The sequence below is a fragment of the Streptomyces sp. NPDC005402 genome, from assembly GCF_040606575.1.
Lineage (GTDB): Bacteria > Actinomycetota > Actinomycetes > Streptomycetales > Streptomycetaceae > Streptomyces.
Map to the genome: position 1 here is coordinate 286953 of NZ_JBEXFB010000006.1, position 57671 is coordinate 344623.

Here is a 57671-nt window from a genome sequence, read left to right on the forward strand (position 1 = left end):
TTACGCCAGAGCCTTTGAATGAGTAACTTCGCCGGAAACAAGAAACAGCCGGAACCCCTCGAAAGGCCGCTTCAGTGGACCGTCATGAACTCCTGCGTGGACTGCACCGAGTCTACCGGCCGCGAAACTACCTGGAGATCGGCGTCAACGACGGCCGCAGCCTGGCACTTTCGCGCGTCGCGTCCGTCGCGATCGACCCCGCCTTCAAGGTGGTGACGTCGCTCAGCTGCGACGTCCACCTGGTCCAGTCGACCAGTGACGACTTCTTCGCCCGCAAGGACCCGCTGGTGCACCTGCGCCGGGGTCGCAACCCCTTCCGCGCCCTCGCCCGCCGCGACCCGCTGGGGGTCCTCGGCGGCGATCCCACGCTGGAGCTGTCCTTCATCGACGGCATGCACCTCTTCGAGTACGCGCTACGCGACTTCATGAACGTGGAGCGCCACTCGCGCTGGTCCAGCGTGATCGTGCTCGACGACATGCTGCCTCGTGACGTCGACGAGGCGGCGCGCGACCGGCACACCAAGTTCTGGACGGGCGACGTCTACAAGGTGGTGACCGTCCTGCGCAAGTACCGCCCCGATCTGACGGTGCTCGAGATCGACACCGCGCCGACCGGCGTCGCCGTGGTCTTCGGAGCCGATCCGCAGAACACGGTGCTCAAGGAGGCGTACGACGACATCATCAAGGAGTACGTCACCCCGGACCCGCAGCCGGTCCCGGAAGAGGTGCTCGTGCGCAAGAACGCCGTGCAGCCCGAGGCGCTGCTGGGGGCGGACTTCTGGCCGGCCCTGGTCCGGGCCCGGAACCTGCGCCGCCCGCGCGCGGGCTTCGAGAAGGTGCGCGGCCAGATCGCCGCGCTGGGCGGCTGAGCGGCGCTGAGCGCAACGAGAGGGGCCTCGCGGACACTTCACCGCGAGGCCCCTCCTCGTGTGCTCTCAGGCGCGTACGCGGGCTCTCAGCCGCGCAGCCGCGCCTGGTAGGCCTGGCACGCCTCGTACGACGGCAGCAGACCCTTCGCCTCGGCCTCGGCCAGGGTCGGCGCCGCGGAGTCCTTGTCGGACAGGACCGGCGTCAGGCCCGACGGCCACTCGATGCCCAGCTCGGGGTCGAGCGGGTGGATGCCGTGTTCGCGCTGCGGGGCATACCCCTCGGAGCACAGGTAGACCACGGTCGCGTCGTCGGTCAGCGCCATGAAGGCGTGCCCGAGCCCCTCGGAGAGATAGACGGAGTGGTGGTCCACGTCGTCCAGGCGCACGGCCTCCCACTGCTTGTACGTGGGGGAGCCGGTGCGGATGTCGACGATGACGTCCAGCACCGCGCCGCGTACGCACTTCACGTACTTGGCCTGGCTGGGCGGCACGTCGGCGAAGTGGATGCCGCGCAGGGTGCCGCGGCTGGAGACCGAGCAGTTGGCCTGGGCCAGATTCAGGCCGTGGCCCGTGGACTCCGCGAAGTCCGCTCCCTTGAACCACTCGTGGAAGCTCCCGCGAGCGTCTGGAAAGACCTTCGGTTCGTGCACCCAGGCGCCGGCGATTCCGAGCTCCCGCATGATGATCACTCCTCAACTGTGCTGCGTGTCCGTGGTGGTGCCGGCCGTGCCCGTCCGGGGCGTGCCGGTCAGGCGACCAGTTTCGCCGCGAGCCTACGGATCTTCTTGCGGGCCGGGCCGGGAAGCCTGCGGACGACCGGGCCGCCGACGGCACGCAGCTTGCGCCGAAGGGCCGTCTTGCGCCGCTTGGTCGCCTCCGCGCGCACGATCTCGGCGTCGACGAGCGGAAGACCGTCATCGAGCCGCAGCCGCCCGCTGCCGTCGACCTCCACCGCGCACAGCGCGAGGGCCGGGCTCTTCTCGCCGTCCAGCCGCACGGCGAGGTCCCAGCTGCCGGCGGGTACGCCCTTCGGGCGGAGGGGGAGGGCGAGGTGGGCGCGGTCGGCGGCGGGGCGGACCTCGGCGGGCAGCGTGTACGTACGGCCGTCCGCGGAGCTCAGGACCAGCTCGGTCTTCATCGGCGCGGTCTTCTGGCCGGCGAACATGTCGAGCCGGAGCTCCGGCCGGCTGCCGGGCATCCGCAGTACGGGGCGGCCTTCGAGGTACGGCGCCAGTTTCTTGCTGCGGCGGGCGACATCGAGGGTGAGGTTCCCGTGCGGGTCGGTGAAGTACGGGATGACCGGGCGGGAGGGGGAACCGAGCAGCGCGGGCCGGCAGTCCTGGTCGACGTGTGCGGCGCGGTCGGCACCCAGGCGGGCCTTGCGGACCACACCGAGACCGCGGACCGGGACCCAGATGTCCCAGAACCCGCGGGAGACGGGGCCGCGGCCCTTGCCGCCCTGCGGATTGACGTAGCCGGTGCCGCGCATGACGACCTCGCAGGCGCCGTCGCCCAGGTCCTCGACGGTGGCGGTGTACTCCGCGGGGCAGGCCCACTCGACGGCCGTCTCGCGGTTGCGCAGCGACATCTCCGCCTTGAAGCCGTTCATCTCGTCCGTGACGTCGACCAGCTCGCCGTCCTTCAGCACTCCTTCGGTGAACTCGGGGTGCAGGAAGAGCCGGCCGTCGCGGCGCAGCAGCTTGAGCGGTTCGGTGTTCTCACCGTGGACGAGCCGGGCGCTGACCTCGACGGCCAACCTGCCGTCGGCCTGCCAGGCGACGTTCTCCAGCCGGGCCGTACCCTTGACGGAGGCGGCGAAGCGGGCGATCCGCACCAGGCCCTCGCGGTCGTCGCGGCGCAGCAGCGTGGACCGGATACGGCTGAGAGCACCGAGCCCGTCGTGCACGCCGTCTCCCATGAAGTCCGCGGCCAGCGGCTTTACGGCTTCGACCATCTCGTCGAGATAGGCCGGGTCGTACTTGAGGACGGAGGGCTCGCTGAGTCGGCCGAGCATCTCCACCCGGTAGAACCGGCGCAGCAGCAGGTCCCGGAATTCGCCGGGTTCGGTGTTGGCGACGACTACGTCGAGGACCTCGCGGAGGTTTCCGTAGTAGCCGGACGGGACGATCTTGGCGGAGCCGGCGTTGTTCCCGTCGTCGCGCTTCGAGTAGTAGTAGCAGGTGTAACTGCCGAGGATGGAGACGACCTTCGCGGGGAAGTACGCCTCCATCATGTACAGCTGGTCCTCCAGGCGCCGCTTGCCCTCGGGATAGGCGATGTTGTTCTCCCGGAGGAACTTCGCGCGGAACATCTTGTGCGGAGTGAGGCTGTCGTACAGCGGTGCGTCCTTGAGGCTGCACTTCTCCCGGTCCACGCGGAAGACACCGTGCGGGACGCCGCGGAAGTTGCTGGCCACCTTGCCGATGACGATGTCGGAGCCGTTGCGGTGCCCCATGTCGTACATCCGGCGCAAAGCGTCGGAGGCGAGGTAGTCGTCCTGGTCGAGGAACTGTACGTACTCCCCGGCCGCCTCGCCCACACCGATGTTCCTCGGTTTCCCGGGCCAGCCGGAGTTCGGAATGTGAATCACCCGGAAGTGCGGATGTTCCTTGGCCAGGGCGTCCAGCTCGGCGGGAGTGTCGTCGGTCGACCCGTCATCGACGAAGAGCACCTCGAATTCGTCCGAAGGCAGGGTCTGCCGCAACAGCGAGTCAATACAAGGCTTGATGTACTTTCCTGGGTTGTACACCGGGATGATGACGCTCACCTTGGTCGGCATCTGCTGTTTTCTCCTGTCGGAAGCCCTGAGAGGGTTACCCTTGCGTGTACGTGGGGCGACCAGTGCGTGTATGGCCGGGGCCACAGAGTATCCGCAGGTGTTTCGGGTATGCGAACAGACTTCTGAAGCCGCCGGGAGCCCTGGTTTGACCGGGCCTGGGGACGGCCCGTAACCTGGACCGTCGGCGTGTCCATAGTGGCCGCCACGTCCCCGTAAACCTTTTCCTTCCGGGTGCTCCGGTGTCCGGGAGAGGTCGCCCGTGCTCTTTGGTCGGTCGGCTGGCCTGCGGGGATGCCGTTCTTCGAGTGAGAGTGAGATCCGCGTGTACGCCATCGTGCGCAGCGGTGGTCGCCAGCACAAGGTTGCTGTCGGCGACATCGTTGAGGTTGACAAGATTTCCACTGCCAAGGTTGGCGACACGGTCGAGCTCTCGACCCTGCTCGTTGTCGACGGCGACGCTGTGACCAGCGACCCGTGGGTCCTGGCCGGCATCAAGGTCCAGGCCGAGGTCGTGGACCACCACAAGGGCGTCAAGATCGACATCCTTCGCTACAAGAACAAGACCGGCTACCGCCGTCGTCAGGGCCACCGCCAGCAGTACACGGCGATCAAGGTCACTGAGATCCCCGCGGCTGCGAAGTAAGGGACTGAGAAGAGATGGCACACAAGAAGGGCGCATCGTCCACCCGTAACGGTCGCGACTCCAACGCTCAGCGCCTCGGCGTGAAGCGCTTCGGCGGTCAGGTCGTCAACGCGGGCGAGATCCTGGTCCGCCAGCGCGGCACCCACTTCCACCCGGGTGCGGGCGTCGGCCGTGGCGGCGACGACACGCTGTTCGCGCTGAACGCCGGTGCGGTGCAGTTCGGCACCCACCGTGGCCGCAAGGTCGTGAACATCGTTCCGGTCGCCTGAGCTCAGGCTCAGACCGAACTTTTCGCGAGGCGGACCTCACTTCCCTGGTGGGAAGGCGGGTCCGCCTTTCGCGTGTTAAGTCCGTAATAGGTTTTCCGCTCGTTTTCTGGAGGCACTGACCATGACCACCTTCGTGGACCGCGTCGAACTGCATGTCGCCGCGGGTAACGGAGGTCACGGCTGTGCCTCCGTCCACCGGGAGAAGTTCAAGCCGCTCGGCGGTCCCGACGGCGGCAACGGCGGGCGGGGCGGCGACGTCATCCTGACCGTCGACCAGTCCGTGACCACGCTGCTCGACTACCACCACTCCCCGCACCGCAAGGCCACCAACGGCAAGCCCGGTGAGGGCGGCAACCGCTCCGGCAAGGACGGCCAGGACCTGGTCCTGCCGGTGCCCGACGGCACCGTCGTCCTCGACCGGCAGGGCAACGTCCTCGCCGACCTGGTCGGGCACGGCACCTCGTACGTGGCCGCCCAGGGCGGCCGCGGCGGCCTCGGCAACGCGGCGCTGGCCTCCGCCCGCCGCAAGGCCCCCGGCTTCGCGCTGCTCGGTGTGCCGGGAGACCTCCAGGACATCGTCCTGGAGCTCAAGACCGTCGCCGACGTGGCGCTGGTCGGCTACCCGAGCGCCGGCAAGTCCTCGCTGATCTCCGTCCTCTCAGCGGCCAAGCCGAAGATCGCCGACTACCCCTTCACCACGCTGGTCCCCAACCTGGGCGTGGTCACCGCCGGCGAGACCGTCTACACCATCGCCGACGTGCCGGGTCTGATCCCGGGCGCCAGCCAGGGCAAGGGCCTGGGCCTCGAGTTCCTGCGGCACGTGGAGCGTTGCAGCGTCCTCGTGCACGTCCTGGACACCGCCACGCTGGAGTCCGACCGCGATCCGGTCTCCGACCTCGACATCATCGAGGCGGAGCTCAGGGAGTACGGCGGCCTCGGCAACCGTCCCCGCCTCGTCGTCCTGAACAAGATCGACGTACCGGACGGCAAGGACCTCGCGGAGATGGTGCGGCCGGATCTGGAGGCGCGCGGCTACCGCGTCTTCGAGGTGTCCGCGGTCGCGCACATGGGTCTGAAGGAGCTCTCCTTCGCCCTCGCCGACCTGGTCGGCAAGGCGCGGGCCGCCAAGCCCAAGGAAGAGGCGACCCGGATCGTCATCCGCCCCAAGGCCGTGGACGACACCGGCTTCACCGTGGTCCGCGAGGAGGACGGGCTGTTCCGGGTGCGCGGCGAGAAGCCGGAGCGCTGGGTGCGGCAGACCGACTTCAGCAACGACGAGGCCGTCGGCTACCTCGCCGACCGTCTCAACCGCCTCGGTGTGGAAGACCAGTTGATGAAGGCGGGCGCCCGCTCGGGCGACGGCGTCGCCATCGGCCCCGAGGACAACGCGGTCGTCTTCGACTGGGAGCCGACCGTCATGGCCGGCGCCGAGATGCTCGGCCGGCGCGGCGAGGACCACCGCTTCGAGGAGCCGCGGCCCGCCGCCCAGCGCCGCCGCGACAAGCAGGCCGAACGGGACGAGGCCGCCCAGGAGTTCGACGACTTCGAGCCGTTCTGAGTCAACGCCGGGTGACGCCCCGGCCCACCGGGGGATGACCAACCGCACCTCCTGTGACCCGTACGGGGTAATCCGTACGACCGTCACAGGAGGATGCGGCGTCCGCGTACGACGAAGAGGGCAACGTCGTCCTGGCGGTCGCCGGTGTCGCCGCCCTGCGCCCCCTCGCGGAGGCCGCCCCACGGTGCCGCCCGCTCACCACACCTCGCGGTGACAGCGGCCGACCGGGACGGCGCGAGCGACCTGTCGGCCATGGTGAACCAGCACGGTCGGGCGGGCGACCGGCGGCCCCTTCGCCCTTAGCGGCTCCGCCACCCGGGCCGCCGGGTGGTGAGCACGACACCCGCGTCCGGATACCCGGCACCCCGGGGCGCCCCCGACCAAGCGGCGAGCGCCGGTTCCCGCCACCCTCCTCAGGCCGGACGGCACGTTCGTCTTCGGCCACACCCTCCTCGGCGTCACCGCCGCGAGAGTCCGTCCGGGCTCGGACTTCGCCAACCAGAACCCAAAAGATCGTCAGTCGGCAGTGTCTTGAGAGCCGTTGCGCCGGGATCACGTTCATCATGTGATCCCCGAGTCGCAACGGCTCTTCTGTTGTCTACCTATTTGTCATGCACGCGAACACCTTGGTTCAACGCACGGATCGCCCCGAAGCGTGAGCTTCCAGGGTGCCCAAGAGGTAAGCGACCCAAGGGAGTTCGCCCATGTACGGAGCAGCATCACCCGGCCGACGCCGCTTTCTGGCCACAGGCGCCGCCGTGCTCGGTGCCGCCGCCTCCGCCCAGCTCTGGCTGCCGGGCACCGCGCGGGCGGCGGAGACGCCCCTGCCCGACGGAGTGTTCAGCCTCGGCGTGTCTTCCGGCGACCCGCTGCCGGACGGCATCGTGCTGTGGACGCGGCTCGCCCCCGACCCCCTGAACGGCGGAGGCATGCCCGACAGAGTGGTGCCGGTCGACTGGGAACTCGCCGAGGACCAGCGCTTCGGCAAGGTGGTCCGCCGCGGCACCGCCCAGGCCCTGCCCGCGTACGGACACAGCGTCCACGTCGATGTACGGGGCCTGCGCGCGGGCCGAACGTACTGGTACCGGTTCCGCGCCGACGGTCAGCTCTCGCGCACCGGCCGCACCCGCACCGCCCCCGCCCGGGACAGCTCCGGCGGCAGCTTCCGGATCGCGCTCGCCTCCTGCCAGAACTGGCAGAACGGCTACTTCACGCCCTACGCCGACATGCTGGACCAGGACCCCGACGTCGTGCTGTTCGTCGGCGACTACATCTACGAGTCGGCGCCGTCGTCGGCGGGTCCGCGCCGGCACGAGGGCACGGGGGAGCCGTACACCCTCGTCCAGTACCGCAACCGGTACGCCCAGTACCGCAGCGACCCGGACCTCGCCGAGATGCACGCGAACGCGCCCTGGGTGGTCACCTTCGACGACCACGAGGTCGACAACGACTGGGCGGGCGAGATCCCGCAGGACCCCGCGAAGCAGCCGCACGACGCCTTCGTGGCCCGGATGACGGCGGCCTTCCAGGCGTACTACGAGCACATGCCGGTGCGCGCCACCGCCGTCCCGAACGGCCCGCACATCCAGATGTACCGGCGGCTGGAGTTCGGCCGTCTGGCCTGGCTGAACGTGCTCGACACCCGGCAGTTCCGCAGCGACCAGGTCACCGGCCAGGCGGCTGCCCAGGACCCCTCGCTCACCATGCTCGGTGCCGAGCAGAAGCAGTGGCTGCTGGACGGGCTGCACGGCTCACCGGCCCGCTGGAACCTCATCGCCTCGCAGATCATGATGGCCGAGACCGACATCCTGCCCGGCGAGGGCAAGCTCTGGTACTACGACGCCTGGGACGGCTACCAGGTCGAACGCAACGCCCTCCTGGAGGAGTTCACCAGCGTGCACAACCCGGTCGTGCTCTCCGGTGACCGCCACTTCACGATGATCAGCGACCTCAAGGAGGACTACGCCGACCCGTCCTCCCGGGTGGTCGGCGCCGAGTTCGTCGGCACGTCCATCTCCAGCAACGGCGACCAGGACCAGGCCGACTTCCACGCCCAGTGGGGCCCGCTGATGGCCGACAACCCGCACTGGAAGTTCATCGACGCGCACCGCGGCTACCACCTCTTCGACGTCGACCGGCACGGCATCGACGCGCAGGTCCGGGCCGTGGACACGGTGGTCAGGCCGCAGGCGATGGCGAGCACGCTGGCACGGCTGCGGGTGGACGCGGGCAAACCGGGGGTCCGGCACGCGTGAGCGCGGGTTGCCGGAGAGGGGCGTGCTCCTCATCGCGGTCCCACGCTCCTCTCAGGCAACGCTCAGGCACTTCTCTTACCGTCCTCTGACTATGGAGACGGACCGTACGAGAGACGACCTTCCGGTGAACGGCGTGACCGCTCCGCTGCCCTTCGGCACGCGCCTGCTGCACATCGGCCCCCACAAGACCGGCACGACCGCCATCCAGGGCGCGCTGTTCGCGGCGAAAGACCTGCTGCCCGAGCACGGCGTCGTGTTCCCGGCGCACAGCAGACATCCCATGGAAGCCGCCCTGGCCGCGTGCGCGAGGCCCGCGATGATCGGGGACACCGCGCCCACCGAGAAGCACTGGACACGCCTGCTGGAACAGGTCGAGGCGTCCGGCGAGAAGACCTCGGTGATCAGCAGCGAGTTCTTCGCCGACGCCGAGGACGACACCACGATCGCGCGCATCGTCGACCAGCTCGGCGGGATGGGGGTCCCCCCGCTCGAGCGAAGCCGAGAGTGGGGGAGGGTGCACGTGCTGGTCACGCTGCGGCCGCTGGCGAGGATCATGCCCTCGCAGTGGCAGCAGTACGTGCAGAACGGCCTGCGCATGGGCTACGAGGACTGGCTCACGCACATGCTGAGGAAGGCGCCGTACAAGCAGCCCAACCCGAGCTTCTGGCACCGGCACCGGCACGACCGGCTCGTCGGGCGCTGGGTCCGGGCGGTCGGTTGCGAGCGGATGACCGTCGTCGTGGTCGACGACCGCGACCGCGGTGGTCTGATGCGCACTTTCGAACAGCTCCTCGGGCTGCCCGAGAATCTGCTCCAGCCCGTTCCGGAGGCCGCGAATCGCTCTCTTACCCTTGCCGAGACCGAAATGCTGCGGAATCTTAACAAGGAATTCCGCGGCAATGGACTGCCGGACGAGTTGTATTCCAAGCTCGTCCGCAACGGTGCCGTCATGCATATGAAGAACGCGTGCAGTCCGTCACCCGAGGACGTGAAGATACTCACTCCGGAGTGGGCCGTCGAAGCCGCCGCCGGGATCGGTGCCGAGATGGCCCGGAGCATCGGTGACATGGGCGTGCGGATCATCGGTGACCCCGGCCTCCTGTCCGCCGCACCGAAGACGCCGGCCCTGGACGGGATCCCGGCCCCGCGGATCTCGCCCGAGGTGGCGGCCCAGGCGCTGTACGGGGCGCTGGCCGCGGCGGCCGGGGCACCGGGGCGGCCCACCTCGCCGGCCAAGCCGCGCACGGTGCACCAGACGCCGTCGAAGGAACTGATACGGGTACTCGGGCACCGGTGTCTGAAGAAGCTGCGCCGGCGCTGAACTCCCCGACGGTCGCCGTTACCGGCAGTGCAAGATGAATGACAGGTGGCGCGTACATATGCAGCGAACGGCGGTCACCTTGCACAGCGGTAACCGCAAGTGGGACCATTTCCCCGTTCCCTGTCGCCCCGAGGTAGGTCTTCTGTGTCCCAGCACATCGCCAAGCCCCGTACCACCGCAGTGATCCTGGCCGGTGGTACCGGTCAGCGCGTGGGTCTCTCGATCCCCAAGCAGCTGCTGAAGATCGCCGGCAAGGCAGTCATCGAGCACACCCTGACCACCTTCGAGAAGGCCGACTCCATCGACGACATCATCGTCCTGATGGCGCCGGGCTACGTTCCGGACATAGAGAAGATCGTCGCCAAGGCCGGGTTCACGAAGGTCAAGAAGATCATCGAGGGCGGCTCCACCCGGAACGAGACCACCGAGCGCGCCATCGAGGCCCTCGGTGAGGGCCTGGCCGAGGGCGAGGACCTCAACGTCCTGTTCCACGACGCCGTACGCCCGCTGCTCTCGCGGCGTGTGATCGACGACTGTGTGGTCGCGCTGGAGCGCTACCAGGCCGTCGACGTCGCCATCCCGTCCGCGGACACCATCATCGTCACGCGCAAGCACGGCGACGACGGCGAGTTCATCACCGAGATCCCGGACCGCTCCCGGCTGCGCCGCGGCCAGACCCCGCAGGCCTTCAAGCTGTCCACCATCAAGCGCGCCTACGAGGTCGCCGCTGGTGACCCCAACTTCCAGGCCACGGACGACTGTTCGGTCGTGCTCAGGTACCTGCCGGACGTGCCGATCCACGTCGTCGCGGGCGACGAGTACAACATGAAGGTCACCCAGCCCGTCGACGTCTTCATCGCCGACAAGCTCTTCCAGCTCGCCTCCACCGCCGCGCCCGAGCAGGTCAGCGACGACGCCTACCGCGAGCTGCTCACCGGCAAGACCATCGTCGTCTTCGGCGGCTCCTACGGCATCGGCAAGGACATCGGCGAACTCGCCGAGTCCTACGGCGCCAAGGTGTACGCGCTGGGCCGCTCCACCACCGGCACCCACGTCGAGAACCCGGAGGAGGTCGACGACGCGCTGTCCAAGGCGTACGCCGAGACCGGGCGCATCGACTACGTCGTCAACACCGCGGGTGTGCTGCGCATCGGCAAGCTGGCGGAGACCGACAACGCCACCATCGAGGAGGCGCTGAAGGTCAACTACCTGGCCCCGGTGCAGATCGCGCGCTCCTCGTACAAGTACCTGGCGGAGACCAAGGGCCAGCTGCTCCTGTACACCTCCAGCAGCTACACCCGCGGCCGCGCCGAGTACAGCCTGTACTCCTCGACCAAGGCGGCGATGGTCAACCTGACGCAGGCCCTGTCCGACGAATGGGCGGGTGACGGCGTCCGGGTGAACTGCATCAACCCCGAGCGCACCGCCACGCCCATGCGTACCAAGGCCTTCGGCCAGGAGCCCGCGGGCAGCCTGCTGTCCTCCGAGGCGGTGGCCCGTACCTCGCTCGACGTGCTGCTCTCCGAGCTGACCGGGCATGTCATCGACGTCCGCCAGCAGGACCCGACGGCCTCCGCGGGCCAGGCGTCCGGCTTCGAGGCCGCGCTGGCCACTGTCCTGAACCGCCAGGACGGCGTGGCATAATCAGGGACAAATAGTCTTCGGTAAATTCAGGCCTCTGTGGCTGCCCGTTCCTGGCGCATTCACAGGGGCCTGAAGGCTTAAGCAAGGCCTGAAGTCGCAAGTACCGATAATTCGTAAACAACCGGCATCCCTCCCAGAGCAGGTTCTCAGTGATAAGCACCGCTATTCGCGTCGCCCGGGTGGGCAGCGCGGCCGAGCTGGCCGCTGCGGTCCTCATGCTGGCGGGTTTCCCCGCCATAATGGTGGCCGCGCTCATTCCGAGCGTCCCAGCCTTCGCGGCCGCGAGCGCCGTCACGTACCTTGCGGACCACTATCTGCACCGCCAGGGCAGTTACCTGATCAACCGCCTCAGCAAGGTGCGCGCAGGTCTGTCGATCCGCTTCCTGATCAGGCAGCTCCTGCTGATCCTGCTGCTGGCCCGGCTCGACCTCTCCAACAACCTGATCTTCTACGGGGCCACCGCCTGCTTCATCGCGTTCTACGGTCTCCAGGCCCCGCACGGTGCGCTGGTCACCCTGATCCGCAACCGCCGCCGGCTGCCGGTCGCCACCCGCAACGTCGACCTGGCCTCCCGCATCCGCATCCCGGACGCGCCGCCGATGGGTCTGCTGAACCGGTCGGCGGAGAAGATGCTCCACCTCGACCTCGCCGCCGTCGTCGGCATAGTCGTCGCCGCCGCGGCGGACTCCGCGCTGCCCGGCTTCATCGGTATCGGCGTGACGATCGCGCTCGGTTGCCTGTACGTCCTCGCGCTGATGCCGTACGTGAGCAAGAGGAAGATCCCGCCGGCCGCCGACGAGGTCCTCGCCAAGGTCGACGACTGGCTGGGCGACTACAAGCCGGAGACGGTGCTCTACTTCTCCGGCTCCAAGGACTCCGTCTACCAGGTCAACATGTGGCTGGAGACCATGGAGCAGCTGGACTCCAGGCCCCTGATCATCCTGCGTGAGCGGGTCATCCTGCAGAACCTCGCGCCCACCACGGTCCCCGTCATCTGCGTGCCTGGAGGGGTGCACCTGATGAACATGGACCTGTCCACGGTGCGGGTCGCGCTGTACGCGGCGAACGTCGGCAAGAACATCCACCTGCTGCGCGTGCCCACCATGAAGCACGTCTTCATCGGCCACGGCGACAGCGACAAGCTGGCGAGCGTCAACCCGTTCAGCAAGGCGTACGACGAGGTGTGGGTGGCCGGCCGGGCCGGCCGCGACCGCTACGCCATCGCCGACGTCGGCGTCCGTGACGAGGACATCGTCGAGGTCGGCCGCCCGCAGCTCGCGCCGATCCAGACGGGGAACACCGTGCAGGAGGACGGTGTCCCGACCGTCCTGTACGCGCCCACCTGGGAGGGCTGGGACGGCAACCCGGGCAACACCTCGCTCATGCTGGCCGGCGAGAACATCGTGAAGAAGCTGCTCCAGGCCGACCCGCCGGTTCGCGTCCTCTACAAGCCGCACCCCTTCACCGGCACGGTCCTCGCCAAGGCGGGAGCCGCGCACGACAAGGTCACCGCGCTGATCGAGAAGGCCGCCGCCGAGCGTGCCACGGACCCCCGCTTCCAGGCCGAAGCGGCCGCCCAGACCGCGGCCAAGGCCGAACTGGCCCGCATCGAGGCACGGCTCGCCGTCCTGGCCGGCGGCGGCGGCGACAAGGGCGACGAGGCCGAGGCCAGCCGTGACGGTGTGGTCGACGTGGCCAAGTACGAGGAGATCGGCCGTCTGCGCGGCGAGTGGAACGACGCGTACTGGCGCTCCTTCCCGGTGTGGGAGCACCGGGTGATCACGGGCACCGAACCGCGGCTGTACGACTGCTTCAACGTCTCCGACGCGATGGTCTCCGACATCTCCAGCGTGGTGTCCGACTTCATCGCGAGCGGCAAGCCGTACGCGGTCACGGACTCCGCCGAGCTGGGCGTGGAGGAGTTCAAGCGGCAGAACACCGCGGTGCGGGCCGCCACGATCCTGTCCAACCAGGCCACCGAGCTGGGCGAGCTGCTCGACGCGGTCCGTGCCCCGGCGGCCGACCCGCTGGCCGAGGACCGGGTGGAGCTCAAGCAGTACCTGCTCGGACCGGACGAGCCGACCTCCATCGAGCAGTTCAACACCGCGGTGGCCAACCTCGCGATCAAGGCCGAGGCGCGTAACGTCGGCCAGGAGTCACGGGCGGCCGCCTCGGCGGCGGAGGCCACGACCAAGGCCTGACCTCCTCTGCGTAAAGAAAGGGCCCGGTTTCGGGGGTGATCCCGAAAACCGGGCCCTTCCCGCGTATCTCCCAGTGCCGGCGTGCAACCCTTTTCCCCGGTCGGCCGTCTAGGGGATTGCCCCTGAGCAGATCTGGGGGAAACAGACCGTGACTGGGGGAGAAGTGACCGTTGCGCAGCCTGATGTGACTGTTGTCATCGGGGCGTACGAGGCGATGCCGTATCTCGTCGACTGTCTCGCCTCCGTCGAGGCACAGACGATCGGCCACGCCCGCATCGAGGTCATCGCGGTCGACGACGGCTCGGCGGACGGCACCGGGGAGTACCTCGAGGAGTTCGCCGCGCGCACTCCCCTCGACGTCACGGTGATCCGGCAGGACAACTCCGGCGGCCCCAGCGGTCCGCGCAACGTCGGTCTGGGCAAGGCGACCGGGCGGTACGTCTTCTTCCTCGACGCCGACGACCGGCTCGGCCCCGAGGCCCTGGAGCGGATGGTCGCGATGGCCGACCGCAACGGCACGGACGTCGTCCTCGGCCGGGTGGAGGGCGTCAACCGCAAGCCGCCGACGTCGATGTGGGGGCAGACCCTGGAGCGCACCGACGTCTTCTCCTCCAACATCAAGTTCACGCTGAGCGCGCAGAAGCTGTTCCGCCGGGCGTTCCTCGAACGGCACGGCATGCGCTTCGACGAGTCCCTGTGGACCGGCGAGGACGCCCTGTTCACCATGGGGGCCTATCTGCGGGCCGACGGCGTCTCCGTGATCGCCGACCACACCTGCTACTACCTGGTGGGCCGGGAGGACGGCAAGCACGTCACGAAAACCGGCAGCCACACCCTGCGCTTCGACTCCGCGCGCGCCCTGATGACCCTGATCGCCGACCTGGTCCCGGCGGGCGCCAGACGCGACGTGCTGATGGTCCGCCCCTTCCTCGTCACCCTGCTCCCGCAGTTCGGCCCGAATTTCCTGAAGGACGACGAGGCGATACGCCAGGAGAAGCTGGAGCTCGCGAAGCCGCTGGTGGACGCCTACTGGACCGGCGAGGTGGCCCACCGCCTCCGCGTCCACGAACGTCTGCGGCTCCAGCTGGTGGCGATGGGCCGCCAGGATCTCCTGGTGGAGGTCCTGGAGTTCATGAAGGCGAAGAAGACCCCGGAGGCGGTGCTGGAGAAGGGCGGCCGCCGGGTGTATTTCGCCTACCCGTTCTTCCGCGACCGCTCGGCGGGTCTGCCCGACTCCCTCTACCTGGCCGAGCCCCGCGAGGCCCGGGAGGTCCCGGGCTACCGGGAGGTCGGGTTCGACCAGTTGCTGCGTCGGGCGGTCCGCAAAGCGCGCAGGGTGCTCACCCCGGCAGCGTGAGCGTCCCGGAGGCGCACGCGGTCTCCTCCTCCCGCCGCTGCCCCGGAAGCCTCCGCCCCCGAGCCACCGCGCTCAACGCCTGAACGGCCCTGTCGAACCGTTCCTGCGAAGAAGGCTCGTCCGGCCCCAGCAACCGCCGCTTCAACTCGGCGCGCGCGGCCACGAGTTCGTCCCGCTCCGGATGACGTACCGCGTCCAGCAGCGCGGGCACCCCCACCGCGTCCGGCGTCAGCACGGTCGCCGCCCCCGCCGTGGGGAAGGCCGCACGAAACGCGTCCTCGCTCAGGCCGCTCGTGTTCGCGACCGCGTACGGCTTCCCGCTCGCCAGGAAGTCACTGACCACGCTGGACACATCGCTGATCAGCAGGTCGGCCCGGTTGAAGCAGGCGTACAGCGCGGGCCGGGCGTCGGTCACGACCTGGTGCTCCCACTCCGGCAGCGAGGCCCAGTACGCCCGCTCCCAGGCCGCCGTCGCCCGGGCCACCGCCTCCGCGCGGCCCGGCTCCGGCGTGGACTGCAGCAGCATCCGCTCGACCGAGTCCGCGGCGGACCGGAAGGACGCGGTGGTGAGCCGCTCCAACTCCCGTGTCCTTCGCGAGAGTTCACCGTCGTTGGCGGGCCGCTCGCCGGCCCGCTCCCGGTTCGCCGCCCGCACCAGCTCACGAATCCTCAGGTCCGCCGCGCCCGCCCGCGCGTCCACCGACCCGGTCAGCGGATGCGGCTTGTACAGCAGCCGTACCCCGGGGTCCGCGAGCAGCGCCCGCACGATGTTCTCGCCCGCCTCGATCACCGACGTGTTGCCGGGGTTGCCGTCCCAGCCCTCCCAGGTCGGCGCGTACAGCACCGTCGTGTACGGCCCGGTCGGCGGTCCCTCGTACGGCCGTACGGCCTCCAGCTGCGGGCGGCCGATCTCCACCACGTCCTTGTCCTCGACGCCCACCTGCGCCGCCGCGTACCGCTCGCGGGCAGCGGGACCGGCCACCCACACCTCGTCGTAGGCCTTCGCGTACGGGTTGCAGGAGGACAGCTTGTCGCTCTCGCCGTGGTTGACGAAGGTGTGCTTGATCGTGGGGATGCGCAGGACCTGGGAGGTCTTGCCGGAGTTCGACGGGTGGATGAGGACCTGGAGCGTGGACTGCTCCAGGCGCAGCAGTGTGGACACCTTCGGCAGGCAGACGATCGGGATGTCGGTCGCGGCGATCTTCTGCATCATGAACCGCTCGCGCAGGATGATGACCGGCTTCCCGCCGAGCTTCGCGAGCGGCTCCAGCCACATGTCGGCCTGGTAGGCGGAGGAGACCCCGCCGGAGAAGTACAGGCCGACGGTCGGCCGGTACGCGGCGAGCCATGCGTCGAACCAGTCGAGCACCTCCTGCTCGCCCGCCGGACGCCGGCTCGGCAGCAGTCGTACGAGGAGGTCGTAGAGGCCCATGAGCGCGAGACCGAGGGACATCGCGATGCCGAAGGCCGCGCACCGGGGCTCGCCGGTGGCCGCGGTGACCAGCAGGCCCGCCGTGGCGGGCAGGCCGTGGACCAGCAGGCGGGGCCCGGGGCGGCGCAGGAGGGCGGGCGGGGCCGGGGTCAGGCGCAGCGCGGAGGCGTCGATGTTGCGGGTGACCACCGGGAGGGTGCGGGTGCGGCGGACCAGGACGGAGGCCGCCTGGATCGCGCAGTGCAGCGCGTAGAAGGCGAGCAGGCCCCCCACCAGGGCGGTGTACGCCGTCTCCTCGGCCTCCGGGGTCAGCCGCAGCAGGCCGAGGACCAGCAGCAGGTCGCGCAGGACGTGCCGCACGGTGATGTCCGCGTGGGACTTGGCGAACAGGGACACCATGCCGCGCTGCCACCGGTGCAGGACGCCCTCGACGGCCAGGGAGGCGGCCGTCGCGACGAGCAGCAGAGGGACGTGCGGACGCAGGGCGGCGACGGCCTGGGCGACGACGGCGGCTGCCAGGACGGCGGCGACGAGCACTCTCGTCGCGGTCTGCCGGCCCGGCAGTCGCAGCGCGGACCGAAGGTGGGGGAGGCGTTTTCGCACGGGGGACACTCCAAGGTCGTCGCGAGACGGACGCCCTGGTTAACGGGTGTCGACCTCCGGACGACACGCGCGTGTCCTCTGTCCGCCGTGGCGGTCAGGTGCTATGCGCGGGGTGCTGACAGGCGAGCGGGGCCAGGAGGTCCTCGACGCGTTCCGCCGGCGACCGGTCGGCCGGCGTTTTATGGAGGTCGGGCGGTCCGGGCCCAGCACGCACTCCTTGAAGGTGCGTCGCTGTGCGGCCATGGGATCGTGCCGTCCGGGACCAGGGTCCGGGGACCGGACGGATGCGCGCCGGAGCATCCCCTTCGCGTACATTGCGGACGAGGTACCCACAGTGGCGCGAGGGGACAGGACACAAGGTGGCAGGGGCAAGGCAGGCCGTGGGCGAGGCCCGCAGGATCGTTGTCAAGGTCGGCTCCTCGTCGCTGACCACCGCTGCCGGCGGCCTCGACGCCGACCGGGTCGACGCGCTGGTCGACGTCCTCGCCAAGAGCCGCAGCGGAGGAGAGAAGGAGATCGTCCTCGTCTCCTCCGGAGCCATCGCGGCGGGCCTCGCCCCGCTGGGCCTGCGCCGCCGGCCCCGGGACCTCGCCCGCCAGCAGGCCGCCGCCAGCGTCGGCCAGGGCCTGCTCGTCGCCCGCTACACCGCCTCCTTCGCGCGGTACGGCGTCCGCGTCGGCCAGGTACTGCTGACCAGCGACGACATGAGCCGCCGCGCCCACCACCGCAACGCCTCCCGGACCCTCGACAAGCTCCTCGCGATGGGCGCCCTCCCGATCGTCAACGAGAACGACACCGTCGCCACCGACGAGATCCGCTTCGGCGACAACGACCGGCTCGCGGCCCTGGTGGCCCATCTGGTCCACGCCGATCTCCTGGTCCTCCTCTCCGACATCGACGGCGTCTACGACGGCGACCCCAGCAAGCCGGGCACCGCGCGGATAGCTCAGGTGCGGGGGCCCGAGGACCTGGCGGGCGTCGAGATCGGCAGCGCCGGCAAGGCGGGCGTCGGCACCGGCGGCATGGTCACCAAGGTCGAGGCCGCCCGGATCGCGGCCGCCGCCGGCATCCCGGTGGTGCTGACCAGCACGATCCACGCGGCCGAGGCGCTGTCCGGCGGCGACACCGGCACCTACTTCCACCCCGCCGACAAGCGCTCGGCGGACCGGCTGCTGTGGCTTCAGCACGCGTCCACCCCGCAGGGCGCGCTGACCCTGGACGACGGCGCGGTGAAGGCGGTCGTCGACCGCCGCAAGTCCCTGCTGCCGGCCGGGATCGCCTCCGTCGAGGGCGAGTTCGTCGCGGGCGACCCCGTCGAGCTGCGGGACGGCACCGGGCACGCGGTGGCCCGCGGGCTCGTCAACTTCGACGCCAAGGAGATCCCGCGGCTGATCGGCCGCTCCACCCGGGAGCTGGCGCGCGAGCTGGGTCCGGCCTACGAGCGGGAGGTCGTCCACCGGGACGATCTGGTGATCCTGCATCCCTGAGGGGCGGTCTTCGTCGATCCGAAGTGCCGCCCGGCGTCCTCCGGCTCTGCCGGCGGCCCGGGTGCCCGAAAACGGGGTGAACGCCCCGCCAAGAGCGTCGCCCTCAGGTGGACGTTCCGCAAAACCGCCCCACGAGCCCTTGCGGGCTGCTCAACTTTGTCCCAGGGACACATTCCGCCCGACCCTTGGGGTCGACCTGTGCATGAAGGAGGCCGTCGTGAGACGAGTGCGCCCTGGGGCAGCGGTGTCCCACGAGGGTGCGGCGGCTTCCCGAGGCGGATCCGGTCCGCCCAAAGGGACCGTCGCGCGGGCGGCCGGCTCTTCGGCACCGGCGGCGGGCGGGGCCGGTGGCTCGGCCACGCGGGCGGCCGGTGAGGAGCGGGCCCTGACGAGCGTCGCGGCAGGCGACCGGTACAAGGGTGAGCAGCCCCGGGATCTGCCACGCCTGTGGCATGTCACCCTCAGCGTCTCCGGCGAGGAGGCCCCGCTGAAAGAGGTCCGGCGCGCACTCGAACAGCTCGCCCACGACCACCCCTTCCTGCTGACCAGCCGCTACGCCAACGACCACGCGGAGATCCGGTACTGGGAGGAGGCCCGCGACCTGCACGACGCGGCCGCCGTCGCCCTGCGCCTGTGGGGCGAGCACCGCCAGACGGCCGGACTGCCGCCCTGGGAGATCGTCGGCCTGGAGGTCATCGACCGCCAGACCTACCACCAGCGCATCGCCGAGGGGTACGGCCCGCCGCCGGCCACACCGGTGGGCGCCCACCCGTTCTGACGATCGCTCCTCACGCAATGTCCCTTTGATCCCGTCTCGCGCTGTGGAACAACCGGTGGACGGCCCCGCCCGGCGCACTACCCTTCCGGTATGACCTCGCTCTCGCCGTACGACTCCATGACCCCGGTCACCCAGGCCGCCTACCGGGCCAAGGCCGCCGCCGCCGACCTCGCCCCGCTGCCCAGGGCCGAAAAGGACGACGCGCTGCTCGCCATCGCGGACGCCCTTGAGGTCCGTACGAGCGAAATCGTCGAGGCCAACGCCAAGGACATCGCCAAGGCCCGCGAGGCCGGCACCAGCGAGGCGATCATCGACCGGCTGACGCTCACCCCGGAGCGGGTGCGCGCCATCGCCTCCGACGTCCGGGACGTCGTCGCGCTGCCCGACCCGGTCGGCGAGGTCGTGCGCGGCTCGACCCTCCCCAACGGCATCGACCTGCGCCAGGTCCGCGTCCCGCTCGGCGTCGTCGGCATCATCTACGAGGCCCGCCCGAATGTGACGGTGGACGCGGCGGCCCTGTGCCTCAAGTCCGGCAACGCCGTCCTGCTGCGCGGCTCGGCCTCCGCGTACGAGTCGAACACCGCCCTCGTACGGGTCCTGCGCGACGCCGTGGGCGGCGCCGGACTGCCCGCCGACGCGATCCAGCTCGTGCCCGGCCAGTCCCGCGAGAGCGTGCAGGAGCTGATGCGCGCCCGCGGCCTGGTCGACGTGCTCATCCCGCGCGGCGGCGCCTCACTGATCCAGACCGTCGTGACCGAGTCGATCGTCCCCGTCATCGAGACCGGTACCGGCAACTGTCACGTCTACGTCGACGCCCAGGCCGACCTCGACATGGCGATCGACATCCTGATCAACTCCAAGGCCCAGCGGGTCAGCGTCTGCAACGCCGCCGAGACCCTCCTGGTCCACCAGGACATCGCCCCCGAGTTCCTGCCGCGTGCCCTGGACGCCCTCGCCGAGGCCGGCGTGACCGTCCACGCCGACCAGCGGGTCCTGGCGTACGCGAAGGACACCAAGGCGACCCTCGTGGAGGCCACGCTGGAGGACTGGGACACCGAGTACCTCTCCTACGACATCGCCGCCGCCGTCGTCGACTCGCTCGACAAGGCCGTCGAGCACATCCGGCTGTGGACCTCCGGCCACACCGAGGCCATCGTCACCACCTCCCAGCAGGCCGCCCGCCGCTTCACCCAGCTGGTCGACTCCACGACGGTCGCGGTCAACGCCTCCACCCGCTTCACCGACGGCGGCCAGTTCGGCTTCGGCGCGGAGATCGGCATCTCCACCCAGAAGCTGCACGCGCGGGGCCCGATGGGCCTGCCGGAGCTCACGAGCACGAAGTACATCGTCACCGGCGACGGTCACATCCGCCGCTGAGCCCCGGCGCCAGGGGGCGCGCGGCCAGGGCATATGCATCCGGCAGGCGCCCCCGGTCTGCTTCCGTGGCGCACGAGAGGTGTCTCACAGGGCGGATGAATTTCCATACCGTCTGCCCAAATTGACCCCCCAGGTCTACTCTGGATGCGTGCCGGAGGACGTGGGGGGCACGCCGTTCCCTGACGGCTGGGAGCCCGACGACGACCACGACCGCGGGGTGTCGGACGAAGAGTTCGCCTCCGTGGTCTTCGACGAGGCCTTCGTACGGGCGGCCGTGGTGCACGAGCCGACCGCCGTCGAGCGCCTCCTGGCCGCAGCCCAGGCGAGAGCGGAGGCCTCCGAGGCCGAGGCCCGCCGCGCCCGCGCCAGAGCCGAGCGGTACGACGACGGCTTCGGACCCGGCGGTTTCGGCCATGATCCCGACCTCGACGACCTGGACGACACCGAGGTCCTCGAAGGCCGCTACGGCGCCCCGGGGACGTACGGCAAGCAGGTCCGCTGGCACCGCCCCGTCGCCTGGATGCTCGCCCTCGTCATGGGCATCGGCATGGTCGCGCTGGCCTTCACGGCGGTCTACCGGGGCGCCTCCTCCGGCAGCCGCGACCGGGTTCCGCCGCCCGCTTCGACCGGCCTGGAACAAGGGAGCACGGTGACGCCCTCGGCGTCCGCCGACTACTCCCAGCCAGCCGCCTCCGCGGTGCCGCGAACACCCTGACGATCCTGGTGAGAACCTGTCAGAACTTGTCGCACAGCAGGGCGTTTACCTGAGCTTCCCGAGACCTACTCTGAAGATATGGGAGGTCCAGGAGACCCGCCTGAGGAGACACCCGAGGGCGCCCCCGTGGGTGGTGAGGACGAGTACCGATCCGTCGTCTTCGACGAGTCGTTCGTCCGCGCTGCCCGCCTCCAGGAGTACTCCGCGCAGGAGCGCATGTCCGACCACGCGCCCGCCGTACGCCGCCGTCCGCCGCTGCGCCGGGGACTGTCCCGGCAGGCGCTGATCCTGGTCCTGCTGATCGCCGTCGCCTTCGGCACCGCGATCTACATGGGCGTACGGCACCCCTACCAGACCTCCGCCATCCGGCAGCCCGTCGAGCCCCTGCGGATGACCGTCATCCCGCTGGCCCCCGAGGGCAGGGTCCCGGGTCACCCCGACGCCGAGTACCTGTACGCGCACAGCCCCGCCGCGCAGTACCGCGTCGGCGCCGAGGGCATCCCGCTGCCGGCCTCCCGCCGCACCGCGCACTTCTCCGACGGCCAGGTCGTGTCCGCGCTGAGCACAGCCAAGGACTACATCGTGCGGTCCTCGCTCGACCCGGACGTCCTCGTCGGCGGCCAGGTCCGTGCCGTGCGGGTGCTTCTCGACACGGACCAACTCGACCAGTTCGACCAGAGTTTCACCCACCCCGCGGCCGACGGGCGGCATGCGCCGACCGGCTGGCTGGTGCGCTTCGACCCCGCCCAGGCGCGGCTGGCCGACGGCAGGATCCGGGTGCAGGGCAGTCTCCAGGCCGCCGAGACCGACTCGTCGACGCTGGAGGTCACCGCGGACCACACGTTCGTGTACGCGCTGCGGTCGGCCGGCGCGGCCGCTTCCGAGGTGTCGCTGTTCACCGTCCGCCGTGAGCTGCACTTCCGGTTCGACCGGGACGACCTGCGGATGCACACGGCCCAGCTGATCGTGTCCTACGTCCAGGCCGGCCCGCTGTCCTGCGCGGAGGACTCCACGAACCGGCTGCACCCTCTGCTCGCCGGGCAGAACGCGAAGGCCGGCGGACCGGCGGGAACGGACCCCTACGCCACCGGTAGCGCTACGGCCCTGTGCGGGTCGTTGGCCACCAGCGCGCAGCCGAAGGTGTGACGGCGGAACCGCATCGCTACGGCCCCGCGCCCCTCGAGGATGCGTTCAGCCGCCCTCGCCGTCACGAGGCGTGTCCGTAGGCGGCTCGTCCTCCCGCGGTGCCGAGTTCGAAAAGCCGCCGAAGCCCCTGCGCACCCTGCCGCCCAGGTCGCCCGCCCCGCCCGCGATGTCGCTGACCAGCTTCATCAGGGGGTCCTTGGAGCTCTTGACGTTGGTCGCGTAGCTCGCCGCCGACTCACGGAAGGAGTCCGAGACCGAGGTGTCCTTGTCCTCCGTGCGGCGCGGGTAGTGGCCGTCCATGATCCGCTGGTGGTCGCGGGACTCGGCCCACTTCTTCAGCTCGGCCGCCCGCACGGTGGTGAAGGGGTGGGAACGCGGCAGGACGTTCAGGATCTTCAGCACGGAGTCGCGCAGGTCGCCGCCGGCCTCGTACTCCTCGGCCTGCTTGAGGAACGCGTCCACGTTCATCTCGTGCAGGTGGTGACCGCCGGCCAGCTTCATCAGGCCCCGCATCGAGGCCTTCAGGTCCTGGCCCACCAGGAGGCCCGCCCGGTCCGCCGACAGCTCCGACTTGCGGAACCACTCGCGCAGCGCCGTCACGATCGCCATGATCGCGAGGTTGCCCAGCGGGATCCACGCCACCCTGAGGGCGAGGCTGGTCAGGAACAGCAGGATGGTCCGGTAGACCGAGTGGCCGGAGAGGGCGTGGCCCACCTCGTGGCCGACGACCGCCCGCATCTCCTCCTCGTCGAGCAGGTCGACCAGACCCGTGGTGACGACGATGATCGGCTCGTCCAGGCCGATGCACATCGCGTTCGGCTGCGGGTCCTGGTTGACGTACATCGGCGGGACCTTCTCCAGGTCCAGGATGTAACACGCGTCCCGCAGCATGTCGTTGAGGTACGCGAACTGCTGGTCGGAGACGCGCACCGAGTCCGACAGGAACAGCAGCCTCAGGCTCCGCTCCGGGAGCAGGCCGCTGAGCGCCTTGAACACCGTGTCGAAACCGCTCAGCTTGCGCAGCGCCACCAGGGCGGAGCGGTCGGCGGGGTGTTCGTACGCACGTGAGGAGATTCCCGGGAAACGCCTGCGCTGCCTGCTCGGCACGTTCTCGTGTCCGTTGTTCTGATGGCCGTCGTCGGACATGTCTTCCCCCATGTGCGTCTTTGGCTGTGCCTCTTCGGCCCCGTCGGCCTCCGAGATCCTTTGCGGACCCTTGTGCGGCCCTTTGCGCCCCCCGAAGCAGACCCCAGCGTAGGCGGAGATAGCGTGGACGGGCAGTACAGCGAAGGAGTCCACGTCATGGAGCACACCCGGGCCGCCTGGCTCACCCAGGCCGCGAGCGCCGCCGAGCAGCAAGGGTCCGGGAACCTGCTCCGGGTCGTGCTGATCGTGATGTTGGTGGGCTGTGCGTTCACCGCGTGGTTCCTGCTGCGGGGGTACAAGCGGAAGGACGACTGAGGGAGAGCGAAGGTTCCCCGCGGTCCCCGAACGCCCCGCCGGCCCCCAACGGTGGAGTCGGCGTGATCCCCGCCCCGGTGCCCGCTTACCATGGGCCGACATCTTTATCCCGCCCACCGGATAGGTCCTGCCGAAGATGAGCTTCCACAGCACCGCTGCCCAGTTGGTCACCCTCGCCGCAGAGGGCGAGGAGCACGGCGGCAACCACGAGAGCCTCAACCCCCTGGTGACCGGTGGCGGCGCCTTCATCGTCCTGCTGCTCCTGCTGTGGATCACCACCCGTTTCAACCGCGACCGCTGAGGCACCGGGTGCCCAAAGTGGGGCACTCCGGGCCACCGCCGGCCGGGGTCCTCAGGCCTGGCCGGTAGGGTCTGCACGCATGGGAGAGCAGGACATGCCTACCGGCCCGGGCAACAGCCCGTCGAGCCCCGGCAAACGCCGCCTGGGCGTCATGGGTGGAACGTTCGACCCGATCCACCACGGGCACCTCGTGGCGGCCAGCGAGGTCGCCGCGCAGTTCCACCTGGACGAGGTGGTGTTCGTGCCGACGGGCCAGCCGTGGCAGAAGACCCACCGCACGGTTTCCCCGGCCGAGGACCGCTATCTGATGACGGTCATCGCGACCGCCGAGAACCCGCAGTTCTCGGTCAGCCGCATCGACATCGACCGCGGTGGCGCGACCTACACCACGGACACCCTGCGCGACCTCAAGGCCCTCAACCCCGACACCGACCTCTTCTTCATCACGGGCGCCGACGCCCTCGGCCAGATCCTCACCTGGCGGGACGCGGAAGAGCTGTTCGCCCTGGCACACTTCATCGGAGTCACCCGGCCCGGCCACACCCTGGCCGACCCGGGGCTCCCAGAGGGCGGCGTCTCGCTCGTCGAGGTCCCCGCCCTCGCCATCTCCTCCACCGACTGCCGGGCGAGAGTCGCCAAGGGCGACCCCGTCTGGTACCTGGTGCCCGACGGAGTCGTGCGTTATATCGACAAGCGCGAGCTGTACCGCGGCGAGTGAGCCGAGAGGGGCACCGGTGAACGACCGATACGACGCGGGCTACGGCGAGGACCAGGAGAACCAGTACGCGCTCGTCGGCTACGACGAGTACGGCCGGCCGGTGTACCAGCAGGTCCCGCCGCAACAGGCCCCGCAGCAGCAGTACGACCCGTTCGCCCAGCAGGGCTACGGCTACGACCCGTACGCCACGGGTGGCGGGCAGGCAGCGCCGTACGACACGGGCACCCAGAATCCCGTCCCGCCCTACGACCCCTACGGCGCCGGCGACACCGGTCAGCAGGCGCCCGTGCCGCCCTACGACCCCTACGCCGACGGGGCCCAGCAGGGCGGCGGTGCGGCGACCGCGTACGACCCCTACGGCCAAGCCGCCGCGAGCGGCCGGCAGCCCCGCGTCGCCGAGCAGACCGCCTACATCCCGCAGCAGGGCGGACCGGTCGGGGGGACGCAGACCGGTCCGGGGCACGCCGCGGGTTCTCAGGCCGGCCAGGGCTACCCTCCGGCGGTCGAGGACGATCGTGCCGGTGCCGGTCGTCCCGGTGCGGGCCATGCCGGTGCGGAGCCCGCCGACGGGGACGAACGGCAGTACCACACCGCGCAGTTCGCGTTCGTCGAGGACCCCGACGGTGACTCCGAGGACGTCATCGACTGGCTCAACTTCACCGAGAACCGCACCGAGCGCCGCGAGGAGGCCAAGCGCCGCGCCCGCAGCCGGCTCGTCGCCCTGGTCGTCGTCCTCGCCCTGGTCGCGGTGGGCGGCGTCGGCTACCTCTGGTACGCCGGGAAGCTCCCCGGTCTGTCGGACTCGGTGAGCAAGAAGGACACCACGATCGCGGCGAGCGCCCAGAACCGCGACGTGATCGTCGTCCATCTGCACAACACCACCAAGGGCGGCACCTCCACGGCGCTGCTCGTCGACAACACCACCACCAAGCAGGGCACCACCGTCCTGATCCCCAACTCCCTCAACCTGACGGCCGACGACGGCTCCACGACGACCCTCGCCAAGTCCGTCGACGACGACGGCTCCTCCGGGACCGTCGACTCCCTCGACACCGTCCTCGGCACCGACATCGAGGGCACCTGGCGCCTGGACACCCCGTATCTGCAGAACCTGGTCGACCTCGTCGGGAACATCGACGTCGACACCAACGCCGCCGTGCCCGACCCGGATGCCAGGAAGAAGGGCCAGGCACCCCTGGTGAGCAAGGGGAAGGGCCAGACCCTCAGCGGCAAGATGGCCGTCGCCTACGCCACCTACCGTGCCTCCGGCGAGGCCCAGAACGCCCAGCTGGAGCGGTTCGGCCAGGTCCTGCAGGGCGTACTGCGCAAGCTGTCCTCCGACCCGACGGCCGCGACCACCACCGTGCAGACGCTGGCCCAGATCCTCGACCCCTCACTGACCGACAAGGACCTCGGCACCTTCCTCGCCAAGCTCGCCGACCTCGCCAAGAGCGGCGACTACAAGACCGCCCTGCTGCCCGTCCAGCAGGACGGCACCCTGAGCGCGGCGGCCGGCGCGAGCGTGGTCAAGGACGTCCTGGGCGGCAAGGCGAAGAGCCCCGACAAGGACGCGGCCGTGAGTGTCTCGGTCCAGAACGCCACCGGTACCAAGGACAACACCGAGAAGGCCCGTGTCGTCCTCCTCAACGGCGGCTTCACCTTCATCGACGGCGGCACGCCCTCCTCGTCCCAGGCCACCTCCAAGGTCGTCTACGCCGACGCCGCCGACAAGGCGAACGCCACCGAGGTCGCCAAGACCCTGGGCCTGCCCACCAGTGCCGTGGGCAAGGGCACGATCTCCTCGAGCGCGAACGTCTCCGTGATCCTCGGCCAGGACTACAAGCCGGACTCCTCGTCCTAGGCCCGGCCCCGGTCTCGGGTCAGAAGCGGCACCCCGCGTGATCTCCACCATCACGTGGGGTGCCGTCGGCGGTCCGTGAGACCCTTGGTGTCAAGTGCCCGCCGACCGAAAGCCTTGTAGTGACCGCCACTGACCGTTCCCTCGAGCTCGTCCACACCGCCGCGCAGGCGGCCGCCGACAAGCTCGCCCACGATGTGATCGCCTACGACGTCAGCGACGTCCTCTCGATCACCGACGCCTTCCTGCTGGCGTCCGCGCCCAACGACCGCCAGGTCAAGTCCATCGTCGACGAGATCGAGGAGCGGCTCTCGAAGGAGCTCGGCGCCAAGCCGGTGCGCCGCGAGGGCGACCGCGAGGCCCGCTGGGTCCTGCTCGACTACGTGGACATCGTCGTCCACGTCCAGCACAGCGAGGAGCGGGTCTTCTACGCCCTGGAGCGGCTGTGGAAGGACTGCCCCGAGCTGGAGCTCCCGGCCGACGCCAAGGCGACCCGCGGCAAGGGGGAGGAGCACGCCAAGTTCCGGGCCCAGGAGGACGACGCCGAGTTCGGGGAGCCGCGGTGACCGCTCCCGCCGACCGCAAGGGCCGGGGCCGCCGCGTCATCCTGTGGCGGCACGGCCAGACCTCCTGGAACGTGGAGCGCCGCTTCCAAGGCACCACCGACGTCGAGCTCACCGAGACCGGGGTCGGCCAGGCCCGCCGCGCCGCCCGGCTGCTGGCCTCCCTCCAGCCCGACGCGATCATCGCCTCCGACCTCCAGCGGGCCGCGAACACAGCCGCCGAGCTCGCCGAGCTCACCGGCCTGGACGTGACCCACGACGAGGGCCTGCGCGAGACCTACGCGGGCGTCTGGCAGGGGCTGACGCACGAGGAGATCATCGCCCGGCACGGCGAGGAGTACGCCGCGTGGAAGCGCGGTGAGCCGGTCCGCCGCGGCGGCGGTGAACTGGAGAGCGAGGTGGCCGACCGCGCCGCCCCCGTCGTGCTCCGGCACGCCGACAAGCTCCCCGACGACGGCACGCTCGTCGTGGTCAGCCACGGCGGCACGATCCGCACCACCATCGGCCGGTTGCTCGGCCTGGAGGCCCGGCACTGGGAGAGCCTCGGCGGCCTCTCCAACTGCTGCTGGTCCGTCCTCGGGCAGGGCGCGCGCGGCTGGCGGCTCCTGGAACACAACGCCGGAACCCTCCCCGAGCCGGTGCTCGGCGACGACGACTGAGGGCGCGGGACCGGATTTCACTTTCCGGCAGGTCGCAGGCTAAAGTTCTTCTTGTTCGCCCGCCGAGCGGGAAGAACACAAGGGGCTATAGCTCAGTTGGTAGAGCGCCTGCATGGCATGCAGGAGGTCAGGAGTTCAATTCTCCTTAGCTCCACTCAATGAGGATCCCGTCTCCGTCAGGAGGCGGGATTTTTCGTGTGTCCCCGCGTCCGCGGGTGTGTAGACCACGATCCGGCACTCGGGCATCCCGTCGATCGACAGCGACTGCGAGGTCATCCGCAGCTCGCCGACGGCCCGGTGCCGGAACGTCTTCACCCGCGGGCCCGGTCGGACCACCTCGCCGCTCGCCCACAGCTCGGCGAAGTACGGGCTGGCCGCCGTCAGCGCGCGTATGAAGCGCTCCCAGGCCGGCTCGCCGACATGCCGGCCGTAGGAGGACCGCATCGTGGCCACCATCACCGGCAGCTCGCGCTCCCGGTAGAGCAACGGGCAGGCGTCCTCGGACACCGTGAACAGCGTCCACAGGGCGTTCGGCACCCCTATGTCGAGGATCTCCGGGGTCGTGATCAGGGCGCGGTAGCCGGAGTTGACGGCCAGGATGTCGTACCGCGAGTTGTAGACCACCGCCGGGAGCGGGGCGAGGGTGTCGATGATGCCCTGCACCTCCGGCCCCACCGACTCGGTCGGCTCCTGCGGGACCGGGTCGAAGGGCACCTCGGCCAGGCGGTACAGATGCTCCCGCTCCGGCTGGTCGAGCCGCAGGGTGCGGGCCACGGCGTCCAGGACCTGCGCGGACGCGTTGATCGGCCGGCCCTGCTCCAGCCACGTGTACCAGGTCACCCCGACGCCGGAGAGCTGGGCGACCTCCTCACGGCGCAGTCCCGGAGTGCGGCGCCTGAGGCCCGGCGGCATCCCCACGTCGGCCGGGGTCACCCGGGCCCGCCTGCTGCGCAGGAACGAGGCCAGCTCGGGCCGTCGTCGCTGTGTCGTCCTCATCGTCACGTCCCCCCTCGTCACGACCATCCTCGGTGCCGCACCCGGTGCTTGCCAGGTGCTGGCAGTACCAGCATCGGCAGGCTCTCGGCACCCGTACCGGAATGTCCTCAGGCTCGACGGCATGACGACAACGCCCCGGACGGGACCGGATCCCGCGTCCGTTTCCCCACCTGCCAGAAGTGAAGCACCCGCCACTGACAACGGGTCCCGGCCGCTGCTCGCGCTCGTGCTCGCCGCCCAGTTCATGGCGCTGCTCGACGTGTTCATCGTGAACGTCGCGGCCCCCACGATCGGCACCGAACTGCACGCCTCCGGCGCCCAACTCCAGCTGGTCGTCGCCGGATACGCCATCGCGTACTCGGTGCTGCTGATCACCGGCGCCCGGATCGGCGAACGGTTCGGGCACGGGCGGGTCCACCTCGCCGGGCTCGCCCTGTTCACGGCGGCCTCGCTCGCCTGCGGTCTCGCGCAGGGCGCCACCGAGCTGATCGTCTTCCGGCTGGTGCAGGGCGCCGGTTCGGCGGTGATGATCCCGCAGGTGCTCAGCCTGATCCAGCGCAACTTCACCGGCGAGGCCCGCACGAAGGCGCTCGGCGTGTACTCGGCGGTCCTCGCGGTGGGTGCCGCCGCCGGGCAGGTCGTCGGCGGAGTCCTGGTCAGCGCCGACCTGTTCGGCACGAGCTGGCGGCCGGTGTTCCTCGTGAACGTACCCGTGGGCCTCGTCCTCCTGGCCGTCGGCACTCGAGTCCTGGCGCCCGGGGACCGTCCGGCGCCCCGGGACCGGGCACGCGGCCTCGACCTGCCCGGCCTGGTGCTGCTCGGCGCGGCCGTCTCGCTGTGCACGGTGCCGCTCGTGCTCGGACAGGAGGAGGGCTGGCCCCTGTGGTCCTGGCTGTCCATGGCCACCGCCGCGATCCTGTTCGCCGTCTTCTGCGGCTACGAGTCCCGGCTGGCCGGGCGTGGCGGCGCCCCGCTGATCACACCGAGCGTGCTGCGCCATCCCGGCATGGGCCTCGCCGTCTTCCGGATCATGGCGGTCATGGCCGTCAACGGCGGCTTCCTCTTCGCGCTCACCCTGCACGTCCAGGGCGGCCTCGGCTACAGCGCGCTGCGGGCCGGGCTCTCCTTCGCGCCGACCGCGGTGATCTTCGGCATCGTCGGACTGACCTGGCGCCACTGGCCCGCGTCCTGGCAGCGGCTGCTCACGCCCGCCGGGTTCCTGATCACCGCCCTGGCCGCGCTGGGCGTGGGTCTGGCGCTGAAGGGCGGCGGCGAGGGCGGCGTCGCGCTGTACGCCGCGTACGCCGGGGTGGGCGTCGGGCTCGCCCTCGCGTTCAGTCCGACGCTCACCGCTGCCCTCGCCACGGTGCCGCCCCGGCACGCGGCGGACGCCAGCGGTCTGCTCGCCACCGTCACCCAGCTCGGTCAGCTGATCGGCGTCGCGGGCTTCGGCACACTGTTCTTGAACCGACTTGAGTCACTCGGCCCCTCTGAGGCGTATACCTCTGCGGAGGCGCTCTGGACATGCATGTTCGCGCTGGCCGGGACCGCCGCGGTGGGCGCCGTGTCCGGACTGGTACTCAGGCGTCGCTGACCGTATTGGTCCGGCCGTGGCAGAATCAAACGGCCGGAAGGGGGCGCGGCCCGACGGGAGGGAGTAGTGATGCCTGCGAGCATCCTCGTGGAGGTCGGCCACCTCCGCGAAGCGGCATCGTCAAGGGACACGACCGTGCGCCTCATCTGCCCTTCCTGCGGTTCCGTCCACGTCGCCCAAGTACTCGGCGACAACGGCGGAATCTCCTACGTGTGCACGGCCTGCGGCCACAGCTGGAGCTGATCGATGGGTGCACACAGGCGAAAATGCGACTGGTGCGGCAGCGGGACGCCGATCGTGCGGGACATGGAGCCGGTCAATCCCGACTACCAGTACTGGTGTGAGGAGTGCGCGCGGGCGCTGATCATAAAAGGCGACCCCATCGAGACGTACCGCGAACTGGAGGGCGAGCCGATCTACGGCCGTCTTCTCGAAGAACACTGCACGCTGAAGCGGTTCTACTCGTTCGTGACCGCTTGACGTCGTCCCTGCTGCCCGCAGGGAAACGATTTGGTGTTCCACCCGGTGGACCGTGTAATGTTGGCGTCGCCGCCAGGGAAACCGGGTGGACCGCAGCACGGGGCTATAGCTCAGTTGGTAGAGCACCTGCATGGCATGCAGGGGGTCAGGAGTTCAAATCTCCTTAGCTCCACAGAAAGATCCCGCCGGATCGTTGATCCGGCGGGATTGTTGCGTTTCCAGGGGGAGTTGTTCGCAAACGGGGAATTGTTCGCGTACGACGAAGGGGGCCGCCCGATCCCGGGCGGCCCCCTTCGTGACGTCGGCTCAGCGGCCCAGCGCACGCCTCCCGCGGCCCTGGGAGAGGACCGGCAGGTTGCGGGCGGGACCCTTGTCGCGCGCGGTCTCCTCCTCCAGGCGCAGGGCGAGCGCGGGGCAACGACGCACCGCGCGTAGAGCCTTCGCCTCGGCGTAGCGCGGTACCTGGGCCTGGGCGACGGTCGGGAAGCCGTCGGCGCCGAGTTCGAAGACCTCGGGGAGGATGTCGGCGCACAGGCCGTGGCCCCTGCAGAGCGTCCAGTCGACGTAGATCTTCTGACGGCTGGGGCCGGTCTCGTCGGCCTCGGCGCCGCCCGGGATGCCCGTGGGCGTCCTCCCGCCCTCGAAGAGCGGCAGAACGCCCTCCACGGGCCGTCCGCAGCCGTTGCCGAGGACATGGGCGGCCAGGTCGTCCGTGAACGCCTTGATGGTCGACTCCAGGAACATCGCGGAGCCGTCCGGGTGCGAGCACGCGCCGCGCCGCTTCACGTTCTTGGCGACCTGCTTGAGCGCCTCCAGGGCGGCCGGGCCACCGCCGTTGAGGATGTCCTCCAGGCCGCGCGCGGCGGCCGGCAGACCGAGGTAGCAGGGGCCGCACTGGCCCGCGCTCTCCTCGGCCAGCCACTGCGCCACGCGCAGCGACTCGCCCAGCGGGCAGGTCTCCTGAGTGATCGGCAGGATCGCGCCGGCGCCGAGCGCCCCGCCCACGGCGTCCAGAGAGTTACGGGAGACGATCGCCTCGTTGACCGTCGCCGCGTCGATCCACTTGCCGTGGTAACCGCCGGTCAGCACGCCCTGCGGGACCGGCGGGGCGCCGGCCAACTGCAGGACGTAGCGCAGCGGTACGCCGGTGGGCACCTCGATCACCATGGGGCGCGCGACGGCGCCGGAGACCGTGAGCAGGACGGTGCCCGGCTCGTCGTACAGACCGGTGTTGCCGTAGCGCTCCGGACCGATGCGCGCGGCGATCGCCAGCTGCGCGAAGGTCTCGGCGTTGGACAGGAGGGTGGGCGCGCCGCCGACGCCGGTCTGCGAGGCGCTGACCTTGCGGCCGGGCGGGATGGCGGGGCCGCCGTCGATGGAACGGATCAGGGAGGCCGCCGCTCCGGTGACCATACGGACGGGATTGCGCTGCACGCGTGCGCGTAGAGCCGATCTGCGGCCGTTGCTGAGGCCGCGCTCGGCGAGGGCGGCCTCCATGGAGCGCTGGGTGGACTCCCGGGTGACCCCTATCACGAGCGTGCGGGCACCCAGGGCTTCGGCGGCCAGGAGGGCGCCGTCCAGGATGAGGTGCGGGGCACGGTTGATGAGCACCGTGTCCTTGCGGCAGGCGGGTTCGTCCTCGCTGCCGTTGACGACGACGACCGGCCGGACACCGCGCTTGATCGCCGCTTCGGCGACCGAGCGCAGCTTCTTGTGGAAGGGGAAGCCGGCTCCGCCGCGCCCCTTCAGGTTGATGGCTTCGGACAGCTTCGCGAGCTGTTCGCCGCCCATGGGTTCGAGCGGCCCGTGCACCTTCAGGTGCATGGGCAGGTCAAGTCGTTCGACAAGGTCGAAGCCCGACGTGAGCTGGGGAAGACCGACGACGCGGACTTCTGGTACGTCGGGCAGGGCCTCGTTCACCTATAGCCTCCGGAAGGCGTGTTCCAAGGTTCGCCCGATCCCGGTGAGTCGAAGTCGTACGACTGACCGGGCGTTGGATCAGTGGCGGGACCGCTGTTGTACGTGTCGTTCGGGTTGTACGTGCCGTACATGGTGTTCGACTCACCGGTGTCGCGTACATCACCCGTGAGATAGCTGGCGGTGCCCGAATTACTGTCATAGGTCGGGATGTTGTACCCCGTGTCCTGGAGCGGGTCGTAGGCGGAGGGGGGCGCCTCGCCGACCGGCGGCGGGGACGGGATCGGCCAGCTGCCCGAGGTGCTGCCGCTGTCCATGCTCGCGATGGGGTCGGTGGCGGCCTGCATGTCCATCGGCATGTCCATGCGCGCGGTCTGGCCGGTGTCGAAGGACTGCTGTGCGCCCGGTGACATGGCGCGGTAGGCGGCGGCGAACCCGCTGCCCGCGGGTTCCGCGGCCGGGGGTGCCTGGTAGGCGGGTATGGAGCCGGTCTGGGTCAGGCCCTCGTAGCCGGGCAGGGCGGACTCCGAGCGTCGGCCGGCGGACTCGGGTGCCCGGCGGCCCTGGCGGCCCGGGGCGGCACTCTCCGCGGCCCTCCTGGCCCGGCTGGCCGCCAACTCCTCGCGACCCGGACGCTCCTCGGCACCGAGCAGCATGGCGACCCGGTCGGTGACCTTGCGCTTGAAGGGGCGCGGTGCCGCGCGCAGGGCCAGGGCCGCTATGACGCCGAGCACGCAGAGCGCGTACATGTACGTGAAGATCGGCGCCTTCACCGCGCGCCCCGCGTACAGGCCGTGGATCAGTCCGGCGCACCAGGCCGGGTAGGCCAGCATGTGCATCGCCCTCCAGCGGGCCGCGACCGGGGCCGGGGAGGCGAACCGGTTGCGCAGAGCGCCGGTGATGCCGACGAAGATCATGAGCTGGCCGGCCAGAGTGCCGAGACCTATGAGGCCTCCGCTGCTGCTGAAGCCGAGCCCGAACGGGATGAACGCGGCGATCCACGTCGTGTGGTCGAGGGTGAGTTTGATTCCGATGTGCAGCAGAAGGAACGCGATCGAGCCCACCGCGGTGATCCGGTGCACACCCTGGGCGACGATCCGTTGCCGGGTGTTGAGAATCAACCGGTCCTGCGCGACCAACCCCCAGATCACGGAACAGGTGAGGAGGACAAGCGTCACCACGCCCGCCCCGAAGTTGAGGAAGTCCTGAAGCCAGACACCTCCGTACACCACGACCAGAGGGATGGCCAGCAAGAAGACGGCCGTCGCCACCCCATAGGCCGACCGGCCGGTCCTGGGGAGCGTGTTGTTGCTACTGCGAGCGTTCATGGGGGCAACTCCGAGCGGTTCGGGAAGGCGGTCCCGCTGCCGCACTCTAAGTGGCGCCATACCGATGGGTACGGCGTTTGAGTTATTGCGTTGTTATCAAACGGCCGTGGGGCTGTTGTGATGCCCCTTAGTAGCTGTTACGCGAAGTAATCATTGACCTGGGTTCAGTTCCTGTCGGATCGGACGGTGCGCTCGACTGCGGCGGCGAGTGCGGCACCCGGTGCCAAAGAGGCATACGTAAGCTCGTCGCGGCTTGCTCAACGGCTGCGGTACTCTGACGCCATGCGTGCCGTACGCCTTCTGCTTAGCGAGCCGCGCTGATCAGTCCCGACCACCGGTGAAGACGTGGTCGGAATCGGCGCGGCGTCCCCTCCTGTGCGAGGGGATTTTTCGTTTCCGGACGACACAGCCGCTGGCAGAGACGATCGATGGAGCTTTGAGGACCATGAGCGAGACGAACCCCGCTGCCCCCGCCGAGGTGGCCGCGCCGCACCGCTACACGGCCGCCGTCGCGGCCGAGATCGAGGCACGCTGGCAGGACTTCTGGGACGCCGAGGGCACCTACGCCGCGCCGAACCCCAAGGGTGACCTGGCGGGCGACCCTGCGCTGGTCGCCAAGCCCAAGAAGTTCATCATGGACATGTTCCCCTACCCCTCCGGTGCGGGCCTGCACGTCGGCCACCCGCTGGGCTACATCGCCACCGACGTCTTCGCCCGCTTCCAGCGGATGACCGGCCACAACGTCCTGCACACCCTGGGCTTCGACGCCTTCGGCCTGCCCGCCGAGCAGCACGCCGTGCAGACCGGCGAGCACCCGCGGATCACCACCGAGGCCGCGATCAACAACATGAAGTCCCAGCTGCGCCGGCTGGGCCTGGGCCACGACAAGCGCCGGTCGTTCGCCACGATCGACCCGGACTACTACAAGTGGACCCAGTGGATCTTCCTGCAGATCTTCAACTCCTGGTACGACGACAAGGCGAAGAAGGCCCGCCCGATCTCCGAGCTGGTCGCCGCGTTCGAGTCCGGTGAGCGCGCGGTTCCCGGCGGCCGCTCCTGGGCCGCCCTGTCCGCCGCCGAGCGGGCCGACGTCCTGGGCGAGTACCGCCTGGCGTACGCCTCCGACGCGCCGGTCAACTGGTGCCCGGGCCTGGGCACCGTGCTGGCCAACGAGGAGGTCACCGCCGACGGCCGCTCCGAGCGCGGCAACTTCCCGGTCTTCAAGGCCAAGCTGCGCCAGTGGAACATGCGCATCACCGCCTACGCGGACCGCCTGCTGGACGACCTGAACGAGCTGGACTGGCCCGAGGCCATCAAGCTGCAGCAGCGCAACTGGATCGGCCGCTCCGAGGGCGCCCGCGTCGACTTCCCCGTCGACGGCGAGGCGATCACGGTCTTCACCACCCGACAGGACACGCTGTTCGGCGCGACCTACATGGTGCTGGCCCCCGAACACCCGCTGGTCGACAAGTTCACCCCGGCCGCCTGGCCCGAGGGCACGCACGACGTGTGGACCGGCGGCCACGCCACTCCGGCCGAGGCCGTCGCCGCCTACCGCGCGCAGGCCGCCTCCAAGTCGGACGTCGAGCGCCAGGCCGAGGCCAAGGACAAGACCGGCGTCTTCACCGGCGCGTTCGCCACCAACCCGGTCAACGGCGAGCAGATCCCCGTCTTCATCGCCGACTACGTCCTGATGGGCTACGGCACCGGCGCGATCATGGCCGTACCGGCCCACGACACGCGTGACTTCGCCTTCGCGCGCGCTTTCGAGCTGCCGATCCGCTGCGTGGTCGAGCCGAGCGACGACCGGGGCACGGACGCCTCGACGTGGGACGACGCCTTCGTCTCGTACGACGCGAAGATCGTGAACTCGCACGGCGAGGACGTCTCCCTGGACGGCCTGGGCGTCGCCGAGGCCAAGGCGCGCATCACCGAGTGGCTGGCGCGCAAGGGCATTGGGGAGGGCACCGTCAACTTCCGGCTGCGCGACTGGCTGTTCAGCCGCCAGCGCTACTGGGGCGAGCCCTTCCCGATCGTCTACGACGAGGACGGCATCGCCCACTCGCTGCCCGAGTCGATGCTGCCGCTGGAGCTGCCCGAGGTAGAGGACTACTCGCCGCGCACCTTCGACCCGGACGACGCGGACACCTCCCCGGAGACCCCGCTGTCCCGCAACGAGGACTGGGTCAACGTCACCCTGGACCTGGGCGACGGCCGCGGCCCCCGCCCGTACCGCCGCGAGACCAACACCATGCCCAACTGGGCCGGTTCCTGCTGGTACGAACTGCGCTACCTGGACCCGCACAACAGCGAGCAGCTGGTCGACCCCGAGATCGAGCAGTACTGGATGGGCCCGCGCGCGGGACAGCCGCACGGCGGTGTCGACCTGTACGTCGGCGGCGCCGAGCACGCCGTGCTGCACCTGCTGTACGCCCGCTTCTGGTCCAAGGTCCTGTTCGACCTGGGGCACATCTCGTCGCCCGAGCCGTTCCACAAGCTGTTCAACCAGGGCATGATCCAGGCCTTCGTCTACCGCGACAGCCGAGGCTTCCCGGTGCCGGCCACCGAGATCGAGGAGCGCGACGGCCAGTTCTTCCACGCGGGCGAGCCCGTCAAGCGTGAGCTGGGCAAGATGGGCAAGTCCCTGAAGAACGCCGTCACCCCCGAGGCGATCTGCGAGGAGTACGGCGCCGACACCCTGCGCCTGTACGAGATGGCGATGGGCCCGCTGGACGTCTCCCGGCCGTGGGACACGCGCGCGGTGGTCGGCCAGTACCGGCTGCTGCAGCGGCTGTGGCGCAACATCGTCGACGAGGCCACCGGAGAGGTGACCGTCGTCGACGCCGAGCCCGACGAGGCCACGCTGCGTGCCCTGCACAAGGCGATCGACGGGGTCCGCCAGGACCTGGAGGGCCTGCGCTTCAACACGGCCATCGCCAAGGTCACGGAGCTGAACAACCACCTGACCAAGGCGGGCGGCGCGGTCGCGCGCCCGGTCGCCGAGGCGCTGGTGCTGCTGATCACTCCGCTGGCCCCGCACATCGCCGAGGAGCTGTGGCGCAAGCTGGGCCACACCGACTCGGTCGTCCACCAGGACTTCCCGGTCGCCGACCCGCAGTACGTCGTGGACGAGACCGTGACCTGCGTGGTCCAGATCAAGGGCAAGGTCAAGGCTCGCCTGGAGGTGTCGCCGGCCATCTCCGACGACGAGCTGGAGAAGGTCGCGCTGGCCGACGAGAAGGTCGTGGCGGCGCTGGACGGGGCGGGCATCCGCAAGGTGATCGTGCGGGCGCCGAAGCTGGTGAACATCGTTCCGGCGTAGCTGCCCGTCCGGCGTGATGCGCCGGTTCGGTGTGATCCGCCGGGTCCGGTGTGATGCGCCGGTTCGGTGTGACCCGCCGGTCCGGTGTGATCCGCCGGGCAGTCCCCTAAGGGTTGCGTGCGGGCAGGTTCGGGGTTCTTCCGGAACTCCGTGCCTGCCCGCTGCGTTTACCTTTGAAGAGCGGCGCGGGCAGTGCCGTGCCGGGCGGAGGAGGAGACGTGGAAGCAGTGATCGCGATCGTGGCCCTGCTTTTCGTGCTCTTCGTGGCGCTCGGCGCCTACGCCACGGTGAAGGTGGTCGGCGCCGCCAAGCGCGGAGTGGACCGCACCATCACCCAGGCCCGCCGCACGGTCGAGGACCACACTCTGCGCGCCAAGTCCTTCGCCCAGCTCGGCCCGGCGGGCGAACTGGCCCAGCTGCGGCTCAAGCTGCGCACCTCGATGCGGGCCACCCAGGACGCGCTGCACGCGGGCGTGACCGAGGACGCATCCCTCAAGGAGTCCCTCGGCCTCTTCCAGCGTCTCAGCGCACACGGCCACGAGCTGGACGGCGAGCTGAGGCGCCTGGAGTCCGAGCCCGACCGGGCGACGCTCGCCGAGCGCCTGCCGGGCCTGCGGGAGCGCACCGAGCGCATCACACAGTCGGCGGACTCCCTGCGCTGGGCGGCACGCGACCGTGCCCGCCGCTTCGCCGACGACGACCTGGACACACTGAGCGCCCAGATCGACGTCGAGTCAGGCGCCCTGCGGCACTGGACGAAGACCGAGCCCGCCGCGACACCGCCCCCGTGGCCCGAGGCTCCCGCCGCCGGCGCCAGTCCCGAGCAGCAGACCTGGCCGGAGACGCCCCGCTCCCGCACCGCCGAGGAACCGACGCGGCCCGCGATCAACTCGCCGGGCCCTCGCCCCACCTATCCCTGGCAGAAGAAACCCCGTCCCGAGAGCACGACTTGATCCGGACACGGCAGCCTCGGGTGACAGGGGCCGGGCTGCCAGCCGGGCGCTACGGCAGGTAACCTCCAGCTCATGTCCCGCCATGTCGCGATCGTCACGGATTCAACGGCCTACCTGCCGCAGAGGACGATGGAGCGGCACGGCATCACAGCGGTACCCCTGACCGTGGTCCTCGGTGACCGCGCGCTGGAAGAGGGCACCGAGATCACGGCCCGGTCGCTGGCCCAGGCGCTCCAGAAGCGACGCCCCGTCACCACCTCGCGACCCAGCCCCGGGACCTTCGCGGAGCACTACCGCAAGGTCGCCGAGTCCGGCGCCACCGGCATCGTGTCGCTGCATCTGTCCGCCGAGCTCTCCGGCACCTACGACGCGGCGGTCATGGCGGCGCGTGAGTCGCCGGTGCCGGTGCGAGTGGTCGACACCGGCATGATCGCGATGGCCCTCGGGTTCTGCGCGCTCGCCGCCGCCGAGGCCGCGGAGACGGGCGGCACGGTGGACGAGGCGGTCACGGCCGCGGAGAAGCGGGCCGCGGGCACGTCCGCCTACTTCTACGTCGACACCCTCGACTATCTGCGCCGCGGCGGCCGGATCGGGGCGGCGCAGGCCCTCCTCGGTTCCGCGCTCGCCGTCAAGCCGCTGCTGAAGCTCGTGGACGGGCGGATCGAGCCCCTGGAGAAGGTGCGGACGGCGTCCAAGGCCATCGCCCGACTGGAGGAGATCGCCGCGGAGCGGGCCGGCAGCGCACCGGTCGACATCGCGGTCCATCATCTGTCCGCCTCCGACCGGGCGTCGGCCCTGGCGGACCGTCTGCGGGCGCGGGTGACGGGACTTGCCGACCTGCATGTGAGCGAGGTCGGGGCGGTGATCGGGGCGCACACGGGACCTGGGCTGCTGGGGGTCGTGGTCTCGCCTCGGTGACGGGGTTGTGAGGTGGGCGATGGATGCGTGAGGCCATCGACGGGGATTTGAGGTCGTCGACGGGGCGTGTCGTCGTGGGGAAGGGTTCGTCACTCGTCCGGGTGGCGGGGTTTTCCACAACCGGTGGGTAATCCCCGGGAATTGACCAAGATCATCGCGAGAGTGCGGATGTGTCCGATCCTCGGCGCATGGCACTTCGATCAAGCTCACGCACAGCGACGGCGACCAGCGGGCCGGGCCGCGGCCCCCAATCCGACGGACGCTCACGGCGCCGCCGACCACCCGTCACCCGGAGCCGGGTCGGGCATCGGCATGCCGCCTCGGCGGACGAACTCCAGCGGCGGGCGGAGGTCCTCTTCGCCGAACGGATGGGAGAGCGCAGGGACTCGGGGAAGGGGCCGCCGTCGGGCGGGCCGGGTGGCGTGGACGACGAGGTGGCGGAGGTCGGTCCGGAGCGCCTGGAGACCGGCGGTGCGGTTGATGCCGTCGAGGGCGGTTCCGCCGCCGATGCGGTCGGATTCGTGGAGAGGGCAGAACCACCGTCCCGCAGGCGGATCCCGGCAGAACCACCGTCCCACTGGGCCCCCTCCGCAGAGCCACCGTCCCGCCGGCCTTCTTGGGCAGCACCCGCCCCCCAACGCGCCGCGAGTGCCCTGCGGGATCCCGCTTCTTCGGACGGGGAGGGACAGGACGCTGGTCCTCGGGATGGGGGTTGGCGAGAAGCCGACAGCGGGCGTGACGCCTGGCAAGACGCCGATTCCGTTTCAGAGGGCGGGGGAGGGAGCCGGCGAGAACGGGCCGGGTTGGCTCTGCGGGAGCGGATGCCGGTGTGGTTGCAGACGCGGTGCGGGCTGGAGCGGCGGAACGTGGTCGCGCTCTCCGTCCTGCTCGTCGTCGCCGCGCTGTTCGCCCTGCAGCACTTCTGGACGGGCCGGACTCAGTCCGTCCAGGCGCCCGAAGTGGTGCGCGCGGCGGCTCCGTTCGAGGAGAGCGACGCGGAGAGCGGGCAGACCGGCGCGGGTGGACGACGAGGGGCGGGCAAGCCGGCCGTCCCGGGCGGGGCGCCGAACACGGCGGGGCCGGTCGGGGCCGAGATCGTCGTGGACGTCAGTGGAAAGGTCCGTGAGCCCGGGATCCAGCGGCTGCCAGCCGGTTCGAGGGTCGCCGACGCGTTGAAGGCGGCCGGTGGCGTGCGACCGGGCACGAACACCGACACGCTCAACCGCGCGCGGTTCCTCGTGGACGGCGAGCAGGTGGTCGTCGGCGGCCCGGCCGCACCCGTGCCGGGCATGGGCGGCCCCGTCGCGGGCGGTCCGGCCGGTACGGCAGTGGCTCCCGTCTCCCTGAACACGGCCACCGTGGACCAGCTCGACACCCTGCCCGGCGTCGGCCCCGTGCTCGCCCAGCACATCGTCGACTACCGCACCCAGCACGGCGGCTTCCGCTCGGTGAACGAACTGCGCGAGGTCAACGGCATCGGAGACCGCCGCTTCGCCGATCTGCGGAATCTCGTACGGCCATGAGGTACGGCTCGGAGGCGCGGCGAAGGCATGAGGACGAGGCGCGTGCACGGGCCACTGTGCACGCCGCCTCAGGGAAGCGGCTCGGTGATGCCCACCCGCGCCAGGAAGGGCCTACGGATCTGCGGCTGGTACCGGCGGCGCTCGCGGCCTGGGGCACGGCCGTTGTGACCCTGGACGCGTCGGCGGCGTGGGTGACGGGGCTGGCGGCCGGCTGTCTGGTCCTCGCCTGCGTGCTGTTGTCAGGACGGTGGCGCGGAGTGCGGGGCCTCGGCGGAGGCGCCCGGGTGCCGGTCGCCGCTGTGCTGCTCTGTGTCGCGGCGGCCGCCGTGTCCGCCGGGCTGCACGGAGCCGATCTGCGGCGGGGACCGGTGCCCGCGCTGGCCCGGCAGTACGCCACAGTGACCGCCGAGGTCCAGGTGACCTCCGACCCCCGGCTGACCCGGCCCAGGATCACGGGGGACCATGCGGCCCCACCCGCCGTCGTCATCGGCGCCGACGTCCGGCGGGTGGAGACAGAGGACGGGAGAGTGGTGGCGACGCGGGCGCCGGTGCTGCTGATCGTCGACGCACGGGCGGGGGCCGACGCGCGTGCAGGGGCCGGGGACGCGCGTGCGGGGGCCGGCCCGGGGGCACAGGCGGGGGTCGCCGGTCTCCCTGGGAGCGGTGGGGCGACGTCCGGCTCGACGCCCGCTGTGGAAGGTCCCGCTCGCTCGCCCTGGCTCGGGTTGTTGCCGTCCACGCGAGTGCGGGTCACCGCGCGCGCCGCGCCACCGTCGATCGAGGGCGACCGAGTCGCGGCCGTGCTGCGGGTCCGGGACCGGAGAGAACCCGAGATCGTGGGGGAGGCCTCGGGGACACAGCGGTTCGCGGGGCGGTTGCGGGCAGGGTTGCGGGAAGCCACCGACGGGTTGCCGACGGATGCCCGGGCGCTGTTGCCGGGGCTGGTCGTGGGGGACACCGCGCGGATCACACCCGACCTGGACGAGGCGTTCAAGGAGACCGACCTCGCGCACACGCTCGCCGTCTCCGGCAGCAACCTCACGATCCTGCTCGCCCTGCTCATCGGGCCGCCGGGCCTCGCTCAGCTGGTCGAGCGACGGGGACTGGCACCCCGCCTCGGGGTGTCGCTGCGGGCGACCGCGCTGCTCGGCGGCGGGCTCACGCTCGGATTCGTCGTGGTGTGCCGCCCCGACCCGAGCGTGCTGCGGGCCGCGGCCTGCGGGGCCGTCGCACTGCTCGCCCTCGCGACCGGGCGCCGCAGATCACTGATCCCGGCACTGGCGACGGCCGTACTGCTGCTGGTGCTGTACGACCCCTGGCTGGCCCGCAGTTACGGGTTCCTGCTCTCCGTGCTGGCCACCGGGGCCCTGCTCACGCTCGCGCCGCGCTGGAGCCTGGCGTTGCGCCGACGCCGGGTGCCGCCGCGGTTGGCGGAGGCGTTGGCCGCCGCGGGCGCCGCGCAGGCCCTGTGCGCGCCGGTGGTCGCCGTGCTGTCGGCGCGGGTGAGCCTGGTGGCGGTGCCGTGCAATCTGCTCGTGGAGTTCGCGGTCGCCCCGGCCACGGTGCTGGGCTTCGCGGCACTGGCGACGGCACCCGTGGCGATGCCGGTGGCCAAGGCGCTGGCCTGGTGCGCGAGTTGGCCCGCCGGGTGGATCGCCGACGTCGCCCGCACCGGGGCGTCGCTGCCGGGCGGGGGAGTGGACTGGCCGGGCAGCTGGACGGGGGCGGGGTTGCTCGCTCTCGTCACGGGGCTCCTGCTGCTCGTCGGGCGGCGGCTGCTGAGACATCCCTGGTGGTGTGCCGTCTGCGCGATGGTCTTCGTGCTGGCGGTCGTGCAGCCGCCACCGCTGACCCGGGTGATCACGGGCTGGCCGCCGCCGGGCTGGCGGCTGGCGATGTGCGACGTGGGCCAGGGCGACGCGATGGTGCTGGCGGCGGGTGAGGCGACGGGCGTGGTCGTGGACGCCGGACCCGATCCGGCACTCGTCGACGGGTGTCTGCGCACACTCGGCATCACCAAGGTGCCGCTCGTGGTGCTGACCCACTTCCACGCCGACCATGTGGCGGGGCTGGCCGGGGTGCTGCGGGGGCGGTCGGTGGGGGCGATCGAGACGACGGCGCTGGAGGAGCCGGTGGACCAGGCCGAGTCCGTACGGCGGGAGGCGGCGGCACGGCGCATTCCGGTGACGCGTGCCGTGGCCGGGGAGGAACGGCGCACGGGGGCATTGACCTGGGAGGTGCTGTGGCCGCCGGCGGATCCGGCGGCGGTCGCGGCGGACGGGCCCAACGACGCCAGCGTCACGATGCTCGTACGGTCGGCCGGACTGCGCTTCCTCCTGCTCGGGGACCTCGAACCCCCGGCCCAGCAGGCGCTGTTGAGATCACCTGCGGGTGCGCGGCTGGCCGGGGTGGACGTCCTCAAGGTGGCTCACCATGGTTCGGCCTATCAGGACCCGGAGCTGATACGCCGGGTCACGCCGCGGCTCGCGCTCATCTCCGTCGGCGCCGACAACTCGTACGGCCACCCGGCTCCCGGTACGGTCGCCGCGCTGCGGGCCGGGGGCGCGGTGGTGCTGCGGACGGACCGGGACGGGGCGCTGGCGGTCGCCGGGACGGGGGGCGGAAGCGATGGTGGTGCCGCGGGCGGTCGTAGCGGTGGTGGTGGCGCGGGCGGTGGGGAGCTGTGGGTGGCGCGAGACTGGAGGCATGAATCCCACACAGGTTGACGCATATCTCCGCCGCCTGGGAGTCCAGCACCCGGCGTGGCCCACCGTGGAGGTCCTGCGCGAGCTGCATCTGCGCCATCTGCAGACCGTGCCCTTCGAGAACCTGTCGGTCCACCTCGGCGAGGAGATCGTGCTGGAGGAGGAGCGGCTGGTCGAGAAGGTGGTGGGTGCCCGGAGGGGAGGGTTCTGTTACGAACTGAACGGGGCGTTCGGGGCGTTGCTGACCGCACTCGGCTTCGAGGTCACGCTGCTCGCGGGCCGTGTGTACGGGGACGAGGGGCGGCTCGGAATCCCCTACGACCATCTCGCGCTGCGGGTGCGGACGGTGGACGGGGGCGAGTGGCTGGCCGACGTCGGGTTCGGGGCGCACAGCCACTACCCGCTGGCGTTCGGGGCGCGCGGTGAGCAGGAGGATCCCGGGGGCACCTTCCGGATCATCGAGGCGGGGCCCGACGCGGCGGGGGTGCGGGGCGGGGACGGCGCGGTGAAGCAGGGAGGGGGTGACGCCGCGGATCTGGATGTCGTCCTGGGCGGCAGGAGTCAGTACCGGCTGGAGGTGCGGCCCCGGGTGCTCGGTGACTTCGCGGCCGGGGCCTGGTGGCACAGCACCTCGCCGGCCTCGCACTTCACCCGGTCCCTGGTGTGTTCGAGGGTGACGGAGGACGGCGGGCGGATCACGCTCAGCGGGCGGGTCTTCAAGGCGACGGCTGCCGACGGGGCGCGGGAGGAACGGGAGTTGGAGACGGATGAGGAGGTGCTGGGGGTGTACCGGAAGAGGTTCGGTATCGAGCTCGAACAGGTGCCGACTGTGTGCCCTCCCTACCGTCACGGCTGATTCGTACCGGTTTCCGACTCTGCGGGTCGGGTCGCGAGTGTGCGGCCGGGGGAGTGGGGTCGGGGCCGATCTGGAAAATGGTGCCGTGAGCGATGTGAGACATGTGCTGGTGCTGCCTGATCGAGATGCCGCGGAGGAGGTCGTCGAGGCGCTCTCGGAGCGGTTCGGGGTGAATGAGGAGCCGCAGGTCGTTCGGGACGCGCTGGCGGGGGAGGACGATGCGGAGGACGCGCAGTGGCTGGTGGTGCTGCGGGATGCGGCGGGGCGGTTGGACCCCGGGGAGCTGGAGGAGTTCGTGGGGGAGTGGGACGGGTGGCGGGAGGAGCCGTGATGCTGTGGCTCGGGGGGCTTGAGGTGGAGTGACGGGCTTCGCTTGCAGGGTGAGGGTGAGGGCGCGGGCGAGAGTGAGGGTGAGGACGATGGCGTGGGCGTCGGGCGAGGACGTGGGGCCGGGATGGGGCGGCCTTTCGATCACCCGGCCCAGCTGACGCTTGGGCAGCTGGACGGCCGCCGGTGCCGCTGTGTGGGCAGCGCTGCCGGGGTGGCGTGATCGCACCCTCCCCGGCGTGCGGGGACACCCTCCCCGGCGTGCGGGGACTGGTCGAGAAGCCTCGCCGGCGCCCGCAGCCACGACGCTGTCAGTCCCCCGTGCCATGCTGTACGCGATGGCCAAGAAGACTGCTCATGACGACCTCCTCGCCCCCGTGACCCTTGCTGTCGGGCAGGAGGAGCTGCTGCTCGACCGGGCTGTGCAGGAGGTGGTCGCTGCTGCTCGGGCCGCTGACGCGGATACGGATGTGCGGGATCTGGCCCCGGAGCAGTTGCAGCCGGGGACCCTCGCCGAGTTGACCAGTCCGTCGTTGTTCGCGGAGCGCAAGGTCGTGGTCGTGCGCAATGCGCAGGATCTGTCCGCCGACACCGTCAAGGACGTGAAGGCGTATCTCGGGGCGCCCGCCGAGGAGATCACCCTTGTGCTGCTGCACGCGGGGGGAGCGAAGGGCAAGGCGCTGCTCGACGCCGCGCGGAAGGCGGGGGCGCGCGAGGTCGCCTGCCCGAAGATGACCAAGCCGGCGGACCGGCTGGCCTTCGTGCGGCAGGAGTTCCGGGGGACCGGACGGTCCGCCACGCCCGAGGCGTGCCAGGCGCTGGTCGATGCGGTCGGGAGCGATCTGCGGGAGCTGGCCTCCGCGGTGTCCCAGCTGGTCGCCGACGTCGAGGGGACGATCGACGAGGCTGTCGTGGGGCGTTATTACACCGGGCGGGCCGAGGCTTCCAGTTTCACCGTCGCCGACAGAGCCGTGGAGGGGCGGGCCGCGGAGGCGTTGGAGGCGTTGCGGTGGTCGTTGGCGACCGGGGTCGCGCCGGTCTTGATCACCAGTGCGCTGGCGCAGGGCGTGCGGGCGATCGGGAAGCTGTCGTCGGCTCGGGGCGGGCGGCCCGCCGATCTCGCGCGTGAGCTGGGCATGCCGCCGTGGAAGATCGATCGGGTGCGGCAGCAGATGCGGGGGTGGACGCCGGATGGTGTCGCTGTCGCGCTGCGGGCTGTGGCCGAGGCGGACGCCGGGGTGAAGGGCGGGGGCGACGATCCCGAGTACGCCCTGGAGAAGGCCGTCGTGGTGATCGCTCGGGCGGCCCGGTCCCGGGGACGCGGCTAGTCGGGCGGCGGTTGGGCTGCTGGCGCTGGGTGAGGGCCGGCGGCGGCATTCACCGGCCTGCCGCGGGGCGCTGGGCTCCCCTGGTGTGGAGAACTTCGCCGGAGGGCCGTCCCGCCATCGAGGGCGCGCGCTTCATGGCCGTAACCGCCCTCCCCAACGTGCTCCCCCACCCCCCCAGGAGGAGAATCGAAGGGGTCAGCCGAACATCGCCGGACAACGGAGAGGTGGCGGTCGTCATGGCTGAGCATCCGCACGCAGTGCTCGTTCGTAAGGGGTTCGAGGCGTTTGCGCAGGGGGATCTGGACACCCTGCGGGAACTGATCGCGAAGGATGCCACGCATCACGTGCCCGGTAGTCATCCGCTTTCGGGGGACTTCAAGGGGCAGGACGCGATCATCGACATGTATCAAAGGCTGGGGGAGGCCACCGGCGGGTCGATGCGGCTGGAGATGCTCGGGATCGCCGTCGACGGGCGTGGGCATGCCGTCGGGATGTGCCGGGTCACCGCCGAGCGGAAGGGGCGGCGCCTGGACGACACCGGGTGCATCGTGTTCCGGATCGTCGGCGACAAGATCACCGACCTCGACGAGTGTCTCGAGGACATCGACAAGAGCAATGAGTTCTGGGCGGACTGAACCCCCTCGGGCTCAGATCAGCTCAGCGCTCAGATCAGCTCAGCGCTCAGATCAGCTCAGCGCTCAGATCAGCTCAGCGCTCAAAGCAGCTCAGCGCTCAGATCAGCTAAGCGCTCACGAACAGCCCCAACGCTCACGAACAGCCCAGCACTCACGAACAACCCTGCGCCCATGACGAAGACCCCGGTCACCCCGCCCTGAGAAAGGGCGACGGGACCGGGGTCTTCGGTGCAAGCTGTCGGAGTCACGCCCGCGTGGCGAACGCAGGCCGCGCGTGGCTCCTGGGTGCCGGTCGGGAGCGGATGAGAGAGGGCCCGCTCGGGTCCTTCCGGCAGCGCGGTCCCGTAGGAACGAGACCGGTCAGATCAGAGAGACAGGCTTAGAGGCCCGCAACCTTCGAAGCAAGCGCCGACTTCTTGTTGGCGGCCTGGTTCTTGTGGATGACGCCCTTGGAGACGGCCTTGTCGAGCGCACGCGCAGCAGCGCGCTGGTACTCGGTGGCCTTCTCGACGTCACCCGCGGCAGCGGCCTCGCGGGCCTTGCGGATCGCGGTCTTCAGGGAGGACTTGACGGCCTTGTTGCGCAGCCGGGCCTTCTCGTTGGTCTTGATCCGCTTGATCTGGGACTTGATGTTCGCCACGAATGAGCCTCTACAGGTTCAGGCACGGGTCAGGGGGATTCCGGATAAGGAGGTCCCCGGGTTCCGTGCCGGGTGATTTCTTGAAGGTGTGCCTCGCGCTGAGAGGGCATGAGACACAGCCACCCAGACTACCAGCGGCCCCGCGAGTGGCCCAAACCGGTTGTCGGTCCCCGCCCGTGGGACCATGGAGGCTACGTATCGATCCGACCCGAGACCGCAGACACTGCGGACGCCTCAAGAATCAGGACCCTGCGTGCCCGCGATCCCCAGCCACGTGCCCGAGCCGAGCCGTACCGACCCGGCTCTGCTCCGCAACTTCTGCATCATCGCGCACATCGACCACGGCAAGTCCACGCTCGCCGACCGGATGCTCCAGCTGACCGGTGTGGTCGAACAGCGCCAGATGCGTGCTCAGTACCTCGACCGCATGGACATCGAGCGTGAGCGCGGAATCACGATCAAGTCGCAGGCCGTGCGGCTGCCCTGGGCCCCGACCACGGGACCCGACCAGGGCAACACCCACATCCTCAACATGATCGACACCCCGGGGCACGTCGACTTCACCTACGAGGTCTCGCGGTCGCTCGCCGCCTGCGAGGGGACCGTCCTCCTCGTCGACGCCGCCCAGGGCATCGAGGCCCAGACCCTCGCCAACCTCTACCTGGCGATGGAGAACGACCTCAAGATCATCCCCGTACTGAACAAGATCGACCTGCCGGCCGCCCAGCCGGAGAAGTTCTCCGAGGAGCTCGCCAACCTCATCGGTTGCCAGCCGGAGGACGTGCTCAAGGTCTCGGCGAAGACCGGTGTCGGCGTGGACGCGCTCCTGGACCGGGTCGTCCGCGACGTCCCCGCTCCGGTCGGCGTCAAGGACGCCCCCGCCCGCGCGATGATCTTCGACTCGGTCTACGACTCCTATCGCGGTGTCGTGACGTACGTCCGTGTCATCGACGGCCAGCTCAACAAGCGCGAGCGCATCAGGATGATGTCGACCGGCGCCACCCATGAGCTCCTCGAGATCGGCGTCTCGTCCCCCGAGATGACGCCGGCCGACGGCATCGGCGTCGGCGAGGTGGGCTACATCATCACCGGTGTGAAGGACGTCCGTCAGTCCAAGGTCGGTGACACCATCACCAGCAAGGACAAGGGCGCCACCGAGGCCCTCGGCGGGTACAAGGACCCCAAGCCGATGGTGTTCTCCGGTCTCTATCCGCTCGACGGCTCCGACTACCCCGAGCTGCGCGACGCCCTCGACAAGCTCCAGCTCAACGACGCCGCGCTGGTCTACGAGCCGGAGACCTCCGCGGCCCTCGGCTTCGGCTTCCGCGTCGGCTTCCTCGGGCTGCTGCACCTGGACGTCATCCGTGAGCGCCTGGAGCGCGAGTTCAACCTCGAACTCATCGCCACCGCGCCGAACGTGGTCTACCGCGTGATCATGGAGGACGGGAAGGAGCACACGGTCACCAACCCGAGCGAGTTCCCCGAGGGCAAGATCGACAAGGTCTTCGAGCCGGTCGTCCGGGCCACGATCCTCGCTCCCAGCGAGTTCATCGGCTCGATCATGGAGCTCTGCCAGACCCGCCGCGGCACCCTCCTCGGCATGGACTACCTCTCCGAGGACCGCGTCGAGATCCGGTACACGCTCCCCCTCGCCGAGATCGTCTTCGACTTCTTCGACAACCTGAAGTCCAAGACCCGCGGGTACGCCTCCCTGGACTACGAGCCCACCGGCGAGCAGGACGCCCAGCTGGTGAAGGTCGACATCCTGCTCCACGGCGACCGGGTCGACGCCTTCTCCGCGGTCACCCACCGGGACGCCGCGTACGCGTACGGCGTACGGCTCGTCGCCAAGCTGCGGGAGCTGATCCCGCGCCAGGCCTTCGAGATCCCCATCCAGGCAGCCATCGGCTCCCGGGTCATCGCCCGCGAGACCATCCGCGCCATCCGCAAGGACGTCCTCGCCAAGTGCTACGGCGGTGACATCTCCCGTAAGCGCAAGCTCCTGGAGAAGCAGAAGGAAGGCAAGAAGCGGATGAAGATGGTGGGTTCCGTGGAGGTTCCGCAGGAGGCCTTCATCGCCGTGCTGTCCAGCGATGACAGCGCGGGGTCGGGCAAGGGCAAGAAGTAACCGCAGGTTACAGGCGGTTACCCGTCGAATCGGATGGAAAGGGGTCCGTCGTGCGAAAGTGCGGCGGGCCCCTACGCGTGCGTAACGTCGCGCTCTGTAGGAAATGACAGGCCGCCGCCCCTTACGAACAGGTCGGCCGCGCTTTACTCTGATCTCTGCTCGATAGTTACTCGCGAGTTAAACAACAGCCGCAAACCTGAGAGCCAGCCGCACCGTCGCGGGCCCCGGAGGATGTCGTGAGCGACACACAGACACTGATCGAGAACCGCCCGCCGAGTGTGGCGACCGTCTTCCTGGAGCGGGTTGCGGCCACGCCGGACGCCGAGGCGTACCGGTACCCGGTGCCGGCGGCCTCCGGCCAGGGCCCGGACGACTGGAAGTCGCTCAGTTGGGCGCAGGCCGCGGAGCGGGTGTACGCCATCGCGGCCGGGCTGATCGAACTGGGAGTGCAGCCGGAGCAGCGGGTTGCCCTCGCCTCCTCGACCCGGATCGACTGGATCCTCGCGGACCTCGGCATCATGTGCGCCGGCGCCGCCACGACCACGATCTACCCGCAGACCAACGCCGGCGAGTCGGCGTTCATCCTCTCCGACTCCGAGAGCCGGGTGCTGATCGCGGAGGACGCGGCCCAGCTCGCCAAGGCGGTCGAGAAGCGCGGTGAGCTGCCCGCGCTCACGCATGTCGTGGTGATCGACCCGGCCGGTGTCGAGACCGCCGACTGGATCCTGACCCTGGACGAGCTGGAGGCCCGTGGCGCCGCCCGCCTGGAGAAGGACCCCGACCTGATCAAGGAGCGGGTCGGCGCGATCACCAAGGACCAGCTCGCGACGCTGATCTACACCTCCGGCACCACCGGCCGTCCCAAGGGTGTACGGCTCCCGCACGACAACTGGGCCTACATGGCGAAGGCGACCGCCGCGACCGGGCTGATCAGCGGCGAGGACGTGCAGTACCTGTGGCTGCCGCTCGCCCACGTGTTCGGCAAGGTGCTCACCTCCGGGCAGATCGAGGTCGGTCACGTCACCGCCGTGGACGGCCGCGTGGACAAGATCATCGAGAATCTGCCGGTCGTGCAGCCGACGTACATGGCGGCCGTCCCGCGCATCTTCGAGAAGGTCTACAACGGGGTCGCGGCGAAGGCCCGTGCGGGCGGCGGCGCCAAGTACAAGATCTTCCAGTGGGCCGCCGAGGTGGGCCGCGAGTACGCCAAGGCCGCCCAGGACAACTTCCGGCGCACCGGGGTCGCCTCCGCGCCCTTCGGGCTGAGCGCCAGGCACAAGGTGGCCGACGCGCTGGTCTTCGCGAAGATCCGCGAGGCGTTCGGCGGCAACCTGCGGGCGTGTGTCTCCGGCTCCGCCGCCCTCGCGCCCGAGATCGGCTACTTCTTCGCCGGCGCAGGCATCCACATCCTGGAGGGCTACGGCCTCACGGAGTCCTCGGCGGCCTCCTTCGTGAACCCCGGGGAGGCCTACCGCACCGGCACGGTCGGCAAGCCGCTGCCCGGCACGGAGGTCCGTATCGCGGACGACGGCGAGATCCTGCTGCGGGGCCCCGGGATCATGGAGGGCTACCACGGGCAGCCCGAGAAGACGGCCGAGGTGCTCGAGGCCGACGGGTGGTTCCACACCGGGGACATCGGTGAGCTGTCACCCGACGGGTACCTGAAGATCACCGACCGCAAGAAGGACCTGATCAAGACCTCCGGCGGCAAGTACATCGCGCCCGCCGAGGTCGAGGGGCAGTTCAAGGCGGTCTGCCCGTACGTGTCCAACATCCTGGTGCACGGGGCGGACCGGAACTTCTGCACGGCGCTCATCGCGCTGGACGAGGTCTCCATCCTGGAGTGGGCCAAGGAGAACGGGCTCGAAGGGAAGCCGTACGCGGAGGTCGTCGCCGCGCCCGCCACGGTGTCCATGGTCGAGGGCTATGTGAAGCAGCTCAACGAGGGGCTTCAGCGGTGGCAGACGATCAAGAAGTTCCGGTTGCTGCCGCGGGATCTCGACGTGGAGCACGGTGAGATCACGCCGAGTCTGAAGCTGAAGCGGCCGGTTGTGGAGCGGGAGTACAAGCACCTCATCGACGAGATGTATGCGGGGTCTCGCGAGGCGTAGGGAGTGGTTGGGGAGCGTGCGCGGCTGCCGGTGCGTGGTGGCTGGTCGCGCAGTTCCCCGCGCTCCTGAAGGCAGTCACCGCTTCTCCAGAAGGCGCCGGAGTTCCTTCACCTGGGTGCGCTGAGCGTCCGTCAACTCGTCCTCCAGGGCAGCCAGTCGCTTGCCGACCTCCTGGTAGTCGGACTGCTGCCGTGCCAGCAACCGCTCCAGCTGCCGGTTCTTCCGGTGCAGGTCCAGGAACACGCTCACCTTGGCGCGGAGCACCCACGGGTCGAACGGCTTGGTCAAGTAGTCGGCGGCGCCGGTCGCGTAGCCACGGAAGGCGTAGCCGGAGTCGTCCGTTCCCGTGAGGAAGATGATCGGGACGTCCTTCGTCTGGTCCAGGCGTTTGATGTTCGCCGCCGTCTCGAAGCCGTCCATGCCCGGCATGCGCACGTCCAGGAGGACCAGCGCGAAGCGGCGGCGGAGCAGGGCCTTCATCGCCTCCTCGCCCGAACGGGCGCGGACCAGCGGTTCGTTGAGGGATCCCAGGACCGCCTCCAGTGCGATCAGGTTGTCCTCCATGTCGTCGACCAGGAGGATGCCGGCACTGTCGTCGGTCCTTGCCTCAGCGTTCATATTGACTGCCTCATTCAGTCGTCGGTGGGCTGAACCACCGCCTCCTCGGCATCGGTCCGCTCCCGCGTCTCCGCGCCCTCGGGGTCCAGGAGTGCGCAGACGACGGTCAGCAGCTGGTCGACGTCCACCGGCTTGGGTACGTAGTCGTTGGCGCCCCGCGCGATCGACTTCTCACGGTCTCCGGGCATCGCCTTCGCGGTGAGCGCGACGATGGGCAGGCCGGTCCAGCGCGGGGTGCGGCGGATGGCCGCGATGGTCTCGTAACCGTCCATCTCCGGCATCATGATGTCCATCAGGACGAGTTCGACGTCCGGGTTGCGCTCCAGGGTCTCGATGCCCTCGCGGCCGTTCTCCGCGTAGAGAACCGGCATGCCGACGCGGCCCAGCACATGGGTGAGGGCGAAGACGTTGCGGATGTCGTCGTCGACGATCAACACCCGCCTGCCGGACAGCACCTGGCCCGCCCGGCCCGCCTTCCACGCCTCCAGCCTGGTGGGCGCCGGCCACGAGTCCTCGGCGTCGTGGGCGGTCGGATAGGGCTCGGTGGACAGGTCCTCCGGGCCCGGCAGGGCGTGGTCCTCGGTGGCCGGGCCGGTCGCGGTGTTGCCGGGGCTGACGACGGGGACGTAGAGCGTGAAGGTGGAGCCCTTGCCGGGTTCGCTCTCGGCGACGATACGGCCGCCCAGCAGGCCCGCGATCTCCCGGCTGATGGACAGGCCGAGCCCCGTGCCGCCGTACTTGCGGTTGGTCGTGCCGTCGGCCTGCTGGAACGCCTCGAAGATCACCGGGAGTTTCTCCCGCGCGATGCCGATGCCGGTGTCGGACACCGCGAAGGCGACCACGTCGTCGCTGTCGCGGACGTACCGGTGCTCGGGGTCCTTGATGCGGGTCACGCGCAGCTCGACCCGGCCGGAGGCGGTGAACTTGATCGCGTTGGAGAGCAGGTTGCGCAGGATCTGTTGCAGGCGCTGTTCGTCCGAGTACATCTCACGCGGCACGGCCTCGCCGACCGCCACCTCGAAGGCGAGCCCCCGGTCCAGGGTGAGGGGGCGGAAGGTGGCGTGGACGTAGTCGAGCAGCTTGATGAGCGGCAGCTTCTTCGGGCGTACGTCCATCCGGCCGGCCTCGATCTTCGACAGGTCCAGGATGTCGTTGATCAGCTGCAACAGATCGCTTCCCGACCTGTGGATCGTCGTCGCGAACTGCACTTCCTGGTCGGAGAGATGGCCGTCCGGGTTGTCGGAGAGCAGCCTCGCCAGGATCAGCAGGGAGTTCAGTGGCGTGCGCAGTTCGTGTGACATGTTCGCCAGGAACTCCGACTTGTACTGCGAGGAGGTCGCCAACAGGGCCGCCTTCTCCTCCAGTTCCGCGTTCGAGCGCTGCAACTCCGCCTGCTGCATCTGGAGTTCGTCCGAGCGCTCCTGGAGCTGCATCGCCAGGCGCTGGGACTCGCCCAGCAGGGACTCGGTACGGGAGTTGGCGATGATGGTGTTGATCGCGACGCCGATGGTGTTCACGAACTGGTCGAAGAACGCCAGGTGGACGTCGGAGAAGCGGGAGAAGGAGGCGAGTTCGATGACGCCCAGGAGCTTGTCCTCGAAGAGGATCGGGATGATGACGACGCTCGCCGGGGCCGCCTCCCCGAGCCCGCTGTTGATCTTGATGTAGTCCGGCGGGGCCTCCTCCACCAGGATCCGCTTCTTCTCGCGGGCCGCCTGACGGACCAGACCGTGGACGGGCATGCCGCCGGTGTCGACGGTCGCGCCCTGCGCCGAGCCGTAGCCCGCGATGAACGCCAGTCCCTTTGCAGGAACGGTTGTGCGCAGCGAGGCGCCGTCCTCGTCCGGGTCGGCCAGGAAGAACGCCCCGTACTGGGCGTTCACCAGCGGGGTCAGCTCGCGCAGGATCAGGTCGGCGACCTCCATCAGGTCCCGGTGGCCCTGCATCAGGGCGGCCAGGCGCGCGAGGTTGGACTCCAGCCAGTCCTTGGCCCGGGTCGTCTCGCGGAGGTTGGCCACCATGAGGTTGATGTTGTCCTTGAGCTCGGTGACCTCGCCCTGCGTCTCCACGGTGATGGCGCGGGACATGTCGCCCTGGGCCACCGCGGAGGCGACCTCGGCGATCGCGCGGACCTGGGTGGTCAGGTTGGAGGCGAGCTCGTTCACGTTGGTCGTCAGCCGCTTCCAGGTGCCGTACACGCCCTCGACCCGTGCCTGGCCGCCGAGTTGGCCCTCGCTGCCCACCTCTCGGGCCACGCGGGTGACCTCGGAGGAGAAGGAGGAGAGCGTGTCGACCATGGTGTTGATGGCGGTCTTCAGCTCCAGGATCTCGCCGCGCGCGTCCACGTCGATCTTCTTGGAGAGGTCGCCGTTGGCCACCGCCGTGGTCACCTGGGCGATGTTGCGGACCTGCGAAGTGAGGTTGTCCGCCATGTAGTTGACGTTGTCGGTCAGGTCCCGCCAGACCCCGGAGACCCCCAGCACCTGGGCCCGGCCGCCCAGCCGGCCGTCGGTGCCGACCTCGCGGGCCACCCGGGTCACCTCGTCGGCGAAGGCGCGCAGCTGCTCCACCATCGTGTTGACGGTGTCCTTCAGTTCGAGGATCTCACCGCGCGCGTCGACGGTGATCTTCTTCGACAGGTCGCCGTTGGCGACGGCGGTGGTGACCTGGGCGATGTTGCGGACCTGCGAAGTCAAATTCAGCGCCATGAAGTTGACGTTGTCGGTGAGGTCCTTCCAGACCCCGCTGACGCCCCGCACCTGCGCCTGGCCGCCGAGGTTTCCCTCGGTGCCGACCTCGCGGGCCACGCGGGTCACCTCGTCCGCGAAGGCGGAGAGCTGGTCGACCATGGTGTTGATGGTCGACTTGAGCTCCAGGATCTCGCCCTTCGCCTCCACCGTGATCTTCTTGCCGAGGTCGCCCTGGGCCACCGCCGTCGACACCAGCGCGATGTTCCGCACCTGTGACGTCAGGTTGTCGGCCATGAAGTTGACGTTGTCGGTGAGGTCCTTCCAGACGCCCGACACGCCCCGCACCTGAGCCCGGCCGCCGAGGTTTCCCTCGGTGCCGACCTCGCGGGCCACGCGGGTGACCTCGTCGGCGAAGGCGGAGAGCTGGTCGACCATGGTGTTGATGGTCGACTTCAGCTCCAGGATCTCGCCCTGCGCGTCCACGGTGATCTTCTGACTGAGGTCACCGTTCGCCACGGCCGTCGTCACCTGTGCGATGTTCCGCACCTGCGAGGTCAGGTTCGACGCCATGAAGTTGACGTTGTCGGTGAGGTCCTTCCAGACCCCGGAGACCCCGCGCACCTGGGCCCGGCCACCCAGCTGCCCCTCGGTACCGACCTCGCGGGCCACCCGGGTGACCTCGTCGGCGAAGGCCGAGAGCTGGTCGACCATCGTGTTCACGGTCAGTTTCAGTTCGAGCAGCTCGCCCGTCGCCTCGACCGTCACCGTGCGGGTCAGGTCGCCGCGGGCCACCGCCGTGGTCACCAGGGCGATGTCCCTGACCTGGGCGGTCAGCCGGGAGGCCATGGTGTTGACCGCCTCGGTCACATCGCGCCAACTGCCCGAAAGGCCGGTCACCTTGGCCCGCCCGCCGAGCCGGCCCTCGGTGCCGACCTCGCGGGCCACCCGGGTCACCTCGCCGGTGAACAGGGAGAGCTGGTCGACCATCTTGTTCACGGCCCGGCCCAGCCGTCGTAGATCACCGCGTAGTTGCCGGTTGCCGTCGTGCAGGTCGACCCGCTGGGTCAGATCGCCGCCGGCCACCGCGTCCAGGACCCGGGTCGCGTTGGCGGCGGGGGCCACCAGGGCGTCGAGCAGCTGGTTCACGTCGTCGACCCGGGAGGTCCACGAACCCTGCCCCGGGCTGGGGGAGAGCCGTTCGTCGAGCCGGCCGTGCCGCACCAGCTCCCGCTTCACCCGGTTGACCTCGCCGGTGAAGTGAACGTTGCGGTCCACCAACTGGTTGAAAACAGCCGTCAGTTCGGCCACGATCCCGTCCCCGGACTCCGGCATCCGGCGGAAGTCACCGTCCCGGGCAGCGGTCATCGCGGCGAGCAGGGGACGCAGATCCGATGCTCGAATCCGGTCGGCGTTCTGTCCTTCTTCGAGCACAGGCGTACCACTGTTCTCACTCATGGCGGCCCACTTCGGTAACTCGGCGCTTATGGGCGTGGCCAGTCTGTCACTCTGTCCGCATCGACTGAGGCGTATTCGTACGAACTGCTCGGGGAGGCGGACATGGGGGCCATTCCGGCGCAACGGGAGTCCGTTGCCCGTGCGTCCGATCCGCCCGTGCGCGGCGGCGGTGCGCTGCCGGACGCCCCGGCGCACGTCCACGCCACTCTCCCCGGCGGTCCGCTCGCCCCGGGATCGGCCCGGGCCCTGTTACGGGCGGCGATCGCCGAATGGGCCGAACTCGCCCTTCCCGGCACCGAGTTCCTCAGCGACCGGCAGTCCTACGACGCCGTGGTCGTCGTCAGCGAACTCGTCACCAACGCCGTCGTGCACGCGGGCACCGACATCGAACTGGACTGCTGCCTGGAGCCGTACACCGGCGCCCTCCTCATCGAGGTCCTCGACCACCACCCCTCGCGCGCGCCTCGCGACGGTGACGCAGAACCCTCGTACGGCACACCGGAGTACGGACGCGGACTGCGCCTGGTCGCCGCCCTCGCCGAGACCTGGGGCATCACCTACCGCACCGGCGCGAAGACCGTGTGGGCGCAGCTGCCGCCCGGCGGGAAGGAGGCCCTGGACGGGATCCAGGCGTACGCCGGCGAGCAGGAGCACGAGCGGGGCCTGCTGGTCGCCGGGATACTCGCCCCGGAACCACCCCCGGCCCCGGACCCACCCGCGCCCGTGTCCCACGGCGAGCCGGACCGGGACTGGCTCGACCGCGGCGCCCTGTCCTTCCTCGCCGAGGCCTCCGACCTGCTCGCCGGTCAGCTCGACGAGAACCTGGTGGCCGCGCTCGCCGGCCAGCTGATCGTGCCGCGGCTGGCCGACTGGTGCGCGGTGTGGCTGGAGGACGAGGTCGCCGGACGCTGGGGGTCCGCTCGCCCGGGTGAGGCCGGGAGCGGGACGGGCCGGAGCGAGGGCGGGGTGTCGGGTGGGTTGTCCGGGCCCCGGCTGGCCCGGGTGTGGCACTGCTCCGAGACCCGGATCGAGGACCTGCGCCAGGCGCTGGAGAAGGAGCCGCCGGACCTGTCCGGGCCGGAGCATCCCGGCCCCGTGGCGTTCCCCTGGCCCGGCGAGGCACTGGGCCCGCACGGCGCACACGGCTCCGCGC

The 57671-nt window shown here is 70.2% G+C and carries 46 protein-coding genes and 2 tRNA genes (1 of these 48 only partly in view); 37 read left to right on the top strand and 11 right to left on the bottom strand.

Translation table 11 applies throughout. The annotated features are described in order from the left end of the window. Window positions 1-74 precede the first annotated feature (74 nt). Window positions 75-869 (top strand): class I SAM-dependent methyltransferase, encoded by a 795-nt coding sequence (locus ABZT02_RS14230; RefSeq protein WP_356017623.1) that lies wholly within the window; start codon window positions 75-77, stop codon window positions 867-869. An 86-nt stretch (window positions 870-955) separates the two neighbouring features. Here ABZT02_RS14230 and rfbC read toward each other — a convergent pair whose 3' ends face one another. Further along, entirely contained in the window at window positions 956-1549 is a 594-nt protein-coding gene (rfbC, locus tag ABZT02_RS14235) for a dTDP-4-dehydrorhamnose 3,5-epimerase (protein WP_356017625.1), read from the bottom strand. Window positions 1550-1617: 68 nt separating this feature from the next. Beyond that, the gene (locus tag ABZT02_RS14240; RefSeq protein WP_356017627.1) at window positions 1618-3648 is read right to left on the bottom strand and encodes a glycosyltransferase family 2 protein; all 2031 of its coding nucleotides are present in this window, start codon (window positions 3646-3648) and stop codon (window positions 1618-1620) included. Window positions 3649-3970: 322 nt separating this feature from the next. Here ABZT02_RS14240 and rplU point away from each other — a divergent pair, with 322 nt between their 5' ends. From rplU to obgE, 3 genes are all read left to right on the top strand, one after another. After that, complete coding sequence (rplU, locus tag ABZT02_RS14245; protein WP_007381993.1) at window positions 3971-4291, top strand: 50S ribosomal protein L21; 321 nt, start codon at window positions 3971-3973, stop codon at window positions 4289-4291. Between the two features lie 14 nt (window positions 4292-4305). Beyond that, entirely contained in the window at window positions 4306-4560 is a 255-nt protein-coding gene (gene rpmA, locus ABZT02_RS14250) for a 50S ribosomal protein L27 (RefSeq protein ID WP_030961848.1), read from the top strand. A gap of 121 nt (window positions 4561-4681) precedes the next feature. Continuing rightward, on the top strand, window positions 4682-6118 hold the full coding sequence (gene obgE / locus ABZT02_RS14255; RefSeq protein WP_356017629.1) for a GTPase ObgE: 1437 nt from the start codon (window positions 4682-4684) through the stop codon (window positions 6116-6118). An 83-nt stretch (window positions 6119-6201) separates the two neighbouring features. Here the strand turns inward: obgE and ABZT02_RS14260 are convergent, their stop codons facing one another. Then, the gene (locus ABZT02_RS14260) at window positions 6202-6372 is read right to left on the bottom strand and encodes a hypothetical protein (protein WP_356017631.1); all 171 of its coding nucleotides are present in this window, start codon (window positions 6370-6372) and stop codon (window positions 6202-6204) included. Between the two features lie 450 nt (window positions 6373-6822). Between ABZT02_RS14260 and ABZT02_RS14265 the strand changes: the two genes are divergently transcribed. The 5 genes from ABZT02_RS14265 (at window position 6823) to ABZT02_RS14285 (ending at window position 14896) form a co-directional block, all read left to right on the top strand. Continuing rightward, window positions 6823-8373 (top strand): alkaline phosphatase D family protein, encoded by a 1551-nt coding sequence (locus ABZT02_RS14265; RefSeq protein WP_356017634.1) that lies wholly within the window; start codon window positions 6823-6825, stop codon window positions 8371-8373. A gap of 91 nt (window positions 8374-8464) precedes the next feature. After that, window positions 8465-9694 carry a hypothetical protein gene (locus ABZT02_RS14270; protein ID WP_356017636.1) on the top strand — a complete coding sequence of 410 codons (1230 nt, stop codon included), beginning with the start codon at window positions 8465-8467 and terminating at the stop codon, window positions 9692-9694. A gap of 144 nt (window positions 9695-9838) precedes the next feature. Continuing rightward, window positions 9839-11338, top strand: coding sequence for a bifunctional cytidylyltransferase/SDR family oxidoreductase (locus ABZT02_RS14275; protein ID WP_356017638.1), 1500 nt, complete (start codon window positions 9839-9841; stop codon window positions 11336-11338). Window positions 11339-11487: 149 nt separating this feature from the next. Continuing rightward, a complete protein-coding gene (locus ABZT02_RS14280; protein WP_356017641.1) occupies window positions 11488-13539 on the top strand; it encodes a hypothetical protein in 2052 nt (683 codons plus the stop codon). A 163-nt stretch (window positions 13540-13702) separates the two neighbouring features. Then, window positions 13703-14896 carry a glycosyltransferase family 2 protein gene (locus ABZT02_RS14285; RefSeq protein ID WP_356017643.1) on the top strand — a complete coding sequence of 398 codons (1194 nt, stop codon included), beginning with the start codon at window positions 13703-13705 and terminating at the stop codon, window positions 14894-14896. On the opposite strand, the gene ABZT02_RS14290 is transcribed toward ABZT02_RS14285, so the two are convergent. Continuing rightward, on the bottom strand, window positions 14880-16892 hold the full coding sequence (locus ABZT02_RS14290) for a hypothetical protein (RefSeq protein WP_356017992.1): 2013 nt from the start codon (window positions 16890-16892) through the stop codon (window positions 14880-14882). The two genes, ABZT02_RS14285 and ABZT02_RS14290, sit on opposite strands and share 17 nt — an antisense overlap. Before the next feature lie 419 nt (window positions 16893-17311). Between ABZT02_RS14290 and proB the strand changes: the two genes are divergently transcribed. The 5 genes from proB (at window position 17312) to ABZT02_RS14315 (ending at window position 22434) form a co-directional block, all read left to right on the top strand. Continuing rightward, window positions 17312-18418: a glutamate 5-kinase gene (proB, locus tag ABZT02_RS14295; protein ID WP_356017994.1), complete on the top strand. Its 1107-nt coding sequence runs from the start codon at window positions 17312-17314 to the stop codon at window positions 18416-18418. Between the two features lie 217 nt (window positions 18419-18635). After that, the gene (locus ABZT02_RS14300) at window positions 18636-19196 is read left to right on the top strand and encodes a hypothetical protein (protein ID WP_356017645.1); all 561 of its coding nucleotides are present in this window, start codon (window positions 18636-18638) and stop codon (window positions 19194-19196) included. Between the two features lie 90 nt (window positions 19197-19286). Further along, a complete protein-coding gene (locus ABZT02_RS14305) occupies window positions 19287-20573 on the top strand; it encodes a glutamate-5-semialdehyde dehydrogenase (RefSeq protein ID WP_356017647.1) in 1287 nt (428 codons plus the stop codon). Between the two features lie 148 nt (window positions 20574-20721). After that, complete coding sequence (locus tag ABZT02_RS14310) at window positions 20722-21288, top strand: hypothetical protein (protein ID WP_356017649.1); 567 nt, start codon at window positions 20722-20724, stop codon at window positions 21286-21288. Window positions 21289-21366: 78 nt separating this feature from the next. After that, window positions 21367-22434, top strand: coding sequence for a hypothetical protein (locus ABZT02_RS14315; protein ID WP_356017652.1), 1068 nt, complete (start codon window positions 21367-21369; stop codon window positions 22432-22434). Window positions 22435-22479: 45 nt separating this feature from the next. Here the strand turns inward: ABZT02_RS14315 and ABZT02_RS14320 are convergent, their stop codons facing one another. Further along, a complete protein-coding gene (locus ABZT02_RS14320) occupies window positions 22480-23580 on the bottom strand; it encodes a M48 family metallopeptidase (protein ID WP_356017654.1) in 1101 nt (366 codons plus the stop codon). 156 nt (window positions 23581-23736) lie between these two features. Here ABZT02_RS14320 and ABZT02_RS14325 point away from each other — a divergent pair, with 156 nt between their 5' ends. From ABZT02_RS14325 to ABZT02_RS14355, 7 genes are all read left to right on the top strand, one after another. Further along, window positions 23737-23895 carry a hypothetical protein gene (locus tag ABZT02_RS14325; protein WP_356017656.1) on the top strand — a complete coding sequence of 53 codons (159 nt, stop codon included), beginning with the start codon at window positions 23737-23739 and terminating at the stop codon, window positions 23893-23895. 136 nt (window positions 23896-24031) lie between these two features. Continuing rightward, a complete protein-coding gene (locus ABZT02_RS14330) occupies window positions 24032-24196 on the top strand; it encodes a hypothetical protein (RefSeq protein WP_356017659.1) in 165 nt (54 codons plus the stop codon). A gap of 79 nt (window positions 24197-24275) precedes the next feature. Continuing rightward, complete coding sequence (gene nadD, locus ABZT02_RS14335; RefSeq protein ID WP_356017661.1) at window positions 24276-24914, top strand: nicotinate-nucleotide adenylyltransferase; 639 nt, start codon at window positions 24276-24278, stop codon at window positions 24912-24914. 16 nt (window positions 24915-24930) lie between these two features. Continuing rightward, window positions 24931-26775, top strand: a complete 1845-nt coding sequence (locus ABZT02_RS14340; RefSeq protein WP_356017663.1) for a LytR C-terminal domain-containing protein — start codon at window positions 24931-24933, stop codon at window positions 26773-26775. A 119-nt stretch (window positions 26776-26894) separates the two neighbouring features. Further along, window positions 26895-27338: a ribosome silencing factor gene (gene rsfS, locus ABZT02_RS14345; RefSeq protein ID WP_356017665.1), complete on the top strand. Its 444-nt coding sequence runs from the start codon at window positions 26895-26897 to the stop codon at window positions 27336-27338. Further along, entirely contained in the window at window positions 27335-27994 is a 660-nt protein-coding gene (locus ABZT02_RS14350; protein WP_356017667.1) for a histidine phosphatase family protein, read from the top strand. The genes rsfS and ABZT02_RS14350 overlap by 4 nt, the downstream gene beginning before the upstream one ends. Before the next feature lie 81 nt (window positions 27995-28075). Beyond that, window positions 28076-28148, top strand: a tRNA-Ala gene (locus ABZT02_RS14355). On the opposite strand, the gene ABZT02_RS14360 is transcribed toward ABZT02_RS14355, so the two are convergent. Further along, entirely contained in the window at window positions 28130-28990 is an 861-nt protein-coding gene (locus tag ABZT02_RS14360) for a helix-turn-helix transcriptional regulator (RefSeq protein WP_356017668.1), read from the bottom strand. The genes ABZT02_RS14355 and ABZT02_RS14360 overlap by 19 nt on opposite strands. Before the next feature lie 226 nt (window positions 28991-29216). Here ABZT02_RS14360 and ABZT02_RS14365 point away from each other — a divergent pair, with 226 nt between their 5' ends. From ABZT02_RS14365 to ABZT02_RS14380, 4 genes are all read left to right on the top strand, one after another. Then, window positions 29217-30584 (top strand): MFS transporter, encoded by a 1368-nt coding sequence (locus tag ABZT02_RS14365; RefSeq protein ID WP_356017996.1) that lies wholly within the window; start codon window positions 29217-29219, stop codon window positions 30582-30584. 69 nt (window positions 30585-30653) lie between these two features. Continuing rightward, entirely contained in the window at window positions 30654-30827 is a 174-nt protein-coding gene (locus tag ABZT02_RS14370) for a hypothetical protein (protein ID WP_356017670.1), read from the top strand. Between the two features lie 3 nt (window positions 30828-30830). Further along, on the top strand, window positions 30831-31064 hold the full coding sequence (locus ABZT02_RS14375; protein ID WP_003976229.1) for a hypothetical protein: 234 nt from the start codon (window positions 30831-30833) through the stop codon (window positions 31062-31064). A gap of 99 nt (window positions 31065-31163) precedes the next feature. Further along, window positions 31164-31236 (top strand) — tRNA-Ala (locus ABZT02_RS14380). A gap of 134 nt (window positions 31237-31370) precedes the next feature. On the opposite strand, the gene ABZT02_RS14385 is transcribed toward ABZT02_RS14380, so the two are convergent. Beyond that, window positions 31371-32984 (bottom strand): NADH-ubiquinone oxidoreductase-F iron-sulfur binding region domain-containing protein, encoded by a 1614-nt coding sequence (locus ABZT02_RS14385; protein ID WP_356017671.1) that lies wholly within the window; start codon window positions 32982-32984, stop codon window positions 31371-31373. Then, window positions 32981-34309 carry a cytochrome b/b6 domain-containing protein gene (locus ABZT02_RS14390; RefSeq protein WP_356017673.1) on the bottom strand — a complete coding sequence of 443 codons (1329 nt, stop codon included), beginning with the start codon at window positions 34307-34309 and terminating at the stop codon, window positions 32981-32983. Before ABZT02_RS14390 ends, ABZT02_RS14385 begins: the two co-directional genes overlap by 4 nt. Before the next feature lie 445 nt (window positions 34310-34754). Between ABZT02_RS14390 and leuS the strand changes: the two genes are divergently transcribed. From leuS to ABZT02_RS14435, 9 genes are all read left to right on the top strand, one after another. Continuing rightward, window positions 34755-37631 (top strand): leucine--tRNA ligase, encoded by a 2877-nt coding sequence (gene leuS, locus ABZT02_RS14395; protein WP_356017675.1) that lies wholly within the window; start codon window positions 34755-34757, stop codon window positions 37629-37631. A 218-nt stretch (window positions 37632-37849) separates the two neighbouring features. Continuing rightward, on the top strand, window positions 37850-38584 hold the full coding sequence (locus tag ABZT02_RS14400; protein WP_356017677.1) for a hypothetical protein: 735 nt from the start codon (window positions 37850-37852) through the stop codon (window positions 38582-38584). 72 nt (window positions 38585-38656) lie between these two features. Further along, entirely contained in the window at window positions 38657-39502 is an 846-nt protein-coding gene (locus ABZT02_RS14405) for a DegV family protein (protein ID WP_356017679.1), read from the top strand. Window positions 39503-40155: 653 nt separating this feature from the next. Beyond that, on the top strand, window positions 40156-41025 hold the full coding sequence (locus tag ABZT02_RS14410; RefSeq protein ID WP_356017998.1) for a ComEA family DNA-binding protein: 870 nt from the start codon (window positions 40156-40158) through the stop codon (window positions 41023-41025). After that, window positions 41022-43751, top strand: a complete 2730-nt coding sequence (locus ABZT02_RS14415; protein WP_356017681.1) for a ComEC/Rec2 family competence protein — start codon at window positions 41022-41024, stop codon at window positions 43749-43751. Before ABZT02_RS14410 ends, ABZT02_RS14415 begins: the two co-directional genes overlap by 4 nt. Then, a complete protein-coding gene (locus tag ABZT02_RS14420; RefSeq protein WP_356017684.1) occupies window positions 43732-44586 on the top strand; it encodes an arylamine N-acetyltransferase in 855 nt (284 codons plus the stop codon). The genes ABZT02_RS14415 and ABZT02_RS14420 overlap by 20 nt, the downstream gene beginning before the upstream one ends. Before the next feature lie 85 nt (window positions 44587-44671). Continuing rightward, entirely contained in the window at window positions 44672-44917 is a 246-nt protein-coding gene (locus ABZT02_RS14425; protein ID WP_356017686.1) for a hypothetical protein, read from the top strand. 334 nt (window positions 44918-45251) lie between these two features. Continuing rightward, window positions 45252-46241: a DNA polymerase III subunit delta gene (holA, locus tag ABZT02_RS14430; RefSeq protein WP_356017688.1), complete on the top strand. Its 990-nt coding sequence runs from the start codon at window positions 45252-45254 to the stop codon at window positions 46239-46241. Between the two features lie 236 nt (window positions 46242-46477). Next, window positions 46478-46876, top strand: coding sequence for a nuclear transport factor 2 family protein (locus tag ABZT02_RS14435; RefSeq protein WP_356017690.1), 399 nt, complete (start codon window positions 46478-46480; stop codon window positions 46874-46876). A gap of 379 nt (window positions 46877-47255) precedes the next feature. On the opposite strand, the gene rpsT is transcribed toward ABZT02_RS14435, so the two are convergent. Continuing rightward, window positions 47256-47516 (bottom strand): 30S ribosomal protein S20, encoded by a 261-nt coding sequence (rpsT, locus tag ABZT02_RS14440; protein WP_007381959.1) that lies wholly within the window; start codon window positions 47514-47516, stop codon window positions 47256-47258. Between the two features lie 253 nt (window positions 47517-47769). Here rpsT and lepA point away from each other — a divergent pair, with 253 nt between their 5' ends. Together lepA and ABZT02_RS14450 are read left to right on the top strand one after the other, a co-directional pair. Continuing rightward, window positions 47770-49644, top strand: coding sequence for a translation elongation factor 4 (gene lepA / locus ABZT02_RS14445; RefSeq protein ID WP_356017693.1), 1875 nt, complete (start codon window positions 47770-47772; stop codon window positions 49642-49644). Window positions 49645-49880: 236 nt separating this feature from the next. Beyond that, window positions 49881-51755 carry an AMP-binding protein gene (locus tag ABZT02_RS14450; protein ID WP_356017695.1) on the top strand — a complete coding sequence of 625 codons (1875 nt, stop codon included), beginning with the start codon at window positions 49881-49883 and terminating at the stop codon, window positions 51753-51755. A gap of 75 nt (window positions 51756-51830) precedes the next feature. On the opposite strand, the gene ABZT02_RS14455 is transcribed toward ABZT02_RS14450, so the two are convergent. Further along, complete coding sequence (locus ABZT02_RS14455; protein WP_356017697.1) at window positions 51831-52373, bottom strand: response regulator; 543 nt, start codon at window positions 52371-52373, stop codon at window positions 51831-51833. A gap of 14 nt (window positions 52374-52387) precedes the next feature. Next, window positions 52388-56518, bottom strand: coding sequence for a HAMP domain-containing protein (locus tag ABZT02_RS14460; protein WP_356017700.1), 4131 nt, complete (start codon window positions 56516-56518; stop codon window positions 52388-52390). A 102-nt stretch (window positions 56519-56620) separates the two neighbouring features. Between ABZT02_RS14460 and ABZT02_RS14465 the strand changes: the two genes are divergently transcribed. Next, window positions 56621-57671, top strand: the 5' portion of a protein-coding gene (locus tag ABZT02_RS14465; protein WP_356017702.1) for a SpoIIE family protein phosphatase. 950 nt of this gene lie beyond the right edge of the window; the window shows 1051 of its 2001 coding nt (coding positions 1-1051); the start codon lies at window positions 56621-56623; the stop codon falls past the right edge of the window.

Excerpts from the sequence above, each read along its gene's own strand:
- ABZT02_RS14375 (WP_003976229.1), top strand. The coding sequence starts at position 30,831 with ATGGGTGCACACAGGCGAAAATGCGACTGGTGCGGCAGCGGGACGCCG.
- ABZT02_RS14270 (WP_356017636.1), top strand. The coding sequence starts at position 8,465 with ATGGAGACGGACCGTACGAGAGACGACCTTCCGGTGAACGGCGTGACC.
- ABZT02_RS14420 (WP_356017684.1), top strand. The coding sequence starts at position 43,732 with ATGAATCCCACACAGGTTGACGCATATCTCCGCCGCCTGGGAGTCCAG.
- ABZT02_RS14325 (WP_356017656.1), top strand. The coding sequence starts at position 23,737 with ATGGAGCACACCCGGGCCGCCTGGCTCACCCAGGCCGCGAGCGCCGCC.
- ABZT02_RS14240 (WP_356017627.1), bottom strand. The coding sequence starts at position 3,648 with ATGCCGACCAAGGTGAGCGTCATCATCCCGGTGTACAACCCAGGAAAG.
- ABZT02_RS14435 (WP_356017690.1), top strand. The coding sequence starts at position 46,478 with ATGGCTGAGCATCCGCACGCAGTGCTCGTTCGTAAGGGGTTCGAGGCG.
- ABZT02_RS14360 (WP_356017668.1), bottom strand. The coding sequence starts at position 28,990 with ATGAGGACGACACAGCGACGACGGCCCGAGCTGGCCTCGTTCCTGCGC.
- nadD (WP_356017661.1), top strand. The coding sequence starts at position 24,276 with ATGGGAGAGCAGGACATGCCTACCGGCCCGGGCAACAGCCCGTCGAGC.
- holA (WP_356017688.1), top strand. The coding sequence starts at position 45,252 with ATGGCCAAGAAGACTGCTCATGACGACCTCCTCGCCCCCGTGACCCTT.
- rpmA (WP_030961848.1), top strand. The coding sequence starts at position 4,306 with ATGGCACACAAGAAGGGCGCATCGTCCACCCGTAACGGTCGCGACTCC.
- ABZT02_RS14305 (WP_356017647.1), top strand. The coding sequence starts at position 19,287 with ATGACCTCGCTCTCGCCGTACGACTCCATGACCCCGGTCACCCAGGCC.
- ABZT02_RS14320 (WP_356017654.1), bottom strand. The coding sequence starts at position 23,580 with ATGTCCGACGACGGCCATCAGAACAACGGACACGAGAACGTGCCGAGC.
- ABZT02_RS14370 (WP_356017670.1), top strand. The coding sequence starts at position 30,654 with ATGCCTGCGAGCATCCTCGTGGAGGTCGGCCACCTCCGCGAAGCGGCA.
- ABZT02_RS14265 (WP_356017634.1), top strand. The coding sequence starts at position 6,823 with ATGTACGGAGCAGCATCACCCGGCCGACGCCGCTTTCTGGCCACAGGC.
- rfbC (WP_356017625.1), bottom strand. The coding sequence starts at position 1,549 with ATGCGGGAGCTCGGAATCGCCGGCGCCTGGGTGCACGAACCGAAGGTC.
- ABZT02_RS14405 (WP_356017679.1), top strand. The coding sequence starts at position 38,657 with ATGTCCCGCCATGTCGCGATCGTCACGGATTCAACGGCCTACCTGCCG.
- obgE (WP_356017629.1), top strand. The coding sequence starts at position 4,682 with ATGACCACCTTCGTGGACCGCGTCGAACTGCATGTCGCCGCGGGTAAC.
- ABZT02_RS14460 (WP_356017700.1), bottom strand. The coding sequence starts at position 56,518 with ATGAGTGAGAACAGTGGTACGCCTGTGCTCGAAGAAGGACAGAACGCC.
- ABZT02_RS14390 (WP_356017673.1), bottom strand. The coding sequence starts at position 34,309 with ATGAACGCTCGCAGTAGCAACAACACGCTCCCCAGGACCGGCCGGTCG.
- ABZT02_RS14415 (WP_356017681.1), top strand. The coding sequence starts at position 41,022 with ATGAGGTACGGCTCGGAGGCGCGGCGAAGGCATGAGGACGAGGCGCGT.
- ABZT02_RS14260 (WP_356017631.1), bottom strand. The coding sequence starts at position 6,372 with ATGGCCGACAGGTCGCTCGCGCCGTCCCGGTCGGCCGCTGTCACCGCG.
- ABZT02_RS14455 (WP_356017697.1), bottom strand. The coding sequence starts at position 52,373 with ATGAACGCTGAGGCAAGGACCGACGACAGTGCCGGCATCCTCCTGGTC.
- leuS (WP_356017675.1), top strand. The coding sequence starts at position 34,755 with ATGAGCGAGACGAACCCCGCTGCCCCCGCCGAGGTGGCCGCGCCGCAC.
- ABZT02_RS14315 (WP_356017652.1), top strand. The coding sequence starts at position 21,367 with ATGGGAGGTCCAGGAGACCCGCCTGAGGAGACACCCGAGGGCGCCCCC.
- ABZT02_RS14330 (WP_356017659.1), top strand. The coding sequence starts at position 24,032 with ATGAGCTTCCACAGCACCGCTGCCCAGTTGGTCACCCTCGCCGCAGAG.